Below are 55,719 nucleotides of genomic sequence, written 5' to 3'. Positions count from 1 at the left end.
CGACACGCCGACAGGGGGACCGAGAGACCCCGCGCGGAATCGGAGCCACAGTCACAGCCACGGCACCGAGCGACAGCGGGCGGGACAACGGGCCCCGGCGAGCGCGAGCAGGTTCAGGACCGGGATCAAGATCGAGACCGAGACCGAGACCGGGCCGAGTCGCGGGACTACGACCGCGATGGACCGGCCGGTCCCGTCACCCTCACGCGCAAACCAACGCTGTTCTCGAGCGGGTGTGCGCTCGCCGCCGCACTCGTCACCACAGCCATGGCCGCACTCGCATCCGGCATCACCACCCCAGGCGTCGGCGTCACTGCACTCGGCGTCGCCGTTCTCGCCGCCGGACTGTACTGGGCACACCCACGAACGATCGACATCAGTGCACTTGTCCTCCTCGTCGGCCTCATCATCGCCGGCGCCCGATCACCCGTCGTCGAACCCCTCGTCGTCGGCACAGTCACGACCGTCCTCGCCTGGGATCTCGGTCACAGCGGACTCACACTCGGCACCCAACTCGGCCGCGACGCCCGGACCATCCGTCTTGAACTCGTCCAGCTCGGATCGAGCCTGCTGGTCGGACTGCTGTCGGGAACCATCGGCTACGCGGTGTACACCGCCGGGACGGGCAACCTGCCAGCCTCGGCGATCGTCCTACTGTTGGTCGCAGTCACGCTCATCATTGTCAGTCTCGGAACGAAGCGATCCAGGAGTCCCGGTCGGAAACGAAAGCAAAAGCGACCGCCACGGTAGACGGTAGCCACTCCGGACGAATCGGGATGTGAGAGAAGAGGGATTTCCCGTCGCGGAGACGAGTTCAGTGTACCGGCAGTGCCATAGCTACATCACTCCGCTGCAGTGTGACGATCAGGTGCCGGCGTAGCCCTCGATGTACTCGTCGTTGACTTCCCACTCGCCGTCGCCGTTTTGCACCATGTACTCGCCGTAGTAGGGGACGCGGTTCGCGACGGTTTCGCGGAACGTCTCGCGGATCTCTGATTTCGTCATCTCGCCCATCGACCGGAGATCGTCGTTCCGGTTGAGACAGCCCTTGAGATAGCCTTCGTGGGTGACGCGGACGCGATGGCAGTTCGCACAGAAGGTCGGATTCTCGACGGGATCGACGATTTCGACCATGCCGCGGTCGGATTCGGGTGCCTCGTCGTGGCTCACCCAGTAGCGCTTTCGATCGTGCATCTCCCGATGTTCGATCTCGTCGGCTTGCTCGGCGAGCCAGTCGTGAACGCGCTGGATGTCGATGTTCCACTCGGGTCGGCCGGTCAACTCGGGCATGTACTCGATCAACTGGAGTTGCAGGCCGTCGTTTCGCGCGACGTGGTCGACCATCTCCGGCACGTACCCCGCCGTCTGCTCGAAGACGACCATATTGAGTTTGACCGGGTCCAGTCCCGCATCGAGCGCTGCCTCAACCCCTTCGAGCACTCGTTCGTAGGCCCCGCTCTGGGTCACGGCCGCGAAATCCTCGGGATCGAGCGCATCCTGCGAGACGTTGACACGTTCGAGTCCCGCATCGACGAGTTCATCGGCGCGGTCGGGAAGGAACGTGCCGTTGGTCGTCAGCGAAACCTCCATCTGGTCGGGCGTGCGCTCGATGATTTCGGCTAAGTCCTGGCGGAGCATCGGCTCGCCGCCGGTGAACTTGACCGCATCGACGTCGAACTCGGCGGCGACCTCGAGAAAGCGAACGACGTCGTCCGTCTCCATCTCGTCGTCCTGCGGATCCATCGGCCCCCGTGTGTCGCCGAGACCCTCGTTGTGACAGTAGACGCAGTCAAAGTTACACCGATCGGTGAGCGAGACGCGGACCCCGGTCACCTCGCGCCCGAACTCGTCGGTGAGCATATCTCCGTGTTGTGGTCGAATCCGCTTAAACGCGCCGGGTATTTCCACGTCCAGTAACCGATTTCGATTACCCGCTCTTTCATATCATAGGACTGTTTTGTTGCCGTCGATTTTAACTCCGTTCCGTCTAACCGTGCGGGTAGTACCCAATGGACAGTAAGATTTCCGACGAGTCTCGAGACGCCGATTCGACAGCCACACCGGTCTCCGATCGACCGATCGAAGGCGACCACGGGGAGGAATCCGTCGGTGAACTCGCGGGCGCTGCTGCGCCGGTTATTCGGCAGGCCGGCTATCAACAACTGTTCGACGGGACCGGCATCCCCACGTTCATCCTGAATACGGAGGGAACGATCGTCGAGTGGAACGCGGCGTTGGCCGAGTTGACCGGCGTCGAGCGAGCCGATGCGCTCGGCCACGACTATGCGTCGGAACTGTTCTACCCTGACGGCCGCCGGGGGGATACGCTCGCGGACAAGGTGTTACAGGCTCCCGAGCGCGCCCACGAACGGTTCGGCGTCGAACTGCGCGACCCCGAGCAACGCCGGTACGGCGACACCAGTACCATGGTCGACCGCCACGGCGACGAGAAACACATTGACTTCTCGGCGACACCGCTGTACAGGAGCGAGGGGGGAAGTGACGACCTTCTCGGCGTCATCGAAGTCGTCGTCGACCGAACCGACATTGTCGCCGAGCGCGACGCCACGACGGCGCTCGTCCGCGAACTCCAGACGACCGCAACCGAAATCAGCCACGGCGACCTCACCGCCCGCGCACAGCGACTCGACTCGTTCCAGTTGCTCGATTCCGAACTCGTGGCCGTCGTCGACGACCTCAACGAGATGGCCGCCAGCCTCGAAACGCTCACCGGCCGCGTGAGCGAACAGGCGACCGAGATGCAAGCCGCCGTCGACGACGCGAGCGCGGCCGCCGACGACATCGCGGACAACGTCGCCGAACAGCATCGCTTACTCGAGGACTCCGCAAGCGAGATGCAGACGTTCGCGGCCGGCATGGAGGAAGTCGCCGCCCAGTCCGAAGAGGTCGACACCGCCGCCCAGGCCGCCAAAGACGCCGTTGAACACGGCCTCGATGCCGGCGCGGATGCACACGAGGCGACCGAGGACGTCGTCGAAATAGGCGACGAACTCGCCGCAAACATCGACGAACTCACGGCCAAGATGGACGACATCGGCTCCGTCGTCGAGGTCATCTCGGACGTCGCCGACGAGACGAACCTCCTCGCGCTCAACGCCAACATCGAAGCCGCACGCGCCGGCGACAGCGGCGACGGATTCGCCGTCGTCGCGGATCACGTCAAAACCCTCGCCAACGAGACGCAGGACCACACCGAGGAGATCACGGCGAACCTCGACGAGTTGCAGGCCCAGTTCACCGCGACGACTGACGCCGTCTCCCGCTCCCACGACCGGATCGACCACGCCGAAACCCAGATCGACGCCGTCATCACTGAACTCGAGGCAATTGCCGACTCCGTCGACGAGGCCGCCCACGGCATCTCGGAAGTCGCCCGCGTGATCGACGACCAGACGGCCAGCGTCGAAGAACTCACCTCGACGATCGAGACGGTCCGGGACCGTTCGGAGCGAAGCGAGACGGCGACGGAGCGGATCGTCGAGGCGACGACCCAGCAAGAGCAAACGATCGACCAACTCGTCCGCCGTGTCGACGAGTTACAGACCGACGACTAACACGACCTCGTACGCCCTCGTTCCAGTTCCACCGACGGACGGCCGTGATGACTCGTCTCACTCTCCATTCCGTCGACCGAGAATCCTGCCAGCCGAAAAACCCCTGCCGGCCGAAAACCTACACCGTCCCCGCACCAACACCGACCATGGACGACGACATGCTCTCCGACCAGCGCGAACTCGTCGACCGCATCGAAGCCGCCGGCTGGGACGTGACCGATCTCGAACTCTCGGCCTACGACAGCCCCTGGTCCGACGAGGACAATCCCGAGGCGACGGTGACGATCACCGCCCGCAAGCCGTACGATAGCGAGACCGAAGAGACGAGCGGGGATGCCAGTGAGGATGACGACGAGAACCCGTTCCGACTGAAATAGGCCTCTCGAACTCCGATCGAAGTCGGTGATTACCCCTTGATGTTACACACCGGGAACGTCCGCGCCACCTTATCCCCGATTCCCAACGCGTCCGAGACGCGAACGACCTCATCGACGTCCTTGTAGACGCCGGGAGCTTCCTCGGCGACCGTCGCGCCGGACTGGGCCTTCACGTAGATCTGTTGCTGGTCCTCGAGTTCATCCTGTACGTCGCCGCCCCAGAACTCGTTTTTGGCCTGGGTACGACTCATTAGTCGTCCCGCGCCGTGGGCCGTGGAGCCGAAGGTGAGGTCCATCGAGTGTTTGCCGCCTCGCAGGACGTAGCTGCCTGCTCCCATGCTGCCGGGGATGATGACGGGCTGACCGACATCGCGATACGCGGCGGGAACTTCGGGGTGGCCGGCAGGGAACGCCCGCGTGGCACCCTTGCGGTGGACGTAGAGTTCGCGTTCGTCTCCCGCCACGGTGTGCGTTTCCTTCTTCGCGATGTTGTGGGCTACGTCGTACAGCAGGTGCATGTCCATGGCCTCCCACGAGCGGTCGAAGACGCGCTCGAAGACCCGCCGCGTGCGGTGCATGATGAGTTGGCGGTTGACCCACGCGAAGTTGATCGCGGCGTTCATCGCGCCGTAGTAGTCTTCGGCGAGTTGGGAGCCGGCGGGCGCGGCCGCGAGTTCTTTGTCCGGCAACTGGTTCAGCAGTCCCTGGTGTTGTTGCTCGATCTTCCGGAGGTAGTCGTTGCAGGTCTGGTGGCCCAGGCCGCGCGAGCCGCAGTGGATCAGGACGACGATCTGGTCCGCTTCAAGGCCGTAGGCCTCACCCACCTCGTCGTCGAAGACGTCCGTGACGCGCTGGACTTCGAGGAAGTGGTTTCCAGAGCCGAGCGAACCGATCTGGTTTTTCCCGCGGTCTTTGGCCTTCTGGCTCACCTTCTCCGGATCTGCGCCCTCACGCATTCCCTCGTCCTCGCAGTGTAGCAGGTCGTCCTCGACGGCGTGACCGTTCTCAAGCGCCCAGTCGACGCCGCGGGCGAGGATTTCGTCGACGGTGTCAACGCCGGCTTCGACGACGCCGCCGCCGCCAAGCCCCGACGGGATGTTCGCAAAGAGGGAGTCGACGAGTTCTTCTTCCCGTCCCTGAAGCTCGTCGTAGGTCAGATTCGTCCGCATCATTCTGACGCCGCAATTGATGTCGTAGCCGACCGCTCCCGGCGAAATACAGCCGTTCTCGGCGTCGAGTGCACCCACTCCACCGACCGGGAACCCGTAGCCCTGGTGGCCGTCGGGCATGCAAATCGCGTAGTTCGTGATCCCCGGCAGGTGAGTCGTGTTTGTGATCTGCTCGAGCGTCTTATCCTCCCTGATCTCCTCGAGGAGGGCTTCGCTCGCGAGCACTCTCGCGGGCGCGTGCATATCTCCCTTTTGAGGGATCTCCCAGACGAACTCGCGCACCTGCTCGAGCGTGATGTCGCCGGCCTCGAACGTGGAATTGCTCATACGCAAAGTCGGACCCCGACGATGAAAGGTGTTCGTCTCTCGAGTTGCTCAGTATGCGAGTACAATCGCGTTTGATCAAATGTCGAAGACGACGTACGCCTCCCACCCGTCGGCGACGTTCTCGAGTCGCATCTCGGAATAGGTGACGGCTTTCACCTCCCGGGCGTCGAGTTCAGCAAGCGGGACGCCGCGGGCGGTTGCGGTCACCTCCCACGGAGGATCGGCTGTTGGATCGTCGCCATTGGCTGACTCAACTGTCGGCCCGCTGATCGACTCGACGCGGTGGTCGACCGGGAGTTCGGCGCGCACATCCCGCAGATAGATGAGTTCGTCGAGATAGTCGAACAGCAGTGCCTCGCGGCTCTCGGCGGCGACGGTAAGCGAAAACCGCTCGCCTGCGTCGGGGATCTCGTCAGTCGAGCAGGCCGCCAGGCCGTCGGCGACGGCGGCGAAGACCCCGTCGAGCGACTCGCCGGTCGCCGCGACCGCAACGTCGGCAGTGTGATCGCGCAGTTCGAAGCCCATCGTCTCGTATCGACGTTTGCGTACCGCCGTCGTATGTCCGTCGCTTCCGCCGACGTAGCACCGGTACTTTCGGACGACAGTCAGCGAGCAGTCGGCCTCGAATCCGCGTTGTCCGCGGCGGGTCCTGCAGTAGCCCGCAGTACTGCGATTGATAGTCACCCGGTCGACAGTATCTCGGTCGGGGACCTCGTTGCCGGTGGAATTATATTGGCGACGATGTAAGGCAGTGGTAGTGAGCGTCAACATCGACAGGCGCGTCGTTACGCCAGGGAACGACGAGTTCGTCGAGCAGGCCTGGCAGCTTAAAGAGCAGATCAACCAGCAGGAGGACGTCCTCAAGCAGCGGCGGGATTTCTTTACTGACGCCTACCGACGATCGACCGTTCACTGCTACGTCCTCGACAACGAACTCGTCGGTTTTGCCGCCGTTCGACGCGACGGCTACATTCTCTTTCTCGCAGTTTCGCCGGCCCGTCGCGGAGAGGGCCTCGGGAAACGCCTCGTCGCCCGCGTGGCTGACGACCACGAGACGATCACCTGTCACGCCCGGACGAGCAACGAGAACGCCCTGCAGTTCTACGAGCATCTCGGCTTCGAGATCAAACGTCGGATCGATAACTACTACGAGGACAGCGGCGACGCCTACTATCTGAAACTCGGCTCCGGCGACGGGATCGCGGACCGGATCTCCGATCTGATGCGCCGGTAGTGTGGTCTGGGACCGACGGTCACCCGCACGGACAGTCCAATACAATTATACCCGCGCCACGACGAGTAGCGCAAGCGCATGGAGGAGCGAACGAGGGCCTATCTTCGGGGGCGATTTCGAGACTACTATCGACGGACGGAGCTAACGCCACCGCCCGCCGCGAACGAACGCGAGTGGGGCTTTATCCCCTGGACCGAAAGCCCCGGCACGACGATGGTCCGCCACCGATCACTGCTCGAACTCGGCGAACTCTCCGAGTTCCTCGTCCGCAAGCGCCCGCGACACGTCTACTTCTCCGCGGGCCGCTTTCGCGATCCGAGCGCGAGTTCGATGAGCGAGAAAGACTGGCAATCCGCTGATCTCGTCTTCGACCTCGACGCGGACCACCTGCCGAACGTCACCCTCGGAGAAGACACCTACGCTGAGATGCTCGCGACGTGTAAGGACGCCCTGTTTCGGCTCCTCGATTTTCTCGAAAACGACTTCGGCTTCGAAGAACTGGAGTTCGTCTTTTCGGGCGGTCGCGGCTACCACGTCCACGTCCGCGACGACAACGTCCGCCACCTCGACCGGGAGCACCGCCGCGAAATCGTCGACTACGTTCGCGGGATCGGCCTCGACTTCGACGAACTGATCGAAACCGAAACCGTCGCCGGACTCGGTCGAAAGACCCCGACGGAGCGGCGAACGCTCCGCGTCGAGGGCGGCTGGGGAAAGCGAACCCACGATCACTTCATGGCCTTCGTCGACGACCTCCTCGAACTCGAAGAAGACGCCGCACTCGAGCGCCTCCAGGAGTTCGACGGTATCGGCGAGGGGAAGGCACAGGCAACAATAAACGCCGCCCGGAACAACCGCGAGCAACTCGAATCGGGCAACGTCACCGTCCACACCGCCGTCGCGCAGTTGGCGGAGCGTTTCGCCTCGAAAGCCGTCGAACGGGACAACGCCCCGATCGACGAACCGGTGACGACCGACACGAACCGCCTCATCCGACTGCCCGGCACGCTCCACGGTGGCAGTGGACTGCAAACGGTTCGCCTCGAGCGCGATGAACTCGCGGCGTTCGACCCGTTGGTCGACGCCGTCCCCGAGACGTTCGTGGGCCAGGACATCGCCGTCGACGTCACCGACGGCGGGACGGTCGAACTTAGAGGAGATAGCTTTACGGTCTCCGAGGGTGACCAGTCACTCCCAGAGTACGTTGCCGTCTTCCTGATGGCACGCGGTCGGGCTGAAAAGGAGAAAGAATGAATCTAAACGAACTACGCTCGGTCCAGAGCAAGGAGCGAAAGAAAGACAGCCTCCAGAACCTTCGCCCCTCGTTCTACCAGGAGGTCGGCGAGTACATCGCTGAACTCGAGGCCGAACGCGAACGCGCGGCCGAGCGTGTCGATGACCCCTTTTCGTCGCCCGAAGTGGGCCAGCTCACGGACGAAATCGAGACGGCAAACGACGTTGTCGAAGCGATCTACGAGCGCCGGATGGGGAAACTCGTCAAGCAAGCGAGTCTCGCCGCGGCCGGCATGGCGGCGGACGACGAGGGGCTAACCGCCGAAGAGGCCGCCCTCTTCGACGATCTCGTCGACCGCATTAAGGGGAACAAAGCACGCGTGCTCGACGTGCTTGAGGGCAGTACTCAGACCCAGGACCAGGACGCGGCCACCGATACCGATAGCGCCTCCCCGACAGGAGCCGGTCAAGGTGAGGGTCAGGGCCAGGGCCAGCGCTCCAATTCGCCCGCCCCACCGACACCACCGCAAGAACCCGCATCGGAAGACCCCGTGCAACGCCGCGAAGCGAACCGGGGAGACGACCAGGTCCCCGAGCCTCAGTCCGAGCAGCACTCACAAAACGCACCCCACACGCAGCAGCCGCCGACTTCGCAGTCCACGCCAGCCACTCCCGACTCGGAACCCGCCGACGCCGCGGGCGTCTCCCCTGCGGACGTGATGGGCGGTGACGCTGCTAGTGCCACCTCGAGTTCCGGGGCCGACACAGCCGACACCGCCAACACGGCTCACGTCGAGTCCGCCCCGCAGGTGAACTCGAGTGTAGCGACGGAGAAAACCGCAGATCCAGGGGAAGTAGACGTAACCGATACCGGGACACCCGAACAACACCGTACTGGTGGTGGTACTGAGGGTGGGACGAACGACGACTACGACGAGGCACGATCCCGTTCGCCCTCCGAAGCGAAAGCGGACGGAGACGAGGCGACCTCCGAATCGCAAGTCGACCGCATGACGGTCAAAATCACGCAGGACATCGGCTCTATCCTCGGCGTCGACGACCGGGAATATACGCTTGTCAGCGATGACATTGTGACGCTCCCCGAAGCGAACGCGACGCCACTACTCGAACGCGAGGCGGCCGAACCGCTCGAGTGACGTTCGGAATTGACGGCTGTGGCACTCTGCCGACACCGACAACTGCGACTGCTATCGACGCATTTCGTCTCAGGCCGCTGGAACGTCGTAGATACTCACCCAGTGGTCACCGTATTCCGCTTCGTGTTCGCTGGCGACCTCGCTGGCTTCGATCCAGTCGCGACATTCCCGATCGAGTTCGCAACTGTCGCAGCGAAGTTGGTATGCCATATGATATCATGTACATGGTCGGCCTTAAGCATTCGTCGTGGTTCCGCTGGGTTGCAGTTTCGGAACGGTGGTCCACTGTCAGGGACAGGGCTACTTCGCAGGGGTTTGCAAAAGAACGACGCTCTTGAGAGTGTCGTCCAGAGTCGACTCGGAGCCCGGTGGCGGTGCCACACAGTCGGACCTGCTTCGCGTGCCACACCGTCTGCTGCTGCGCGGACCGCGACCGGATCTCGTGAGCGGTGACGCGATTGGAAGCGGTTAGTCGCCTGTCGACGGAACGGCCGACTCGTCGGCGATGAACCCCTCGAGTTTGTCGAGGCTCTGGCTCCACCCCAACTCCATTCCCTCGAGCGAGTCAGCCACCGCTTCGCTCGCTCGGATCACTTCCGCCTGGATCGTCAGTTCGGTCTGCTCACCGCGCTCGGCAAACGTGACCGTTTGATACACTTCGAGTTGCGGGGTACCGTCTTCGTCCTCGAGCGCCCGGCTGGTGGCTTCGATTCGCTCGGGTTCATCGACGACGTGATACACCCCCGTACCGGGATAGATGGTGCCGTCAGGGCCCTGCATGTCGATTCTGAATTCCCCATCCGGTCTGACATCCAGTTCGCAGTAGGGGACGGTGAACTCGGCCGGTCCCCACCACTGCTCGACCCGTTCGGGGTCGGTCCACGCTTCGAACACGCGCTCGCGCGGGGCGTCGAACGTCCGCCGGATCGTCATGTCGTACTCGCTCGGTTCGAACTCGGTTGCTGTCGCCTTCTCGTCTGTCATTGGCCCTCGTTCTCCAGATGGTCACCCAACGCGTCCAGCCGGTCGTCCCAGAAGACGCGGTACTGCGTCAGCCAGCCGAACGCGACGCTCAGAGGTTCCGCCTCCAACTGGCACTGCCGGACGCGTCCGTCCTGTTCGACCTCGATCAATCCCGCATCTTCGAGTACCTGCAGGTGCTTCGAAACGGCGGCCAGGGAGATGTCATGGGGCTCTGCGAGTTCAGTGACACTCGCCGGTCCGGTGGCAAGGTCCTCGATCAGGGCCCGCCGAGTCGGATGGGACAACGCCTGGAAGATCGCGTCGAGATCCGCCGCTGCTCGTTGGTCAACCATCTGGTTGACTACTAGCGACGCATATATTTAACCATTTAGTTTACTATCGAGACCGTCAGCGAAACTGTCTGAAACGGTCCTTTTGGACAGTTTGATGAATATTGTGCGAGGCAGGAGTGAGACTGGACGGCACTTTGTGGGTTATCTGGTGGCGTTAGGACCGCTGGGACAGCACCCAGCAATCAAAGATCCAGCGGGACAGTCAATTGCGTCGTCAGCAGTCCAAAGATAGCACTCAGGTAGTGAGTAAGGTGGTGGCAGATTTGAACCTCACAAAGACGTTCCGGGTCGCTCACTTCGTTTGCTTCCCGGGCTGTGATTTGTCTGGTTCGAACTGCCCAACGTAATGGATTTGCGCCTCACGGAATTGTTCGGCGCAAAATCAGTGGGTTGGGGCAGATTTGAACCACAGTCGCAGCGAAGCTGCTCCCTGATTCAAATCTGGCCAACGTGACGATTCTGTCGCTCACGGTTTTGTTCGCGACAGAAGTAGTGGGTTGGGGCAGATTTGAACTGCCGACTTCCTCCGTGTGAAGGAGGTATCATAACCGGACTAGATCACCAACCCGCATACGGTCGTATCCGTGCGTTCGACTTAAGACTTCCTTTCACGTTCGAGGCCGATACCCTGTATCCGCTGCCGTTCTGGCGATTCCCAGCCGTCCGGTCGACGACGCCACAAACCGCTTTGTCGTGCAACCGACACCGACACGCATGGAGCGTGCTCTCGTTGCTCCGGGCGATTAGTATTCTGGCGTTTTCTCCGGTTCACCCTCCCGAGCGTTGACGACGCGGGCGAACGTGAACAGGCCGTCGGAGAGTCGGTTGAGGTACTGCACCGCTTGCTCGTTGATCTCCTCTTCGCTGGCCAGTGCAACTGCTCGTCGCTCGGCTCGGCGACAGACGGTTCGAGCGTGGTGTAACTGCGCGCCGGGGTCGCTCCCGGAGGGGAGGATAAAGGCGGTCAACGGCTCGAGTTCAGCGTCGAACGCGTCGATCCAGTCTTCGACGGTGTCGACGTGGGCGGCGGTGATCGCCGGATCGTCTTCATCGGGGTCGGGATTCGCAAAGTCGGCCTGGACGATGTGGAGGTGGTTCTGCACGGCGCGCAGTCGGTCGTCGACGTCCGCGTGTCCGGTGGGACGGATCGTGCCGAGCAGGGCGTTGAGTTCGTCGACGGTACCGTAGGCCTCGATTCGGGGGCTGGTCTTCGAGACGCGGGTCATATCCCGGAGATCGGTTTTGCCGTCGTCGCCGCGGCCGGTGTAGATCGACATGGCCGAACCGATGAAGGGAGATTACTTAATTGCTGGCCGAGCGGTGATTCGGTGGCACGATCAGGAACCAGTACGTTCAATTTGGTCCGTGTGCAATCGCCGCGTATGACGATGGAACTCGACCACGAGTGTCCAAACTGTGGCGACGAACGGACGTTCTACCGCGCGGCGAGTACGACAATGCACCTCGGTGAGAAGGTCAAGTGGCACTGTCCGGACTGTGACTACGGCTTTGTCCAGATTGGCGACAACGGAACGGCTGTCGACTCGAGCGTGGATGTCTAGTCACTAGTACTAGTACCAGTACCGGTACCGGTACCGGAAATCACCAGCTGACAGCACGAACCGAACACCTACCAGTTTCCGCTAGACCTCCCCATGCAAGGACGCAGGCTCGCGACGACGGACGAGATTATTGCGATCGTCAGTCCCAACAGTGATGATGTCGTCGCCAGACTCGAGTCGTGGACCACAGCGCGTGACATCACGCTGTCGACGGTCGACGTCGGCGACGAGATCGACGAGCGATACGATCCGAACCGGGCGACACTCGGGATCACGATCGGCGGTGATGGCACCTTTCTGGAGGGGATCAAGACCTTTGCACCGCGGAACGTGCCCCAACTTGGAGTCAATACGGGTACCCTCTCCTTTCTGGCCCGCGTCGAACCCGACGATCTCAACGCCGCCCTCGATGAAGTCGTCCAGGGACGTGCAAAGGTCGACAGCCGCCAACAGGTCGCCGTCACCGGCTCGAGCGTCGATGCGACGGGAATCAACGACGTGACCGTCAAGCACGTTCCGCCGGAAAACCCCGTCGACAGCAAGGTGACGCAACTCGATGTCTACGCCGATGACGAGTACATCGGCGAGTTCGAGGGAACGGGACTTGCGGTCTCGACGCCGACCGGGTCGACCGGGATTTCGCTGTCCGCGAACGGCCCGATCCACTACCCGGTCGATAACCACACGCTGCAACTCGTTCCGTTGCACACCCATCAGCTGGGCGTCCGGCCGATCGTCGTCTCGCCCTCGACCGAACTCCGAATCGTCACCCGCGGCCCCGCAACGTTGCTGGTCGACGGCGGACGGACACACACCCGCCTCGAAACGGGCGAGAGCGTCCTGTTGACGGGTGCCGACAGGCTCGCGCACGTCGTCCGAACCAGTTACGACGACCACTTCTTCACCGCAATCGCGAAGAAACTCGGCTGGGGAATTCGCGCCGTCGACGATCAGCCGTCGACACCGCGTTCGGAGACGGACCGCGCTCTCGGATCAGGACCACACTCTGGGACGATCTCGTCGGCGATACCAACGGCAACGGAAGCGGACCCAGCGAACCCAGCGAACCCAGCGAACCCAGCGAAATCGAGTTCAGTGGCGGATGCCGGTGAGACGGGAAGCCGTTCCGATTCGCCCGCTGTTCCGTCGACGGGACGTGACGACCGGACGACCCTCGAATACGCCCGCACGGTTGCAACAGAGGCTGCCGAGGCCGCCGGCGAGCCGCTGCGCGAACTCCACGGCCAGGTCGATTCCATCACCGTCAAAAGCGACAAATCGGATATCGTCACCGAGGCCGACCACCAGGCAAACCGGATCATCACGACCGTTATCGACAACGAGTTCCCCGAGCACGGCATCGTCTCCGAAGAGCAACCGCGGCGAAACCGTGCCGACGGCTACACCTGGGTTATCGATCCGCTCGACGGAACCGGGAACTTCGCACACGGCAATCCGAACTACTCGGTTTCGATCGCGCTTCTCGATTGTGGAACGCCGGTGATGGGCGTCGTCTACGTCCCCGAAACGGACGAACTGTTCAGCGCAATCGCCGAGGTCGGTGCCCGACGAGACGGCGATCCGATCGAGACGACGGACCGCGACCGCCTCGACGAGAGCATGCTCATCTCGGGGTATGACCCCGACGGCACCTTCCTCTCGCACTTCTATCAGGAATCTCGCGGCGTCCGTCGTCTCGGGTCTGCCGCGCTCAATCTCTGCTATCTGGCGAGCGGCAGCGCCGACGCGACCTGGGAACACGACACCCATCCCTGGGATATCGCCGCCGGCCTCGTCATCGCACGGGCGGCCGGCGCAACAATCACCGACGAACGCGGCGAGCCGTTCACGTTCGAACTCGAGACCGACGACCGCACGGCGCTGCTCGGCTCGAACGGCCCGTTGCACCCGGCGCTATTGGGGCATCTCAAGACGGGGCTGTCAGACCGCGGAGCGGATCGCTGAGCCGGTCGCCGTTCGACACTCGTCTTGTCCCGTATCCGATCCCGTTAAAGATTGTTTCGGTGGTGTGAGCGTCGGTTCCACGCCTCGAACACGTTTATCGTCCCCGCTACACACTGTGGGTGTAGGAACATGTCTCTCTTCCCGACCGAGATGGAGAGCGAGCGGCTCCGGTACGAGCGGCTCCACCCGGACGAGTTCGACGCCTACGAACTGTACGAATACGTTCATGCCGGCGCACCCGGCATCGACGAGATCACGAAGTACGTCACCTGGGATCCCCACCAGCACCCCAAGGAGGCGTCCGACTGGGTCGAGCACTGCGGCGAGCAGTTCGAAGACGGCGCGGCGGCCACCTACGCCCTCCGACCGACGGAGGGCGACCGCGCCGACGAACTCGCCGGCTTCGCCGGTATCCACCCTGACTGGGACCGCCGGCTCGCGGTCTTCGGCGCGTGGCTCCGGAAACCGTTCTGGGGCCGGGGCTACTCCGGCGAGCGCGCCGCCCGGATGCTCGAACTCGCCTTCGACCGCCTCGACCTCGAAGTGGTCACGGTCGCACACGATCCCGCGAACGAGAAGTCCCGCCGCGCCATCGAGAAGTACATCGAGCGATTCGGCGGCCAAAAAGAGGGCCGGATCCGCAACGATATCATCATCGACGACGAGCCGCGAGACAGCATCCGGTACAGCATCTCTCGTGCGGAGTGGGAGCGAAACCGCGACTGACGCAGTCTCGAAACGCGATCGTGTCCGTTCGGTGGCTCTTAGGAGTCGTCGGCGAGTTCGTGCCAGGACAGGCGCGGGCTTCGCGCCGCGCTGGTCTGGTCGATCCGCCGCGCGGTCGTCCGCTCCGGCGCGTCGGCGAGCGTCTCGTCGTCCTCCCGCGCGACGGCGTTGAACGCCGCCGCCAACCGATCGAGCGTGTCCTTGCTCTCGACCTCCGTCGGTTCGGTCATCAGCGCCTCGGGGACGATTTCGGGCCACTTCGTCGTCGGCGGGTGCACCCCGTAGTCGAGCATCCGCTTTGCCACGTCGGCCGCGTCCTGCTCGCCCGCGCTCGCGACGAACTCGTGGTGGAACGGGCCGTACGGAACGCTGAACTCGATCCGACTCGCGAGGTAGTTCGCGTTGAGCACTGCCTTCGCGCTTGCATCTGCGAGTCCCTCGTCGCCGAGTCTGGCGATGTAGGCGAAGGCCTTCACGAGGACGAGCCAGTTGCCCTGAAACCCGTGGACCTTGCCGATGGTGTGTTCGGGATCGAACAGTTCGTAGCGCTGCTCGCTGGCACCGGCACCGGCACTGTCACTGGCACTGTCGCTGTCTCCCGTACGTGCGCCGTCCTCAGCCGCTCGTACCCGCGGCGCGGGCAGGAATGGCGCGAGTTCGTCCACGACGCCGACGGGACCCGCGCCGGGACCGCCGCCGCCGTGGGGCGTCGCAAACGTCTTGTGAACGTTGTAGTGCATGACGTCGAAGCCCATGTCGCCGGGACGGGCGCGCCCGAGCAGCGCGTTCAGGTTCGCGCCGTCGTAGTAGAGCAGGCCGCCCACGTCGTGGACCATGTCGGCGATTTTCTCGATGTCGCGCTCGAACAGGCCGAGCGTGTTCGGGTTGGTGAGCATCAGTGCCGCCGTGTGCTCCGAGAGGGCGGCGTCGAGCGCGTCGAGATCGACCCGTCCCTCGTCGTCGCTGGGCAGCGACACCACGTCGTAGCCGCCGAGGGCGGCGCTGGCGAAGTTGGTCCCGTGGGCGCTCTCGGGAACGATGACCTCGTCGCGGTGACCCTCGCCGTTGTGTTCGTGGTAGGCCGCGGCGACACGGATGCCGACGAATTCGCCCGCTGCGCCGGCTGGCGGTTGGAGCGTAACAGCGTCCATGCCGCCGATTCGGCCGAGGTAGTCCTGCAGGCGAGAGAGGAGTTCGAGCGTGCCCTGTATCGACGCTGCCGAGCGATCGGGGTGGACGCTCGCGCTCGGCAGCGCCGCCACGTCTTCGGTGAATTTCGGGTTGTACTTCATCGTACACGAGCCAAGCGGGTAGGGGCCGCTGTCGATCCCGTAGATCATCTGCGAGAGGCGCGTGTAGTGGCGGGCGAGTTCAGGTTCGGAGAGGGCGGGCAGTTCGAGTTCGTCCCGCGTGAGGTCGTCGGGGAGCGGCGAGTCGTCGCCGATCTCGACGCGAGTCCGGTCTTTCTCTGAGAGCAGGGGTTCGTACTGGCCGTCGTCGACGTAGCGGGCCTGATCGTAGCGGACCTGCTGTGCATCGGAGACCGGGTCGCCGTCGCTCATCGAACCACCTCCGAAAACGCTGCGACGAACGCATCGAGTTCAGTGTCCGGAACGCCGGCGACACAACACTGGAGTTCGTGCTTGCCGACGACGTGGACCGCGAAGCCACGCGTTTCGAGGTCCTCGGCGATCGCCGGCGCGGGCTGATCGACGTGCGCGACGAACTCGCGGATGTGGTGGCGGTCGTGGACCGGAGCCGACACGCCGACGAGGTCGTCGAGTCGCTCGGCGAGATTTTCGGCGCGGGTGACATCGCGTTTCGCGAGGTCGACCAGCCCGTTGGGGCCGAGTGCGGCGGCGTGCATCGCGGTTCGCAGCGCGACCCAGGCCTGGTTCGTACAGATGTTGCTCGTTGCGCGTTCGCGGCGGATGTGCTGTTCGCGGGTCTGCAGGGTGAGCGTGAACGCCCGCCGGTCGGTTGCATCCTCGCTGACGCCGACCAGGCGGCCGGGGACCTGCCGCAGGTAGTCCTCGCGACAGGCGAACAGCCCGAGGCCCATGCCGTAACTCGTCGGCAGACCGAGAACGCTCGCGTCGCCGATGACCACGTCGGCTCCCACGTCGGCAGGTCGTTGGAGCAGGGAGAGCGCGACTGGGTCGGAACCGAGGACGAACAGCGCGTCCGCGTCGGTCGCGAGTTCGCTCGCGGCGTCGAGGCGTTCCTCGATCGTCCCGCGGACGGTTGGGTTCTCGGCGTAGAGCATGACGACGTCTTCGTCGACCGCGTCGGCGAGTTCGTCAACGTCGATAGCGCCGTCCGCGGTCGGGTACGCCTCCACGATCAGGTCGGTGCCGGCGACGTAGTTCTCGAGGGTGCTCCGGCGCTCCTCGCGCAGGAGGTCCGGCACGAGGATGCGGTGGCCGCTGGTGTCGCGGACGCGGTCCGCAAGCGTCGCGGCCTCGCCGAGGGCGGTCGCCGCGTCGTACATCGAGCAGTTAGCGATTTCGAGTCCCGTCAGTTCGACCAGCAGCGACTGGTACTCGAACAGCGCCTGCAGAAAGCCCTGCGAGATTTCGGGCTGGTACTGCGTGTAAGAGGTGAGAAATTCGGAGCGGTCCGCGAGGTGATCGACCAGCGAGGGCACGTAGTAGCCGTAGTGGCCACGACCAAGCAGTTCGGTTAGATTCTCATTGCGTCCGAGAATCGAGCGCACGAGTCGTCTCGTCTCGCGCTCGGTCCGGGCGTCGATACCGAACTCGTCGGAAAATCGAACGGCATCGGGAATGTCGAACAGGTCCGTGATAGAGTCGGCCTCGACCGCCTCGAGCATCGCATCACGCTCGTCGGCCGTGTGGGGGGCGTACGGACTCCCGGAGGCGCGTGTTTCTGCCCCGTTCATACCCTCCCCCTGGTGATTTGGCCTCGGATTTGGGTGCTGGCTGTGGTGTGATGGGTGTCCTGTCGCTGTCGCGATTTCTCTCGATCCCCCTCTCGATTACAGGATGGCATTCGGGACACGATAGCAGTTCGTTGCGGCCAGGGGCTAATTAACGCACCCGTTCCGTGTGGGCGGGCAGTGTGTTTCGGTGCGAGACAGTCGGCCACGACTGGCTACCGGTCGAGTTCGGAGTCGGTATCGGTTGCAGTCTCGTCGCTGGTATCGGGATTTCCGTCAGTTCCGTCGGTCTCGCCAGTCTCATCGGTCTCATCGGTCTCGTCGGGAGAGCCGTCGTGCTCACGTTCCGTCGCTTCGTCGACGCCGGCCGCGGTCTCATCTGTGTTCGTCTCGGTATCGCCACCCTCGTCCACATCGAGTTCACTCTCGGGGGGTTGCTCGCCGGCGAGTCCGGTCTCGGGTTCGGTCTGAACCGCACTGTCGTCACCGGGGGTAGCGGTGCCGGTGACTGGTTGGGGGGCGTTGGCGCGCTCGCGGGCGAAGAGATCGAGGGTGATCTTCGCCCCGCCGAGGACGACCGGGCCGATAAAGAGGCCGACGGCACCGAAGACGACGAGGCCGCCGAAGATGCCGACGACGATAATCGCCGAGTTGAACGCGCTCGTGCGGCCGATGAGTGCGGGACGGATGTAGGTGTCCGAGGCGCTGACGATCGAGCCGTAGACGATGAGGATCGCGGCTGGAACGAATTGGCCGGTCGCAAGTAGTCCGATCGAAACCGGGACCCAAACGCCGAAGGCTCCGATGAGCGGGAGCAACGCGAAGATGAACGTGACGACCGAGAGGAGGACGACCGCCGGAATACCGAGGACAGCGAGGCCGATGCCGAGCAGCACCGCCTGAATGATCGCGACGGCGACGTTCCCGACGACCGAGGCCCACATGAGCTGGTCGAGTTCAGCGAGCAGTTCCGCGAGCAGGTCGTCCTCGATGGGGACCACGCGTTGCATCCAGACGACGAACTCGCCGCCGTCTCGGAGCAGGGCAAAGAGGACGAACACGGTCACGGTGAGGCCGATGAAGAGTCCCGGTGCGCCGCCGGCGATCTCGACCGCGCTCATGGCCAGCCCCTGCAGTCCCGTCGCGATCGGGTCCTGATAGGTCTGGTAGAACTCGACGAGATCGACCGAGTAGCCCACGTTTTCGAGTTGCGATTCGATGATCGTGACATCGAGGTTGCCGTTTCCGTCCTGGATCACGTCGACGAGGTTGAGCGCCTCGCGGAACGCGACGGCGAGGACGTACGCCAACGGCAGCAAGAGTGCGAGAATTGTGACCGCGACGAGCGAGAGGGCCGCGATGAGCGAGCTCATGTACTGTTCGAGCCAGCGCTGTGCCGGAACGAGAATATACGCAAGCACGACCCCCAGGAGGACGTACTGGAGATAGGGCAGAATAACGAGAAGTCCGAGAACGGCGGCGACGATAGCGAGGACGGTTAGCCCCGGTCGCTTGGCAAACCACTCCCCTGACGGAGGACGATTGGCCATGAATACGGGCCGGTACGCACTCCGAACGTATTATATTGATGAAACAACGGCCCGCAATCGGGCAGCGCGATCACTCCGAAAGCAACGACCGCGAGGAGTTCGTGACGACGAGGAGACTGCTCGCGCCCATCGCGAGCGCGGCGAACAGCGGGTTGAGTAGCCCCGTCACCGCGAGCGGAATCGCAACCGCGTTGTAACAGAACGCCCAGCCGATGTTTCCTTTCACGCGTCGGTCCGTCGCCCGCGCGAGTTCAAAGACCGTCTCGACCGACGAGAGGTCGTCGTCGACGAGCGCCACGTCGGCCGCGTCGGCCGCCATCGCCGTGCCGCCGCCGAGCGCGATGCCGAGATCCGAACTCGCGAGCGCGGGGGCGTCGTTGGTGCCGTCGCCGATCATGACGGTTCGACCGGTCCGCTTGAGCCGATCGACGGTTTCGGCCTTCCCTTCGGGCGGGACGCCGGCGAAGACCCGATCGACCGCGTCGTGCTCGCGGAACTGGGTTGCGGCTTTCGCGTCGTCGCCCGTGAGCACGACGATTTCGGAGCCGTTTTCCGAGATCGCCGTCAGCGTCTCGTCCCAGTTCTCCCGGAGGTCGTCGCCGACGACGATGACGCCCGAGGCGGTGCCGTTGCGGCCGACGGCGACGGGGACGCGTCCGGTTTCGCGCGCAGCCCCGATTTGGTCGGCGAGTTCAGTCGGCACGTCCCAGCCCCGGTCCCGGAAGAGGTCGGGATGGCCGACGATGAACTCGTCGCCGTCGACGACGCCGGAGACGCCGTTGCGGTGGGAGTCGAACGTATCGACGCGGTCGGGCGCGTTTTCGTCGTCACCGATCGGGTCGCCGGCAGCCGCGTCACCTGCGTCGGTCACGTTGCCGTCCGCCGACGCCCCGGGTTCGACCGCGCCGCCGTCCGCAACGGGCGTCGCCGCGGCGATGGCTTTTCCGACCGGGTGGGCAGATCGCTCCTCGAGCGCGGCGGCCTGTTCGAGTAGGTCGTCCGGAAGGTCGGCGTCGACGACGGTCATGTCCCCGGTCGTGAGTGTGCCGGTCTTGTCGAAGACGACGGTGTCCGCGTTGCGGATGCGCTCGAAGACGCTGTCGTCGAAAACAACGATTGAGCGCTCGAGCGAATCCCGGATACCGGCTGCGACGGCGAGTGGCGTCGCGAGGCCGAGCGCACACGGACAGGAGACGATCAGGACCGTCAGCCCGGTGAGCAGGGCCGTCGCGAGACCGGAGCCGAGCGCGAGATAGCCGGCCGTGACAGCGACGGCGAGTGCGAGCACGAACGGAACGAAAATCGTCGCCAGCTTGTCGGCGAGCTTCTGGATGCCGTGGGTGCCGCTCTGGAGGTCCCAGACGAGTTCGCTGATCCGGTCGAGGGTGCTGGTGGCGTCCTCGCCGACGCGGACGGTCAGCGAGCCCTCGGAGACGACGGAGCCGCCGACGACCTCGTCGCCGGATTCCTTCGTCACGGGCAGCGATTCGCCGGTGACGACGGCCTCGTCGACCGCGGCGCGGCCGTCGACGACGTTGCCGTCGATCGGAACGCGCTCGCCGGTGCGGACCAGCACGCGATCGCCGGGCTCGAGTTCGTCGACGGATGTCGTTTCGGTGTCGCCGTGCTCGCCGACGCGGCGGGCCTCCTCGACCTGCACGGCGGTCAGATCCGAGAGGCGTTCGGTCGCCTGGCGTTTGATCGTCGACTCGTAGTAGCCGCCGACGGTGACGATGACGACGATGGCGACGGTCACGTCGTAGTAGATGTGGTCGCCGCCGGTCGCAATCGAGAGCGTGCTGTAGAGATACGCGCTGACGGCCGCGATCGCGACGAGCAGGTCCATGTTCGGCGACCGCGTCTTGACGGCGACGTAGGCCCCTTGGAGGATCGGTTTGCCGGTCACGGCCAGGACGATCGTCGTGAGGGCGGCGATGACGACGTAGAACGGGGTCGCGAGTTCGCTCGAGAGCGTTTGCGTGAAGAACTCGGTCGTCCGCTCGTCGTAGAACAGCCCGCCGAAGTAGGTCGGGTAGATGATGACGATGTACTGCAACATCACCATCATCCCCATGAGGACGCCGACGCCGACGCGGGCCATCTCCCAGTTGTTGGCCCGCCGCCGGCTGAACGCGTCCGCGCGGTCGTAGGCGCTGTACCCGAGTTTGCTGATCTCCGCTTTGAGGTCCTCGACTGAGACGACACCGGGGTCGTGATCGATCCGCGCCGTGTCGGTCACGTAACTTGAACTCGCGTGGCTGACGCCGTCGGTCTCCGTGGCGACCGACTCGATGAACGCCTCGCAGGTCGCACAGTACATTCCGTCGACTTCGAGGAACGTCGTTTCGTGGTCTGGCGGTACGTCCCGCGATGTCCCGTCTTGGGCCTCGTCCGCCGCTCGGGCGTTGCGAACGTCAGCCGCGTCCACCTCTTCGACATCGCCGAGTGCGTCGTAGACATTGCGACAGCCAACACAACAGAACGCGTTGCCGTCGGCGACGACGCCGCTGCCGTCGACCGGCAAGTCACAGAGAGTACAGCCGCTGTCGGCATCGCCGTCGACCGCGGATTGAGAGTTCGGTGTCTCCGTCATACCTATCGAATCGTCCGCTCAGTGGTGCTCGTGGCCGCCCGCCTCGATACCCGCCACGTCGAAACCGTCGTAGAACGGCAATCCGGGGTGTGGAACGTGGATTCCCAGACTCATCAACCCGTGTGCGAGCAGGACGTAGCCGAGGACGAGGAATGCCGCCCCGAGGAGTCGGTGCACCCGCCGCCGGTGAGCGACGTCGACGGCCTCGATGACGGTCCCGTAGGCGAAGACGGCCGGGATCGTTCCCAGCCCCAGCGCGGCGAGAGCGAGCGCTCCCCGCGTCGGCGATCCCGTCGCGAAGGCGTACAGAAACGCCGGGTAGAGGATGGGACACGGCAGCAGGCCGTGCAACGCGCCGAGGCCGACGATGCCTGGCCCGTTCGCCAGGCGATCGACGTACCCCATCAGCCAGCCGACGAGTCGCTCGCCGCCCGGTAGACTGACGCCGCCGGTACTCCGCCCGAGCAGGTAGTAGAGTCCCGTCACCATGACAAACGCGCCAACGAGCAGGCCGACCCCGCCGCGGGCGAACTCGACGAACGACGTGAGTTGGGCCGTCGTCACGAACAGGATGCCGCCGAGCGTACCAAAGAGTCCCCCGAGCAGCGTGTAACTCGCCGTTCGTCCGAGATTGAACAGCGCGTGCTGGCGCACTTCGTAGATCGTAAGGTGTCCGGTCGGGCGGGCGCTGCCGGCGGCGGTGGACGTGTGTCCGCCGTCCGTACTGGTCGCCCCCCGCGACTGCTGTCTGCTCTCACTCGCATTTCCGTCCATCCGGCTCGCATAGATCGTCACGAGCGGGCCGCACATCCCGATACAGTGCCCGCCGGCCAGCAGGCCGATGACGAACAACAGGGCCACGTCGACGCCGAGGAGTGAGAGTGGGTCCATGATCGGTCGGAGCTTTCGCTGTTAGCTGACATAGTCACCCCACCGGGTAGTGCGTTTCGCCTTCGGTCCCCGCAGACGGCTGGATGCGCCGTCTCTCACCCGAACTGGTTCGGATTATGCCGCCAAAAGCAGTCGTCGAACGCTTGCGGTTCGCGGGTCGCCGTTCGCGGATCGTCGCTCGTCTGTCAACTCGTTACTCGACGTAGCGATACTGCCGTTCGCCCATCCGGCCCCAGCCGTCGAAGACGAACTCCTCGTCGGGCGTCGTGAACTCCTCGACGTCGACGTCCATCTCGTGGTTGTGGGCGTCGTGAACGTCCTCGTAATCCGCCCAGCTCAGGTCGTAGCGGGCTGCAAGCTGTTCGTCCACGTTCAGCGCCTCGATCTCGTCCTCCCAGCCGTCCCGGACGGTTTCGGTGTGGATTTCGGCCTGCGCACCGCTTCCGTACGAGCCGATGAGCAGCGTTTTGCCGGTCAGGTCGCGGCCGTCCTCGAGTGCAGACTTGAGCGCGCTCGCGCGGGCGACGTGAACGGAACCCGTGTACCAGTTGCCGACCTCGCGGGAGATCGACAGCGTCGGGTCGATCATCTCCGCGTACCACTCCTGGTAGCGGTCTGTTTCCTTGAGTTCGTCCATGTACTCCCGCAGGGCCTCGCGATAGTCATCGTCGGTGTCGAACGCCTCGGGACGGGGCTGACGCTGTCTCTTATACACATCNGCTCTTCCGATCTGAGCAATGGCGGTAGGCGAGCAGGGCGGCCTTGCGGACCATGCCGGGGAACGGCGTGTGGAACGGCGCAAAGGTGATGTCTTCGGGATGGACGTCGCCCGCGGCGCTCTCGTAGTCTTCCAGGGCTTCGCGCATCCGGGCGAGATACACCTGCACCGAGCGCTTCCCGTCGACGGAGGGGAACTGCTGGTTCGGCTTGAGAAAGTCCGTCTCGTCGGCCGAGCCGTAGCCCTGTTCTGCGGAGAGTTCGATCAGATCCGGGTCCTCGTCGATGTACATCGCGATCGCACCTGCACCCTGGGTCGCCTCCCCGGCGTCGCCGCGGGCGTACAGCGCGGTGTCCGTCGCGATGACGAGCGCGCCGCGGCCGCGGTTTCGACCCGCGCTGATCCAGTTGTATGCGTCGTCTAGACTCTGGGTCCCCGCGATACAGGCGAACTTCCGCTCGCCCTTGTTGGCGTGGTGGAAATCGCCGTCGTAAACGTCTTCGAGACAGCCAGCGACGTACGTCGAAACCGGCTTCGAGTTGTCGAACGAACTCTCGGTTGCAACGTCGATTCGGCCGATATCGTCAGGTTCGAGGTCCTTGCGTTCCATCAGGCGGTGGGCCGCGTTCGCGCCCATCGTGACGATGTCCTCGTAACTGTCGGGAAACGAACTCGCGTTCAGACCGAGTCCCTTGGTATACTTCTCAGGGTCTTCGCCCTTTTCCGGTGCGAACGTCCCGGGTAAATCGAGTTTGAGATTCCCGGTCCAGATCTCGATGGCGTCGATACCGACTGCTGTCATACCCCCACACTATACAGCGAGCTATATGGTATTGTCGTTCGAAGATTCGACAATTGACGGACTCGCGGCCAATGTTGACACTCGCACTTAACTTCTGGCGGGCGCTCGGCGCGCTCGCCGAACTGAACTCGGCCAGCGGACCACGAATGTCGGAGGCAGAAAACTCGCTTCGAGTGCGGCGCTACTCGTCTTCTTCGACGACTTCGGGATCGCTCATCGCACTCTGGAGGCTGTCGAGACCGTTGATCCACTCCGTGACGAGGCCGTACTCGAGGTCTTCTGCGACGGTCATGTCGAGTTCAGCGTCGTCGATGATGAGGGTGCCGGCCTGGGCGGCGTAGCCGAGCGCGGCATCTAAGTCTTCCTCGGCTTCGGCGTCGGCAGCAGCGCCGAGGTAGTCGCTGACGCTCCCGTCTTCGGCGGGGCCGTTTGCGATGAACTCTTCGGCGGCGAAGAAGACGCAGACGAGGCTCGTCTGGACGCCGTCGACGAGGATCAGTTTTTCCTCGTCTTCGATGTCGACCTCGCTCAGGACGATTTCGCGGACGTCGTTGATCTCTTCGAGCGCTTCCTCTTCTCCGAGGTCCCCGTCGTCGTAGGCGGCGACGATCTTTGCGACGGCGATTGCCGTATCATCCTGCAGATTGAGCAGGAGTCGCGCCGATGACTCGTCCTCGGGATCGATCTCTTCGTCTTTGATGCGATCGATCCAGTTCTGCCAGCGTTCCTCCGAGTAGTACTCGGTCGGGGGATTGCTCATACAGACACCTACACCGGCCGCTTGAAATGCCTTTCTCTACCTGTACGTCGTCTCGACAGAACCGCTGCAGCGGCGTTTATGCCCGCTCGAGCGTTCCTTCCGTATCGATCCCGTAAACGAGTGCAGGTGTGTCGACGTGTGCCGTGTGCACCGCTTGCTCGTGGCCCGCTTCGAGTAGCCATCGGACGCGGCGAGGGACGGTCTTCGGTCCGAGGACGGCTCCGGGACGGTCAGGGTCGTCGACGTAGTCCGTTTCCATCAGAAACGGCGCATCGTGCTCGACTGCGCGCTCGGCCGCGCGCTCGAGCCGGTCCTTGTCGCTCATGACGCTCGGCGTCGGCCCGTCCAACCGGCCGGCGGCGTAGTGTTTGACGACCTTGTGCGCGGGCAGCCCGCGGTCCTCGGCCCACTTCGCGACCGCGGTCATGTCCTCGGTCGCCTCCGCGTGGAGCTGGACCGCGCAGCCGAGTTCACTCCCGTGCTCGAAGGCGTGACACATGACGGCGTTCGAGGCGTCCCAGACGGCCTCGGAGACGTCGTAGTGTGGCCGTCCGGATTTCAGCGCGAGGGCCTCGCCGCGCGCGACGAACTCGGCGGCCACATCGAGCCCGCCTTGCATGATCTCGCGGGCCGCGTCCGGACTGTAGCCGCGGTCGTCGACCAGTCGCGAGATCAGGCCGGGGTGAACGCCGAGGACGGGCCAGGCGCGACCGGGGAGTTCAGTCGAGGCGTCCGCGACGATGTCGATGGTGCGCTCGAAGACGGGGCGGAAGTCCTCGCCGGTATCAGCCTCGACGCCGAGGTGCCAGGAGGGTTTGTTCACCACGAGGAGGTGCGTGCCGCCGAGTCGGGCGAAGTCTCGGACGGCGTCGATGCCGCGGTGGGCGTCCGGATCGAGGTGGAGGTGGTTGTCGAGAACCGGCCGCTCGTCGTTCTCGTCGTCGATCATGCGCGGATCTGAGAGCGCGAACCGGGAAAAGTCACCGGCTTCCTCGCGCGGGTCGAAACGGTGTGAACTACGAACAACGGTCTTTCCGTAATCACCTTCACGTCCCCGGGTTTGTTGGGGCAACTCTTTTATAGGAGTAGCGATTACGTTGGGTTAGTCAACGAATGAACCTCGACCAATTTACCAACAGCGAACAGCAGGTCGCCCGTCGATACGAGTACGACGACGCCGTGGTCTTTGCCGTCGACTTCGGAGCGGCGTCGGCCGACGCCTCGGTCGATGTCGTCGATAGCACGGTCCTCGCCGTCATCGACGGCGAACAGTACGAGATGGACCTCCCCGACGGTGCAGACGACGCGCATACGTTTATCAAAAACGGGGTGCTCACTATCGAAGTGGAGGGCGACCGATGAAACTCACTGTCAAACCACTCAAGCAGAAGGATGCAGGGCGCGGACTGGCCGCCATCGACCGCGTCTCGATGCGCGAACTGGACCTCGAGAACGGGGATTACATCCTCATCGAGGGAAGCGATGATAGTCAGGCCGTCGCTCGCGTCTGGCCGGGCTATCCCGAAGACGAGGGCCGGGGAATCGTCCGAATCGACGGCCGCCTTCGACAGGAGGCCGATGTCGGTATCGACGACCGAGTCTCGGTCGAACCCGCCGACGTCAATCCCGCAACCTCCGTCACCGTTGCACTTCCGCAGAACCTCCGTATCCGCGGTGACATCGGCCCGCTCGTCCGCGATAAACTGAGCGGCCAGGCCGTCACCGAGGGGCAGACGGTCCCCTTCTCGCTCTCGTTCGGGCCGATGGCCAGCTCCGGCCAGTCGGTCCCGCTCAAGATCGCGAGCACCTCGCCCTCGGGCACCGTCGTCATCACCGACTCGACGACCATCGACATCTCCGAGACGCCGGCCGAACAGGTCAGCTCCGGCGGCGAGCCCGGTGCCGAGGGCATCCCGAACGTCACCTACGAGGACATCGGCGGCCTGGACGACGAACTCGACCAGGTCCGGGAGATGATCGAACTGCCGATGCGCCACCCCGAGCTGTTCCAGCAACTCGGCATCGAACCGCCAAAGGGCGTCCTGCTCCACGGCCCGCCGGGTACCGGCAAGACGCTCATGGCCAAAGCCGTCGCCAACGAAATCGACGCCCACTTCCAGACCATCTCCGGTCCGGAGATCATGTCGAAGTACTACGGCGAGTCCGAAGAGCAACTCCGCGAGGTCTTCGAAGACGCGGAGGAGAACGCCCCCGCCATCATCTTCATCGACGAACTCGACTCCATCGCCGCCAAACGCGAGGAAGCCGGCGGCGACGTCGAGCGTCGTGTGGTCGCACAGCTCCTCTCGCTCATGGACGGCCTCGAAGAGCGCGGCCGGGTCACCGTCATCGCGGCGACCAACCGGCTTGACGACATCGATCCCGCGCTGCGACGCGGCGGGCGCTTCGACCGCGAGATCGAAATCGGCGTCCCGGATAAAGACGGCCGCAAGGAAATCCTGCAGGTCCACACCCGCGGGATGCCCCTAGAAGACGAGATCGATCTCGACCGCTACGCCGAGAACACCCACGGGTTCGTCGGTGCCGACATCGAGTCGCTCACCCGCGAGAGCGCGATGAACGCGCTTCGGCGCATCCGGCCGGACCTCGATCTCGAAGAACAGGAAATCGACGCCGAAGTCCTCGAGACGCTCCAAGTCACCGAAGGAGACCTCAAGGAGGCGCTCAAGGGCATCCAGCCCTCGGCGATGCGCGAGGTCTTCGTCGAAGTCCCCGACGTGACCTGGAACGACGTCGGCGGGCTCGAAAACACCAAAGAGCGCCTGCGCGAGACGATCCAGTGGCCCCTCGACTACCCACAGGTCTTCGAGCAGATGGACATGCAGGCCGCGAAGGGCGTCCTCATGTACGGCCCGCCCGGCACCGGGAAAACCCTGCTCGCAAAGGCCGTCGCCAACGAGGCCCAGTCGAACTTCATCTCGATCAAAGGCCCCGAACTCCTGAACAAGTACGTCGGCGAATCCGAACGCGGCGTCCGCGAAATCTTCGAGAAGGCCCGGTCGAACGCTCCGACCGTGATCTTCTTCGACGAAATCGACTCCATCGCCGGCGAACGCGGCCAGCGACAGGGCGACTCCGGCGTCGGCGAACGCGTCGTCTCCCAACTGCTGACCGAACTCGATGGGCTAGAGGAACTCGAGGACGTCGTCGTCATCGCAACGACGAACCGACCGGACCTTATCGATACCGCCCTGCTGCGGCCGGGACGTCTAGACCGGCACGTCCACGTCCCCGTCCCCGATGAAGCGGCCCGCGAGCGCATCTTCGAGGTCCACACGCGAGACAAGCCGCTCGCCGACGCCGTTGAACTCGACTGGCTCGCCGAAGAGACGGAGGGGTACGTCGGTGCCGACATCGAAGCCGTCTGCCGCGAGGCCTCGATGGCCGCCAGCCGCGAGTTCATCAACTCGGTCGAGCCGGAGGATATCGACGATTCGGTCGGGAACGTTCGTATCAGCAAGGAGCACTTCGAGCACGCGCTCGATGAAGTCCAGGCGAGTGTGACGCCCGAAACGCGCGAGCGCTACGAGGATATCGAACAGCAGTTCCAGCAGGCAGAACCGGGTCAGGAAGAGGAGCAACTGGGACGGACGTTCCAGTAACGCAACTCGACCGCCACCTTCGACGCGGATTTTCACTGCGACGACCAGTGCAGGTGGTCCGGTCGCCGTCGAGTACACGTTGTAGTCGTACCCGAAGCGGGTGCGTTAGTGAGCGTCGGTCGAGCGCGAGACAGCCTCGAGTACGGCTGGAATATCCGCGCCGAATGACTCGACCGTGTCGACACGGCCTCGGTCCGAGTCGTAGGTGACGAAGCCGGCCGCTGCCAGTTTCGGGATGTACTTGTGATACAGCGTGACGTGGATCTGTTTCGTGTCGTCCGCTGGAATGTCGGCCGGTCTTGTCCCGTGTTCTCGGATGGCTACTTCGGTAGCCAGCTCAGCGAGCGAAATCGGTGTCTCGTGCTCGGTAAGACACCGGAGAACGTACCGACACCGGTCGTCTGCGAGCATCGTAAACACCGTCTCAACGTCTCCGTGATCGGATCGGAGTTCGCTCATGCTACGTGTTCATATTTGGCTTAGCGAAAAGAGTGGCGGGGTTGTATATATCGTCATTTAAGTATAGTTACCCGGCATCGGCATCGTCACCCTCGCCGACCTGCCCGACCGTCAAGACGTTACCGATAAGGTTCTTCTCCGCGTGATGGAGGCGCTTGGACAGCGCCTGCTGTGTAATCCCTAACTGCTCCGCCAGTTCGGTCATGGTCGTCTGCTGTGGCACGTCGAAGAGTCCCTCCTCGTAGGCGGTTACGATCGTTTCCCGCTGTATCGGCGTTAAGCCGTACTGTGAACTCGCCATCGGCTGATTCTGTTCGTAGAGTCGGTCGAGTTCGAACTCGACATCGTTCTCTTGGCAGAACTCGTGAAACGCCGAGACCGTCTTTTCGTCGTCGAAGCGCATCGTCAGGTCCCAGGATTCGTTCGTCCCCGTCGCTTCGAGGATCGTCGCGCCGATCTCGACGTACGCGTAGATGATCGTCTCGATGTTCTCCGTCCATTCTGCGCGGTAGAGGACGGCGTCGTCGACGCGATCGACCCTCGTCGCGTGCCTGATAGTCGGGTCGTCACTGAACGCCCGTTCGAACCGCTCTTGCTCCTCGCCGGTGACCCAGAAGTAGGGCATGAGCCGATGCTGCGTCGTGGCGACGAGGCGCTCGATCTCGACGACGATGCTCGGCGCAGACGACAGCGCGTGATGAAGCGCAAAATCGGTAGAATCGACGGTGAACTCGCCCATCACGCTCATATAACTACCTTCATCCCGCGGTGGATAAGCGTGCGGCCAGAGAGTGAGTGCTCCGCGCGAGAAAGTGACAACGAGTGAGTGATAGAGGGCGGGCACGCGGCGGGCCCGCTCTCGTATACCGCGGCCTATAGTAGCCACTGAAAGCCAGTGCACACCTGATCGTACGATGGCTGTGCGATCAGCGTGTAAACCGTTTCAGTTGGTACTATTGATGTCCTCGAGCACCGTCTCGGCGTGTCCGTCCGGACTCACGTTCTCGTAGACCGCCTCGATCGTCCCGTCAGGCCCGACGACGTACGTGTTCCGAAAGACGCCATCGAACGTGTTGCCAAACATCTGTTTCTCCCCGTAGGAGTCATACTGCGTCGCGACCGCGCCGTCTGCATCCGAGAGAAGATCGAACGACAGATCGTACTCGTCCGCGAAGGTGGCCAGATCCGAGACCGGGTCGTCGCTGATACCGACCACCGCAACGTCGTGGTCGTCGAACGCCGACAACGTCTCGTTGAACTCGCAGGCTTCGGTGGTACAGCCTTCGGTATTCGCGCGTGGATAGAAGTACACGACGAGTCGCTGGCCATCGAAATCCGACCGCTTGACGGACTCACCGGACTGATTGGACAGTTCGAACGCGGGAGCATCTTCGCCAACGTCGAGCATAGAGACGAGTTCGGCACGGCGACCGTAGGTGTTGTGGTTCACGCCGGTTCAGACGGTCTACCGGGACGATCTCCCGCGGAACCCAGGACAGGACGGGTCGCAACTGCGCCGGAACGGGCGTCCAACAGTCCGGATCGGTCCGTATCGGTCCGGAGCAGTTCACACGACGGCTTCGACCCAGGGTGCGGTGACGAACTTGTGGCGACAGCCTTCGCAGAGATCGACTTCGACGACCTCGTCGGTTGCGAGATAGACGTGATACCGGCGCACTGGAAGGTCGGCCTCGCCGCAGTTTGCACAGGTCACGGACATCGGGGGCCACTCGCCTCCGGCTACACCGGTGAGCGGTATAATTGCTGGCCCGTCGTTGCTACCGGTGCTCGGAGACGAACGGACAGCCGTGACACCGCGACGGAATAGCGGCAGTATCACGCCCATCTATCATATTTTTATATGATTATCAGAAAACACCGGACCATGCGAGCTGCCGTACTCGAAACGCACGGTGAACCGCTGGAGATCGAGGACGTTCCGGAACCGGAGCCGGAGCCCGATCAGGCTATCGTCGAGACCGAAGCCTGCGGCATCTGTCGCAGCGACTGGCACGCCTGGCAGGGAGACTGGAGTTGGGTCGGCGCATCGGTCCCGGAGGGACAGATCCTCGGGCACGAGCCCGCGGGGATCGTCTCGGCCGTCGGCGAGAACGTCGAGACGCTCCAGGAGGGCGACCGGGTCGCCGTCCCCTTCCACCTCGGCGACGGAACCTGCTCTCACTGCCGCGAGGGGCGGGCGAACAACTGCGAGACCGTCGTCCCGCTCGGACTTTCCGGCGCTGCACCGGGTGCGTTCGCCGAAGCCTTCCCCGTTCGAGAGGCCGACTTCAACTGCGTGAAACTCCCCGACGACGTCGAGTTCACCGAGATGGCCGGGCTCGGCTGTCGGTTCATGACCGCCTACCACGCGCTCGCCGACCGCGCGGAACTCCGGCCCGGCGACTGGGTCGTCGTCCACGGCTGCGGCGGCGTCGGCCTCTCGGCGATTCACATCGCCGACGCGCTGGGCGCGCATCCGATCGCGGTCGACGTTCGCGACGACAAACTCGAGCGCGCCCGCGAACTCGGCGCGGCCGCGACGGTGAACTCGACCGAGGTGGAGCATCCGGCGCGGGCGGTCAGGTCGCTCGCCGACGGCGGTGCCGACGTCTCGATCGACGCGCTCGGCATCGCCGAAACCTGTCGGAACTCCGTCGCCAGTCTGGGAACGAGGGGGACCCACGTCCAGGTCGGCCTGACGACCGGCGAGGAGGAGGGCGAGATCGAACTGCCCGTCGACGCGATAACGATGAAAGAACTCGACTTCCACGGCTCGCACGGCATGCCGCTGGTTCGCTACCAGGAACTGTTCAAACTGATCGGCGAGGGGACGCTCGACCCGAGCAAGATCATCGGCGAGACGCTGTCGCTCGAGGAGGTACCCGACACGCTCGCGTCGATGGACGACTACGAGACGGTCGGCATTCCGGTCATTACGGAGTTCTGAGCGGCAGGTCGAAGACAGGGGAATGGGGTGAGACACACCCACACATAACCCGGGCGGGGGCGGGAGCCCACCCTGGTGTGAGAGACATGAGCTAACTCGAAGCGGGGGCGAGTCCACTTCCGAGCGATCCGGGCACGAACGCACGCAGTCGGCGGTCAGCGCGTCGTGTCTGGGCCAAGCGCGTACCCGGCGGGGCGTGTATCCCCGCACGTGGAACAATTGCAGGTGTCCCCCTTTGTTATGGACCGAATTGCCCACCCGTAGTGGCGTCAAACCAGCGACAGGATGGCGCTACTGCGGACGTACTGGCGCACTACGCACCCGCTGTTCAAGCCGACGAGCGGGAACCCATACTAGTTATCACTGCCTACGATCGTCTAGGCGAGTGCTTACGGTCGCCAGCGCCGTCAAAGACATGCTTCCGTGGCTCGTCCCTCGTTCCATGTGTGCTCACGCGTCGGCCCCGAACTCGGACACACCGATCCGCATCGGTGTCGTCGGTCTCGGCTACATCGGCACGACCGTCGGTGGACAGTTCCATCGACACGCGGATGCCGCCATACAAGCAGTCTGTGATCTCGACACGGACCGCCTCGCGACAGCCGGCACCGAGTTCGACGTTCCACCCGCCACCAGATACACCGAGTACGAGACGATGCTCGACGATCCCGACTGTGAACTCGACGCCGTCCTCGTCGGGACGCCGCATACGCTTCACTACGACCAGGTCGTCGCCGCACTCGATCGCGACCTGCACGTCTACTGCGACAAGCCGCTCACGACCGACCTGGACCGCGCACGCGAACTCGTAGACAGGGCCGACCAAACCGATCAAACGCTGATGGTTGGCTACCAGCGCCACCTCCAGACCGCGTTCCAGCGGGCGCGAGAGCGGTTTGCGACCGACCCGCCGCGGTGGGTTACGGCGTCGATTACGCAGGACTGGATCGCGGATTCGGCCGGAACGTGGCGGCTCGATCCCGACCTGTCGGGCGGCGGGTTTCTCTTCGATACCGGTAGCCACCTGCTCGATGGCATGCTCTGGACGACCGGTCTCGAACCCGAGTCCGTCGCGGCGAGTATGGACTTCCACGACGACGAGCAGCGGGTCGACCGCCGTACGCACCTCGACGTTCGGTTCGAGAACGGTGCGACTGGAACCGTCTCGCTCCACGGAGATCTGCCGTCGACCCGCGAGCACATCCACTGCTGGGACGACCGGGGAGCCCTCTATCTCGAAGGAACGCAGTGGGGATCCCGCGAGATCTTCGAGATCGACACGGACGCAAGCGAACACGTTCCCTACATCGATCATCGGCAGGAACGGACCCGCGCCGGTGCATTCGTCGACAGTATTCGCGACGGAACCGAGCCCCCTGCGACGGCTCGCGATGCCCTCCGCGTGACGGCACTGACCGACGCGGCGTACGAGGCTGCTCGTACCGGTGACCGAATCCCGGTCGAACTCGAGTCGAACGGGCAGAGATAACTGGGCAGTCTAGCGACGGTCCGGACCTCACGAAATGGTGTGCTACACTGCACTATACCGGTATTGCACTCGACCACTTGATCGGAGTGCGACACTCCGTTCTCCGACTCGGTTCGAGCACCGTCACTTCCGACGCTACCTGCAGGAGAAGTACGTGACTAACAGTTCGATACCGATGACTAACCGATCGTTTTTCGACCGTTACTGAGTCCAGACTTCCTCGAATTGAACCCGGTCCCGTCGTGCGGTTATGACCGGTTTACGGCGGTTTCTTCTCGGCCGTCGTCTCGAATGGCTGCAGCGATAGTGACACACTCTCAGTCATCGTCCGCCACGGGAGTAAGAACCCGATAGCACACCGTGGCAAGCGGTTACAAGCCGGATAACTACAACCGGTGCACGTGACCCGTCGGATATGATCACCTGTACAAACTGTGAGACCCCACAGTTCTTGCAGATCACCCAGAGCCGCGTCTACTTCGAGGACGGAGAAATGATCAACGAACTCTCCGAGACGTACGAGTGTACGCTCTGTGGGTCGACCGGGCAGTACGTTTACGACGAGGAATGCGACGAAGAAACCGTCTCAGGAGATGTCGAACTCACGACCGAACGCCCAGAGTTTGCCTGACTGGTCGCCCCGCGAGGGGCGACGGATGGAGACCGTCGGTAGTACTCGGGCGATACACTCCGAAACGACTGTTTACGTGCGGTTTCGAGGTGTACACACACACACACACTCTCTCTCTCTCTCTCTCAGCTGTGCCTTCGTCCCGGCCCGTGCCAGAGCTGAACTCTCAACCGGATCCGTCGCTATCTGGCTCTGGCGTCTCCCCATTGCTTGCCCCCTTGATTCGCCCGTCTATCGTTGCGCTGGGTCGCGGCCCGGGTACTGAGGGGGCGGTCGTTCTCGTCCCGTCCGCACCGTCGATTCCGGTGTAGTCTTCCGTCGCCCGGAGCCGATGTCTCGCGTCCCACTCCTCGAAGAGGCCGTACTCGGTCATCGTCTCCATTCCTGCGAGTGCCGCCGTGAGTTTGAGCCCGACGAGGGGGATCTCCGCGACCGAGATGATGACGTCGGCACGCAAGATCACGCCGTCTCTGAGAATCACGTCGAGGAGGTCTACCAGCGCTTCGTCGTCCTTTTGTGGCTTCATACGCGTTCCACCTCTCGAATCGGTGCGTGCTGCAGTGCGATCATAGCGGGCCCATATCGGTTCCGACGCCAGTTGGATCGCCGTTCTGCCCGTCCGGGTCGGTTCCCAGTTCCGGTGCGAACGTATACGGCGGCCACGGCCCGGTAAACCTGACTTCGAGTCCGTCTTCGGCCGCAACGCCGTCGAGTATCGATCCGACCGCATCCTCGTCGTCTTCGTGTGCGAGCACCGTGAGCCGACAGAGCGTTTCGGCGTCATCGCCGCCTTCGGCCCCGGTCTCGCCCTCGGCTCTCGCGACGTCCGCAATATCCGATGCCGGCGATCGCTCGAGCGTATGCACCTCGCGAACCGTCTCTGCCAGATCCGCCTCCAACTCGGCCGCCATCGTTTCACGACGCGCCGTTCGCAACTCCGTCAATCGCTGTTCGAACTGCTTTTCGAGCAAGAACGCCTGGCCCTCGCTCGCGTCGGCAATCTGTTCGTCGAGTTCAGCCAGGCGGTCGTCCTGTTCGACCAGCGTTCGGTCGTCCGGCGCGTCGAACTCGACGACTTCGATGCGGTACTCCCAGTGGTCGGCGAGTTCGGAGAGCACGGGCCGCAGCGTTTCCGACTCCTCGCGAAGCCACTCGCGCAGGCGGGTGTCGTCGCCGCGGAGGATGGTGTCGAACTGGAAGGGGACTGGCGTGCCGAACGCCTGACCGGCCGCGTCGACGACGGTCTGGTGGCGGACGAGCCAGTGTTGGATCTGCGTGAGGTCGGCCGAATCGTAGAGGCTGTCACAGTCGTGGACGACGGCACCGATGCCGTCTTCGGTGACGACCGAGACGGATTCGCCGTCGATCCCGGTCGTTTCGAGTGTGGCGTCCTCGTTGGCCTGGACGATGCAGTAGAGGTAGCGACCCGTTTCGATGTCTGGCGCGTCAGTCGCGTTCGTCGGCGCGTCGCGGGGTTGCTCGTCCGTCGTCACGAGTTCTCACCGCCGAATACGGAGTAGCCGGGAGCGTGGCGCGGCGTCGAGTCGGTATCGAGTTGTTCGATCGCGTCGGAAACGAGCCCGTCCAGATCGCCGCGAAGGTCGTCGACGCCGTCTTCGATTCCCTCGTCCGCTTTGAGTTGTTCGATCTCAGCTTCGATCGTCGCGAGTTGCTGCCCGAGACGGTCGATTTCCTCGTCGGAGAGATTGCCGGATTCCATGCGTCGGACCGCCTCGCGTTCGAGTGCGTCGATCAGGAGTTCGACGACGGTGATGACGAGTGTGACCAGTCCCTGGCGCGCGTCGTCGCCGTCGCCGACGTTGATCGTGCTCATGGCGAATCCGCCTCTGCCTCAGCCTCCGTCTCCGTCTCGGCCGTTGCCGTTTCGCTCTCGCTCGCCTCGGTATCTGCCGTTTCAGCGTCGTCAACCGCGTCCGGCGCTTCGTCAGCGGCGGCTTCGGCCTCGTCCTCGGCGTTGTCCTCGTCATTCTCGTTCTCGGCGGTCACATTGACGCCGCGAGTCGGATCGATCGCCGGATTCGGTCGTTCCCCGTCCACCGACGCGAGTTCGGGATCGTCGACCGCCTCGGCGACGCGTTGCATGTCGGTCCCCTCGGGGAACTCGAGGCCGTACTTCGCCGCGGTTTCGAAGGAGGCGATTGCGGCCCGGAGCTGGATCCCGAGCAGTTGCGTGTCGCCGATCGAGACGGCGATATCGGCGTTGATGACGATTCCCTTGTCGAGGAGCATCTCGACGACTTCGGCGAGGTCGGTTTGCTGGCGGCTCGGCTGGACGCTATCGACCATCCGACTCACCTCCGAGCGGGCGTCGCCAGTGTCCGTCCAACTCGCGTTGTTGCCGGCGGGTCGAGGGTGGTGTCCGGTTCTGATTCTGGGTCATGGTAGGTTCGATCGGTGGCAGTCTCGTCGTGAATCGCTCGCGGGCTCGGTTTTCGATGTTCGATCGCAGCCCGTCTCTCCGTTCGGGGTCCGCTATCGACCGCTAGTAGCGCTGTCCGATCAGTCTCCGCCGTCACCTCCGGTCTCCTGCTGGCGCTGCTGGTTCTGCTGGCGCTGCTGGCGCTTCTTCCGTTCGCGCTCGAATCGCTTCCCGTAGATCCGCTTTCGGCTCGGAGCCGTCGAGAGCCGAACCTGTTGTGGCACCGTCGAGTGATTGACGCCGCTTGCGACGTCCGCGCGCGCCGCCGGCATCGTCGACGCCGCCGTCGGATTCCGCGAGTTCACACTCGTGTCCTGGCGGCGCATCTTCTCGCGGTTGAACTCGTGGAGCTTCGCGAATTTGGCGTGGGTTTCGAGCAGGGCCTCGCGAAAGCTATCGATGCCCTCCATCGCGGTTTGCTGAATCGCGACCTGGTAGGCCTCGGGATCGTCCATCACGTCGATATCGCCGAGCAATTCCGCTGGATCGGCGTCGACGTCGAGGAGATCGTCATCACCGCCGTCATCGCCGCCCAGGTCCAGTCCATCGAGGAGGTCATCGTCACCGTCACCGCCATCGTCGGTCAACGCCTCGAGTTCGCGTTTCGTCTCCCAGAGCTCGCCGATGTCCGTCGCGTCCCAGGCGTCGAGCAGGTCGATGGCCCGGAAGAGGTGGGTGAAATCGACGACATCGCCGACACCGGTGTCGTCGGCCAGAGCGGTTGGAATCTCGCCCGCGTCGATCGCCGCGATGAACTCGTCGGCGTCGACGGCCTCCGGGAGATCCGACAGGTCGAGCGTTTCGAGGAGATCCGCGACCTCGGTTGCGAGTTTGCTGAGCGTCTCGACATTGTCAGCGAGTGCGGACAGCGTTTCGTCGTCGAGATCGTCGAGGTCGTCAAGGTCGGAGAGGCTGGAGTCAGCACTGTTGTCGCCGTCTCCACCTTCCTCCCCGTCGCCGGCCCCCAGCGTGTGCTCGAGTTCATCGAGCGCGTCTTCGGCGTCGTCGAGTATCGTGCCGAGGTCGACGTCGGCGGGAGCGTCGTCGCTCATCGATCACCCTCGGGGTCCGTCTCAGTCTCTGTATCGCTGTCCGAACTCGTCTCGGTTGCGTCTTCCGGAGCGTCCGCAGGCTGAACTCGAACGGTCAAGACGCCGTTGTTGATCGCTGCCCGTCCGGTTCGGTCGGACCAGGGAACGTCGATGCGGTCGAGTTCAGTGCCGGCGACGGCGATGACCAGCGCGGTGTCGCTGAAGCCGACGGTGACATCGTCGGCGTCGACATCGACGTGGGCACCGGAGACGTCAGCGATGACGAGGAGTTCGTCGTCGTGCGTGCGGGTGGTGATGTGGTGGGAGTCGGCCCGCGAAGATGACGGGGTATCCGCCGCCGAAGACGAGCGGGCTGACGGCGTCGACGACGGGTGTGAAGGCGGTCCCGTCGAAGATGATGCCCGATGTCGCCGTGTTCGCGGACGGCCCGCCCGATCGTGGTTCCGATCACGGTCCCACGTCCGATCCGAATCCGTCTCACCGCGTTCGTCTTGCCGAAGTCTGTCGACCCATTCGTCGGCGAAGGACTCCCCAAACCGGGAATCGTCGAGCAGGTCGTCACCCGTCCGAATTGAGATACTGTAGTCGAATACGGACCGATTGCGCCCGCCTCGTCCCGCGGGTGACAGCGTGTTCGAGTTCGGACTCCGATCCAGGCGCTCGAGCAGCGCCCGTACCGTCGCGAGCCACCCCGTTTCCTGAGCGCGCCGCTCAGCCGGGTCGTCGTCTCCGTCGTTGCGATCGGTTCTGTCGTGCGGATCGTTCCTATCGTGTGGGTCGTCTCGGGTCATCAGCGTTTCACCTCGACGCGGCCGCTCGCGAATTGTTCGCGGACCTCTCGGGCGAGTTCGAGTTCAGCCTCGATCGTTTCCTTTCGGTCCAGGTATTCCTCCTCGGATCGTTCGCCGAGTTCGTACAGCAGCCGGTTTTCCTTGCGCTCGTCCTCGAGTGCCTCCACGTCGTACAGTTCCTGCAGCGCGAGCGAGTGCAGCGTGTCGACGATGCCGATGAGCGGCCGGAACAGAAGGTCGTCGAGAACGAACATGTGATCACTGGGATTGGGCCCCGATTTCGACGTTGACGAAGCTATACGGTGCGAACGGGCCGGTGTACTGGACGAGAAGCTCGTCGCCGTAGCGGTCCTCAAGTCGGGTGACCGCCTCGTCGAAGGACTCGCGTTCGTCCTCGTCGACGAGGTACGATCGGTTCAACACGAGGCGATCGCTGAAGCGACCGTTCTGGACCGCCTGTGCCGCGATCGGGTCGAGTTCATCGCTGACGGCGTCCTCGACCTCGTCGCGGTCGACCGATCCGTCCTCCTGGGTGACGAGTTTAAGCCCGAGTTCGATCCGACCCTCGATGTCGCTCATCGCCCGCCGAAACGCCGGCCGAGCGCCGCGGAGGACGTTCTTCAGTGTGCGGTCGTTCTCGAAGGCCATACCGAACTGCATCGGGACGATGGTTTTGCCGCCGTCGTAGTCCATGATCTCCCGAAGGACGTCGTCGTGGAGTTGGGCGTCCTCGTCGGTCTCTTCGGGGTCCGTGGTGTCGATGTTCGAGACGACGGCCCCGAGCCGTCGGTGGCTGACGGTGTAGACGCGGTCTGCACCGGCGACGGCGTCAGTCTCGAACTCGATGTCTCCCGTGTCGGCGGTGTTGACGATACCGTAGACGTACCGGTTGCTGTTGCTCATTCTGGGTCACTCCGGCTGCAGGGCGGTCGTGGCTCGGTGATCGGTCGGTAGCACGGGTCTCATAGAGAACGTAATCGTAATCGTCACGGGTAGTTCGACAGCCGCTCGCCTTACCGTGGTGCTTGCAATCGCAGTGTTATTGTCACCTGAACTCGGGCGTTGAACCAGCCGAGCCGGCTTGCAGTCGCAAAGCAAGCCGTGTTAGGAAATCGGAGTGAACCCGGAGACGTAATGGCACAACCACAACAGCGGCCTAACTCCTCGAGTCTCGCGGAGGTACTGGACCGCGTTCTCGACAAAGGCGTCGTCATCGACGTCTGGGCGCGCGTCTCCGTCGTCGGGATCGAACTCCTCACCGTCGAGGCTCGCGTCGTCGTCGCCTCCGTCGACACGTTCCTCCACTACGCGGAGGAGATCGCAAAAATTGAGCAAGCGACCGCGGACGGCGATCTCGAGGATCTCGAGGAACTCGAGGTCGAGCCGCGGCCCGAATCGTCGCCGCAATCGGCCACCGAGTAATCGACGATGGCCGAGGACACCTCGCGAAAGCGCAAGGTCCGCGGCAGGAAGATTCGCGGCGATCGAGAACAGAAAAAGCGACGGCGAGCGCGAAAGGAACTGGCTCGGAAGGCATCGCGAAACGGCAATCACGACGAGGCCGGCACAGCCGCGACGAGCGAGTCGACCGGTGACGAGGGCGGCGGCCATCTCGAATCACCCGAGACCGTCGCTCCCGAGCCGTTCGTCGAAACCGACGCCGTCGAGTCGCTTCGCGAACGGATCACCGGCTGGCTCGCCGCCGACCAACCCGTACACCTGATCGGGCCGACGGGCTGTGGAAAGACCGCACTCGCGCTTTCGGCGGCCGCAGCGCGCGGCCGACCGGTCGTCCACATCAACGGCGACGAGGCCGTCGACACGGCGACGCTCGTCGGAACCTACGCCGGCGGCGAACGCTACGAGGAACGCGACGAGTTCGTCAGCGGCGTGAGCAAGAAGACGCAGATCGTTCGCGACCGCTGGGTCGACAACCCGCTCTCGGCGGCGGTGCGGGAGGGTGCCACGCTCGTCTACAACGAGTTCTCCCGAAGCGATCCCGCCGCCCACAACGTCTTGCTCTCGGTGTTCGAGGAAGGCGTCCTGGAGCGGCCGGGCAAGCGCGGGCGGGATAGAACGATCGATGTGCATCCCGAGTTTCGGGCAATCCTCACGTCGAACGATGCGGAGTACGCCGGCGTCCACCGCCAACAGGATGCGCTGCTCGATCGCGTCGTCGGCGTCCACGTCGGCCACTACGACGCGGAAACCGAGCGCGAGATCGTCCGCACGCACGTGGACGTGGCGGATACTCGCGACGACGCAGAGCCGAGCGACTCCGGTGACCCGAACAACGACGAGCGCGGTGCACTCGATCCGGAAGCGATCGGAACTGTCGTCGAGACGACGCGCACGTTGCGCGAGGAACTGCCGTTCGTCGTCGGGACACGAGCGGCGATTACGGCAGCCAACGGGATCGCTGTCTTCGGAACCCAGGCTGGCGCTGAATCGGCACAGCAACAGACGGACGGCGGGCAGGTCTCCCTCGACGATGAGTTGCTGGCAGACGTCTTTACGGACGTTCTCGGGCCGAAACTTGCGGGCACGGAAATAGACGACGTGTCGACGCTCCGAGAACGGATTACCGATACACTCTGAGACCAATGGCCAACGCCGAGACAGCGAACGCGACGACACAGTGCAAGGCGCTCACCGCGGACGGCGAGCGCTGCTCGCGGCCGGCCCAGGACGACGGCTTTTGCTTCCAGCACGACGAGAGCGATCCCACCGTGAGCGAAGCCGACGACGCAGCCGAGGAACAGGATGCCGACCAAGAGCCGGCTCAAGACCAGGACCAGGAGCAGGCTCAAGACCAGCAGAAAGAATCACAGGAGGAAAACCAGGCCCAGGAGCAAGAACAGGGACACGAACAAGAACAACCGCACCAAACCGACACCTCACAACCCACCTCTGAGATGGCCAGCGACGAAACAACCGACCCCGACGCCGTCGATACCGACGAACTCGACATCGATACCGAATCGGATGTCGACACCGACCAAATCGAGGGCATCCTCGCGATCCGCCGAACCGTCGTCTCGACCGCCGGTGAACTCATCGGTCACGAGTTCGACGGCGTCAGCGAAATCTCGCCGACCGACGAGGGCTGGTGTGCCGTCGTCGAAGTCGTCGAGCGCTCGGCGGTCCCGGACACGCAGGACGTGCTCGGCCGGTACGAGATCGACCTCAATACGGACGGCGTCGTCCAGGGCTATCGACGCCTCGACCGATACCGGCGAGGCGATACGACCGTGTTCGAGTGATCCCCGGCAGTCGGGGACCGATGCCAACCCGGTACCTGACGGCCGTCCACGCTGCCGAGTAGCGACTGCCATTCCACACTACATTCGCTCTCAAGACACCCGGACCCAGAATCTCTCGACCCACCTAAACCCGGAATCCAGCCCCCGGATCCGGCTCCCGGAGGCCGCTCTCGGACTCACGAACCACAATCTCGAAGTGCTGTCCGGTCGTTCGCTCGACTGAACTCGTGCCTTCGCTCCCCGTCCGCGGCGTCGATGTCGGTCCCGAAACGCGGTGTGGGCACTACCACACCGACCGCGATATCGTCTCGTTCCGATTCGACTGCTGCGACGCGTACTACCCCTGTTTTCGCTGTCACGAAGCCGTCGAAGACCACGAGGCGATCCCGTGGCCACGGAACCGGTTCGACGAGCCGTCAGTCCGCTGTGGGGCCTGTGACTCCGCGTTTACCGTCCCGACGTATCTTGCGTGTGCGTATCGCTGTCCGAACTGTGACGCCTCCTTCAATCCCGGCTGTGAGGCGCACGCGGATCGGTACTTCGAGACGGCGACCGGGGAGGCCGACACCGGGGACACCGACGGCTGATCGCCGAGGGAAGAGATCGACGCGTCCAGCAAGCTATTTCAGCGTCCGGCGGCCGACCTCACAGTATGGACCCGGCGCTTGGCCCGCCCGACGCGATGGCCGAGAAACGCGACGAGTTGACGCCGATGATGCGTCAGTACCACGATCTCTGTGCCCGTTACGACGAGGCGATCGTCCTCTTTCAGGTCGGCGACTTCTACGAAACCTTCTGCGGGGCCGCCGAACGCAGCGCGCGCCTGCTCGAAATCGCGCTGACCAGCCGCGAGGACAGCACCGGCGAGTATCCGATGGCCGGCATCCCGATCGACAACGCCGAATCGTACATCGAAGAGCTACTGGAGGCCGGCTACCGCGTCGCCGTCGCGGATCAGGTCGAGGAACCCGGCGAAACCTCCGGCGTCGTCGAACGCGCGGTCACGCGGATCGTCACGCCCGGAACGCTCACCGAAGACGAACTGCTCGCGAGCGACGACAACAACTTCGTCGCAGCGATCGCCCGCGGCCGCGGGGCGAACACGCGACCCGCCGCCGACGAACTCGCGCTCGCCCTCCTCGACGTCTCGACCGGCGACTTCCTGGCCACGAGTTCAGCTTCGGACGAGGCCATCGCGGACGAAGTCAGCCGCTTTGGGCCCGCGGAGGCGGTCGTCGGGCCGGACGCGCCGGCCGACGTGCTGCCGGAGGAGTGCATGGTGACGCCGTTCGACGACCGTGCGTTCGACCGCGACCGTGCGGGCGAGACTGTCTCGAGCTACTTCGGCGATCCGGACGCGCTGCTCGCGAGCGACGCCGAGATCCGGGCCTGCGGAGCCCTGCTCGCCTACGCGGAGTACGCCCGCGGCGGCGAACACGAGGGCGAGCGCGGCGACGGGACGGAGCGCGACGAGGCGGCCGACTCGCCGGTCGCGGCCGGCGAAAGCCAGGGCGACCGCCTCGAGTACCTCACCCACCTCACGCGCTACGATCCCCGCGAGTATCTCCTGCTCGACGCCGTCGCCCTGCGCAGCCTCGAACTCTTCGAGCCGCGGGCCGTCCGGGGCCGCGAGGACGCCACGCTCGTCGGCGTCCTCGACGAGACCGCCTGCGCGCTCGGCGGCCGCAAACTCCGGGACTGGCTCCGCCGACCGCTGCTCGAACCCCGCCGAATCGAGGCGCGCCACGACGCCGTCGAGGAGCTGACCGGCTCCGTCCAGACGCGCGAGCACTGCCACGAACTGCTTCGCGACGTGTACGACCTCGAACGGCTGATCGGACGCATCTCCCGCGAGCGGGCGAACGCGCGGGACTTGCGGTCACTTCGGGACACCCTCGCCGTCGTCCCCGAACTCCGCGATCAACTGGCCGACGCCGACTGCGACCGGCTGACCGCCCTCCGCGACGAACTCGATCCGCTCGCCGACGTGCGGGACCTGATCGACGATGCCATCGTCGCCGATCCGCCGATCGAGATCACCGAGGGCGGCATCGTCGCCGAGGACTACGATGCGGACTTGGACGACCTCCGCGGAACCGCCCGCGACGGCAAACAGTGGATCGACGACCTGGAGGCTCGCGAGCGCGAGCGCACCGGCGTCGACTCGCTCAAGGTCGGCTACAACTCCGTCCACGGCTACTACATCGAGGTGACGAACCCCAACCTCGATGCAGTCCCGGAAAACTACCAGCGCCGCCAAACTCTGAAAAACTCCGAACGGTTCGTCACGCCCGAACTCAAAGAGCGCGAGGACGAAATCGTCGGCGCGGAGGAACGCGCGGACGAACGCGAGTACGAACTCTTCTGCGACGTTCGCCGCACCGTCGCCGACGAAGTCGAACGCGTCCAGCGACTGGCCGACGCGCTCGCGACCCTCGACGCCCTCGTCTCGCTCGCGACCGTCGCCGCCCAGTACGACTACTGTCGGCCGGAAATCCTCGACCGCGAGGCGGCCGATGGCGGCCTCGAAATCGATATCGAGGGCGGCCGCCACCCGGTCGTCGAACGAACCCAGGAATCGTTCGTCCCGAACGGGGCTCGTCTCTCCCCCGAGCGGCGACTCGCGGTAATCACGGGACCGAACATGTCCGGGAAATCGACGTACATGCGCCAGGTCGCCCAGATCGTCCTGCTCGCGCAGGTGGGGAGCTTCGTGCCCGCGGAATCGGCGCGGCTCACGCCCGTCGACCGCATCTTCACCCGCGTCGGCGCGAGCGACGACATCGCCGGCGGGCGCTCGACGTTCATGGTCGAGATGGACGAACTCGCGACCATCCTCCGGGACGCCGACGAACGCTCGCTCGTCCTGCTCGACGAGGTCGGCCGCGGTACCTCGACCGCCGACGGCCTCGCCATCGCGCAGGCGATCACCGAACACCTCCACGACGAGGTCGGCGCGACCACCCTCTTTGCGACCCACCACCACCCGCTGACCGAACTCGCCGACGATCTTCCGGCCGCGTTCACCCTCCACTTCGCGGTCGACCAGACCGACGGCGAGGTCGTCTTCCACCACGAGATCGAACCCGGCGCGGCGACCGGCTCCTACGGCGTCGAAGTCGCGACCGCCGCCGGCGTCCCCGAGGCCGTCGTCGACCGCTCGCGCGAACTCGTCGAGCAAGCGACGCCCGCGGAGAACGACGCGCCCACCGCCGACGCCGCAGCCACCCAGTACGCCGACGGCGGCGAACTCCCCGCCGACGTCGCCGCCGAACTCCGCGCCCTCGATGTCGGCCACCTCACCCCCGTCGACGCACTGACCGAACTCGACCGTCTCCAGCGGTTACTCGAAGAGTGAGAGACAGTCTATCCTCCGACCCACCTATCCGCTCTCGACGAGTTCTTTTCGATAGACGAGGAGATCGACTCCGTCGTCGAACTGCTCGATCGGTTCGCGGTGGACGAGTTCGAATCCCTGCGTCTCGTACAGTCCTTGCGCGGCGGACTGGATCGACAGCGTATCGAGAACGATGGCCGTCGCTCCGCGCGTTCGCGCTCGGCGCTCGAGGGCAGCGGTGAGCCGCCGCCCATAGCCGCGCCGCTGGTGCTCGGGCGCGACTCGCAGCCGAGTCAGTTCGACCGTCGAGTCCGGCGGGGTGGCGCTGTATTTCGCGGCGACGGTCGTCTCCGAGACGGGGCGCAAGGCACCGGTGGCGACGAGCTCTTCGTCAACTGTGCCGACGAGAAAGGTCCCCGACGTCTCGAGGTACGTTTCCGGTATCGTCTCGAGATCGTCATCCGGAACGCCCTCGACGTACGCGCCGGCATCTCGCATGGCCGCCTCGTGGACAGCCTGAACTCGCGGTCCGTCACCGGCTTGGTAGCGGCGAATCGTCAGCGGCTGTGCCATGTGGTGGCGATGAGTGCGCCGTTCCAAAGCGATTGTGGATACGCCGATACGTTGGCGACTATCGCTCACCGTCCGGCTTCCGCGGATGGTGGGAAACGGTTAGCTGGATGAGCTGTTCCGGCGGCCGAACCTGAGGAACGCAAGCGCCGCCCCGAACAGCGCCGTGTTTTTGAGGAAGTGGATCAGTTGCTGTTGTTTCTCCTCGGGATCGTCGAGGTTCCAAAAGTCGTGCATCACTGGGGTGACGCTGACCAGAAAGCCGGCGATCAGCGCCGCGGCCGCGGACGGTCGTCGCCACAGGGCCACGCCGATGCCGCCGAGGAGCAGGCCGCCGCTCGTGGCCGGAACCGTGTACTCGGGCAGCGGCGTGTTTTTGGCCTCAGCGTAGGCGATCCGCTCGTCCAGATTCCAGAGGTTGTCGAGCGCGTTGAACGCGAGAATGCCGCCGAAGAGCGCGCGACCGAAGCGGAACACCCAACTCGTCTCGGCCGACGGCTCGACTTTGACGGGCTCGGCGGGTGCCTCCCGGTCGCCGTCACTACTCGACTGGAACCATGATTGAAGAGTCATGTCTCGAACGGACGGGCGCGGACGGTTAGAACTCGACGTAGCAATGGCAGGGGGCATCCGCGGGTGATCGTCTCAGGACTCCGCCGAAACGGCCCCTGTAACGTTTTCCCGGATGCCGTCGAAGAAGCGCATACAGGCCTGCCCTCGCACGAGGCAGGCGGTGATCACTGTGCCAGAATTTACACTCACGAGTTCAGCGTTCGCGGACGGCGATCGGATCCCCGAGGAGTACGGCTACGGCGAATCGAACGTCAACCCGCCGCTCGAGTTCGGCGGCGTCCCCGACGAGGCCGAGGCCCTTGCGCTCGTCGTGGACGATCCGGACGCGGTCGAACCGGCCGGGAAAGTCTGGGACCACTGGATCGTCTGGAATATCTCGCCCGAGCGGGAGAGGATTCCGGAGGACTGGAACCCCGACGCCGATGTCGGGGAAGGAACGAACGACTTCGGCGAGCGCGGCTACGGCGGGCCGAACCCGCCCGACCGGGAACACACCTACCGGTTCAGGCTCTTCGCGCTCGAGTCGCCGCTCGACCTCGAGGCGGAGGCGGACGCCGACGACCTCGAATCCGCGGCGGCGGGTCGCGTCATCGAGACGACGACGCTCGAAGGGACGTACCCGGTCTGAACAGATTCTCGTGTGAGTCGAGGCGGCGGATCACGGGTTCAGGTCACGAGTTCGGGGTACAGGACACGGGACACGAGACACGAGACACGAACCCGAGTTACGGCGGACCCGTGAACTACGCGGCGGTCGGCTCCAGCGAGATGAACTCGAGTCCGTGCTCGGTTAGCAGTCGCTTGGCGCGGTCGGTAACCGACGGGGCGACGAGAATGCCCCGGACGGTGGTGTCGGCGTGGAGGTCCCGCCCCAGCGCGTCGACGTACCGTCGGAGTTGGCTCACCGCATCGGGGCCGACGCGACGGCGCTTGAGTTCGACGACGACCGTGCGGCCCGCGTCGTCCTCGCCGTAGATGTCGATCGCGCCGGCGGCCGTGTCGCGCTCGGTCGCGAGCGGCGTGAACCCGGGCTCGAGGAGGTCGGGCTCGTCGAGGAGCCGCTGGCGGAGATCCTCTTCCGTTCCAGAGAGGGCGAGTTCGGTTTCGTCGGTGCCCGAAAACGCGGATACCTGCAGGACGTTCCGAAAGCGCACGAGGAGGCGTTCGTCGGGCGTAGAACGGACGCTTTCGAGGGTGAGGATCTCCGTTTCCGTTTCCGTTTCCGTGGCTGTCCCTCCCGCAGTCTCGGCGGCGTCGCTCCGGTCGGCATCGGCGTCTCGCTGCTCGCAGAAGACCTCGTGGTCGCAGCCCGGCGGCTGCCAGTTGACCGGCTGTTGGCCCTCGTCGGTGTGGACGAGCGCAGCACCGTCCGGTTTGAGCATGACGTGGCGGTCGCCGGCGTCGAGCGTGCTCGAGGCCCGGCCGTCGTATTCGACGGTGCAGCGACCGAAGACCGTCACGAGCGCTTCGCGGTCGATTCCGTCCGCGATAGCGTCGCAGGCGGCCGCAAGCGTGGGCTGTTCGAGCGTCACAGCGTGTAACTCCTGGTCCTGCTGGCTGTGGGTCACTGCCGACTTCTAGCGAAGCTGCGGATAAAAGCGCCGCGACCGACTTCGAGGCGAGCGCCGAGTGCAGTTCAACCGAGCGGCACCCGCACAGCGCCAAGCGGTTGCGAGGGGTTCTTCCGTTCGTTCGCCCATTACTGACCCGTGACCGATTTCACAACGCGACGCCGCGTCCTGCAACTGACCGGCGTCGGCGCGACGACATCGCTCGCGGGCTGTAGCCAGTTCGATATGCTACAAAACGAGTCCGATGGGGACTCCGAGTTCGAACTCGAAACCGGCATGGAGCCTGATATCGATCCGGCCGACGGGATCACCGCCTCCGTTCAGCCCGCCCGAGAGGACCTCGTCGCGCTCGAGCAGGAGGTCAGGGACGAAGCCGGCGAGGACGCGACCCGACAGGAGTTGGAGACTCTGTACCAACAACGACAAACCGAGCTGTTCCAGGAGCGCTCCGCCGAGTTCGAGTCGGCGATGCTCGAAGACGACGACGTCTCGCTCGAGGCGGCCGTCGCCGAACAGGGCGCGTTCCTCGTCGACGGCCCCGACGACCGCCTCGTCGAGTTGCTCCGCGCCGAGGAGGTTGACGCGCTGCTTCCCGGCTCGGAATACGAACTCGTCCTCCAGCAGGCCCAGGGACAGGGCGCGAACGGGACTGGAAACGAGTCCGCGTCCGATGGCGACTCGGACGGCGAGAGCGGGAACGACGGCGAAAGCGGCGGCGAGAACGAATCGACGACGGGCACGGACTCGGAGACGGACGAGGAGTCCGAATCGGACGGCGAGACGAACTCGAACTCGAGCGAGTAAGTCGCCTCACTCGACGCGAAACGGACTGTCGCGTTCGGTCCAGTCCCAGCCCGGGAGTCGCTCCTGAAAGCCGGCCGCGAGGGCAGCGTCGAGGTCGTCGAGGCCCGCGTTCTGGTCCGGGTCGCCGTGAACGTGAATATCCGCGTAGTGGAAGGTCGCCTCGCCGAGCGTTCGCAAGGGCTGCGTGCCGGCGATGGTTGCAGCGAGTTCGCGACCGAGGAGTTCGTCGACGACGAAGCCGGGGTAGTCGTCCTGGACGTCGAGTTCACGAAGCAGTGCGACCATGGCGGCGACGTTGACGGCGAGGTCGCCGTCCGCGAAGACGGTGTCGACGGCCTGCTGGTACTGGGACGTCGTGACGTGATCGACATCGGTATCAAAGTGGGTGCCGAGGTCGTCGCGGATGTCGTTGATGAGCGGGACGATGGTATCGTCGCGGGTGCGAATCCAGTCTCGTTCGTCGGCGACGCGGGCCGGTGTGAGGTGCATACGCCTACTACGGGTGGCGTCATCCTGGATTTTGCGAAGGCTTTTATACCACGCAAAGAATAGCCTCGGGTAAGCGGGTTCTCCCTGGAATCTTCCCGCAGTGACCAGGATAACCGACCTGGGAGTATGTTCGTCATGGGACGATGTCACAGCGAATGATCCGAGATACGACGCAGACTGCGTTGTCTCACGGGAGCGGACCGTGGTGTCGCTATTGGCGGCGGTGTCGTCGGTTCCGTCGTTGGTGTCTCTGTCGGTATCGGTCTCACCACTCACCCACACGAGTTCGACAGTGGCGTGGGGTGGATCGGACGGCTGTGACAGCGACTTCCCGGATCATACTCCCGGGCGACGAGTTCACGCAAGCCACATCTGGCGATTATGAGTACTGTAGAGCAGCAACTCGACGATTTGCAAGCAGAGATCACGAGCGAGTTACCGAGTGATATCTCGGTCTCCTCGGTGAAGTACGAAGGCCCGGAACTGGTCGTCTATACGCGCGATCCCAAGGAGTTTGCCCAACAGGGTGACCTCATCCGAAAGCTTGCGAGTAAGCTTCGCAAGCGGATCACCGTTCGACCGGATCCGAGCGTCCTCTCGCGGCCGAACGAGGCCCGCGAGGAGATCATGCAGGTGATCCCGGAGGACGCGGGCGTCACGGACCTCGACTTCCACGCCGATACCGGCGAGGTCGTCATCGAGGCCGAAAAGCCGGGGATGGTGATCGGCCGCCACGGGTCGACGCTGCGCGACATTACGAAGAACGTCGGCTGGACGCCCGAGGTCGTTCGGACGCCGCCGATCGAGTCCTCGACGGTCTCGAACGTTCGAAGTTTCCTCAAGCAGGAGCGCGACGAGCGCCGGGACATCCTAGAGAAGGTCGGCCGGCAGATCCACCGCGAGGAGATGTCCGACGACGAGTACGTACGCATCTCGACGCTTGGCTGCTGTCGCGAGGTTGGCCGCGCGTCCTTTATCCTCTCGACGCCGGAGACGCGCATCCTCGTCGACTGCGGTGACAAGCCGGGTGCGGAAGGCGAGGTGCCGTACCTGCACGCGCCCGAGGCGTTCGGCGCTGGTCCGGAGACGATCGACGCGGTCGTGCTCACGCACGCCCACCTCGACCACTCTGCGTTCATCCCGCTGTTGTTCAAGTACGGCTACGACGGCCCGATCTACTGTACCGAGCCCACGCGGGACATGATGGGGCTGCTCACGCTCGACTACCTCGATGTCGCCGCAAAGGAGGGGCGCACGCCACCGTACGACTCCGAGATGGTCCGCGAGGCGATCAAACACTGCATCCCCCTCGAATATGGGGACGTGACGGACATCGCGCCGGACGTCAAACTCACGCTGCACAACGCCGGCCACATTCTCGGTTCTGCCGTCTCGCACTTCCACATCGGCGACGGACTCTACAACGTCGCGTTCTCCGGCGACATTCACTACGAGGACACCCGCCTGTTCAACGGCGCGGTCAACGACTTCCCGCGCGTCGAAACGCTCGTCCTCGAGTCGACCTACGGCGGTCGGAACGATTACCAGACCGACCAGGCGGACTCCGAGGAGAAACTCAAGGAGGTCATCAACGAGACCTACGAGCAGGGCGGCAAGGTCGTCATCCCCGCCTTCGCAGTGGGCCGGTCCCAGGAGCTCATGCTCGTCCTCGAAGAGGCCATGCGCGAGGGCGACATCCCCTCCATGCCGGTCCACCTCGACGGCATGATCTGGGAGGCGACGGCGATTCACACCACCTACCCCGAATATCTGCGAGACGACCTCCGAGACCGTATCTTCCACGACGACGAAAATCCCTTCCTCGCCGACGAGTTCAACCACATCGACGGCGGCGAGGAGGAGCGCCAGGACGTCGCCGACGGCGACTCCTGTATCATCCTCTCGACGTCGGGGATGGTCACCGGCGGGCCGATCATGTCCTGGCTCGGCCACATCGGTCCCGACCCGGATTCGACGCTCGTCTTCGTCGGCTACCAGGCGCAGGGAACGCTCGGCCGACGCATCCAGAACGGCTGGGACGAGATTCCGACCAGCGAAGTCGGCGCAATGGGCTCTGACAACAGTCGCGGGACGCTCACGCTGAACATGGACGTCGACACCGTCGACGGGTTCTCCGGCCACGCCGACCGCGCGGGACTCGAGAACTTCGTCAAGACGATGAATCCCCGCCCCGAGAAGGTACTCTGTGTTCACGGCGACGAACGCTCGGCGCAGGACCTCTCCTCGGCGCTCTACCACGACTACAACATGCGGACCTTCGCACCGAAGAATCTGGAAACGTTCCGGTTCCTCTGATCGGTCTTTCGTCGGACTCCGGTCGGGCTCCAGTCACGCTCTCATCGGCTCCACCTGAACTCGTCGCTTCTGGAGAGTTGGAGCGGGAACGAACGAGAGTGAAAAGAGAACTGCAACGGGTCGCCGGTTCGACGCCGTCGTTCGCGAGTGATTTTCTACCGCAGTGGTAGTTCGGCCGATCCGAACGGTTCGCACGCTTCTATTTGGGTTCGCCACGTAGCAGTACCGATGGACGAGTTCGCGTCTCAGTATCATCGAGCGCTCGGGATCGATGAAGCCGCTTTCGAGGGCCTCGAACCGCACCTCGAGGAGCGAAACTACGACGGCCAGGAGTACCGTCACCTCCCGGATGCCCGTCGCGGGATCGAACGCGGGACGGTGTTGATCGACGGCGAAGTCGTCCGCGGGTTTCCGAAGGTGCCGCGAACGCTCGTTCTCTCGACCGGCGTTCCGACGCAGTTCGACGAGTACGATCGAATCGCAGTCGAAGAGAAGTTAAACGGCTATAACGTCCGCGTCGCACGAATCGACGGCGACGTGCTCGCGTTCTCCAGGAGCGGAATGGTCTGTCCGTTCACGACGCGGATGCTCGACCGACTGGTCGATCTCGCCGACGTGTTCGATGCATACCCGATGGCGATGGTCTGTGGCGAGATGATCGGCCCCGAAAACCCCTACACGGCACACGACTACCCGGGCGTCGACTCCATTGCGTTTCGTGCGTTCGACTGGCGCGACCGCGAAACAGGTGACCCACTGCCGGTCCAGGAACGGCGGGCGCGCTACGAGCGCTTCGAAATCCCGCAGACGCCGCTGTTCGAGTTCGTCGCGGTCGACGATGCGCCTGAGACGGTCGATGCGTGTATCCGCGACCTGGACGCACAGCACCGCGAGGGCGTCGTGATGAAATCGCCCGACGGGCGGACCCAGTTGAAGTACACGACCTCGGCGTCGACGAAATCGGACCTCGCGTACGCGTTCTCGCTGCCGTTCGATTACGGGCGGCCGTTCATGTTCCGACGACTCATCCGGGAGGGGTTTCAGACCGTCGAGTGGGACGAGTCGGATGAGGCCGCCCGGCAGCGCGCTCATGAACTCGGGGAGGCGATACTGCTGTCGATGCGAGAGACCATCGCGACGATCGACGAGGGCGGGACGGTTGGCGAGCGCCACACGGTGCGTGCCAGTCCCGAGACGATCGACGTCCTTCTCACCCACCTTCGCGGCCAGGGACTCGAGATAGACATCGAGGACGACCGTCGCGAGGACGGGGATCGAGTACTGACGTTTCGCAAGCGAACGCCCGCGACGAACGACACGGCTCGGAACTATCTCGAGGGCCACGTCGTCACGGAATAACGAGTGCAGCGCTGTGGAAGCGATTACCGACTACTCGCGCGCCGCGGCTGCGATTTCTCGAATGCGTTCGGCACCCTGTTCGACGTAGCCGCCGTGATAGCACAGCGTGTGGTCGATTTCGAGTGTCCCGAGTTCAGCGACTGACTCGAGCGCCCGGTCCATGTCGGCCGTGAACCGCGGCTTGGGACCCGAAAGGGGAGCCTCGCGGTCTGCGACGAGGGCATCGCCGGCAACGAGCAATGCGCTTTCGGGGAAGTAAAGCGAAATGTGGCCGGGCGTGTGACCGGGCGTCTCGAGAACGTCCATCGGCCCGGCGAGCGTTGGGAATCGGACGCCGGCCGAGAGCGCGATGTCGACCGCAACCGGCGGATACCGGTCGCCGCTGCTCTTGATCGGAGCCCGATCACCGGTGATATAGGGGACCTCCTCGCGGTGGGCCGCAACGACCGCGTCGGTCCGGTCGAGCAGCGTCACGAGCGCGCCGGCGTGGTCCCCGTCGTGGTGCGTGAGGACGACCAGCCAGATATCTGACAGATCGTACTCGAGCGACCGCAAATGCGTTTCGAGCGCGTTCACAGCCCCGGAATCGGCAGGACCGACATCGAACAGGACCAACCCGCGTTCGGTCTCGACGACCGCTGGGGTAATCGTCAGTTCGCGTCCGCCGAACTCGACCGTGCTCGGGAGTGCATGCAACCCGGGATCGTTCGTCATCGTTCGCGGAACTACTCGCTCTCCGATAATATGGATACGGGGTCGGAGCGGCGGACGAAACGACAGAAACACAACCAATTTACGGGTATTCTTAGTGGAAATACCATGGGCGATCAGGACGGCGAGCGCTACACAGCTGCCATCGGAACCAAACCCGACCGTGACGACGACCACGAGTTCCCGACACTCGATATCGAAACTGACCCTATCGACGTCGCTCGGCAGTCGCTTCCCGACTCCCTTTCCGAGTTACTCGAGCGATACGACGACGTCGTCGCAGATCGTGACCAAGCGCAGTGGGACTGGCTCTACAACGCTTTCCCGGCCTTTCGGCTCTCCTGTGTCGACACCGATCGGACGCGACAGGTTCGGATCGCAAAACTCCTCTCGACGCTGTTCATCACCGTCGCAGACGACGTCGCCGAACGCCACGGCGACCGCGAAACGTTCGCCGAACTGGCGAACGTCCCCTTCGATCACCAGCACGCGGATCCGTCCCATCCCGCCGTCGACGGGAAAATCGTCCGGTTCGGAATCGACGTCTGGAATTGCTTTCGAAGGCTATACGATGACAGCCCGCGCGCACACGAGTTCAGCGAGCAACTCCGTTTCGACGTGCGTCAGGTTCTCGCCGCGATCGAGTACTCCGCCCTCGCAAACCACAGCCCTGAACTCGTCTCGGAGCACGAACTCTGGCGATACGACGCCTACAACATGATGGTGTTCGTCCACGCCGACACCGATCTGGCGAACGCGCCGACGTTCGATGTCCAGGAGTTGTCTTCGCTCCGGCAGGCCCTCGACAGAACCCAGCGGATGGCTCGGATCGGCAACTGGCTCGCCACCTGGAAACGTGAACTCGGCGAGGGCGACTACAGCTCTGGTGTCGTCGTTCGCGCCGTCGAAACGAACGTCGTCCCCGCGACCGAACTGCGGGCTCTCGGTACCGATCCGAATCCCGACGCGCTCCGCGCGGTCGTTCGCGCAATCGAGAGCTCGACCGTCGAAGAGTATTTCCTCGATCAGTGGCGCGTGGAGTGTGCCGACGCAGCGCGGTTCGAGAAGTCACTCGAAAGCGTTGATCTGGCTGGCTATCTCGATGGATTCGAGACGATCCTGCGGTCACATATCGCGACTCGAAACGCGACCTGAGGCGAATGCACCTGCGTCGACCGCGAGTTATCGGAGCGCCGACTCGATCGCCTGGTCGAGATCGGCGATCAGATCGTCGACGTGTTCGATTCCGACCGAAACGCGGACGAGTCCATCAGTGAGTCCGGCCTCGATGCGCTCCTCGCGCGGAATGGTGGCGTGGGTCATCGGGGCGGGCTGTTCGATCAGGCTCTCGACGCCGCCTAAGCTCTCCGCGAGCGTGAACACCTCGGTGTTCGAGACGACTTCGCTCGTCTCCTCTAAGCTCGCGTCGAGTTCGAAGCTCAGCATGCCGCCGAAGTCGCGCATCTGTTCGCTGGCGATTTCGTGGCCGGGATGGGATTCGAGACCCGGGTAGTAGACGCGTTCGACAGCCGGCTGCTCGTCGAGCCACTCGGCGACGGCACGGGCGTTCTCGCAGTGGCGTTCCATCCGGACGGGGAGCGTCTTGGTCCCTCGGAGGACGAGGAACGATTCGAAGGGGCCGGGCGTCGCGCCCACGGAGTTCTGGTAGAAGCCAAAGCGCTCGTCGAGTGCTTCGTCGTCGGTCAGCAGCGCGCCGCCGACCACGTCCGAGTGGCCGCCGAGATACTTGGTCAGCGAGTGCGAAACGATATCCGCCCCGAGGTCGAGCGGCTGCTGGAGATACGGCGTGGCGAAGGTGTTGTCGATCGCACAGAGCGCGTCGTGGTCGTGGGCGATCTCGGCCGCGCCCTCGATATCGACGATCGACAGGAGCGGGTTCGTCGGCGTCTCGAGCCACAGTAGTTCCGTCTCGTCCCGGAACGCAGCGTCGATCGCGTCCAGGTCAGTCATATCGACGAAGCTGAACTCGATGTCGTAGTCCTCGTACACCTGCGTGAAGATGCGGTGGGTACCACCGTAGACGTCGTTGCCCGTCACGACGTGGTCGCCCGCCGAAAGCAGGTTGAGGACGGTGTTGATCGAGGCCATTCCGCTCGCGAACGCGCGGCCGTACTCGGCGTTTTCGAGGCTCGCGAGGTTGGCTTCGAGATCGGTTCGCGTCGGGTTGCCGGTCCGGGAGTACTCGTAGCCCCGGTGGTCGCCGGGCGCGTCCTGCTCGTACGTCGAGTTCGCGTGGATGGGCGTCATCAGCGCGCCCGTCTCCTCGTCGGGGTCCTGGCCGGCGTGAATCGACCGCGTTTCGATCCGGAACTGATCGTCGTCGGTATCCATACTGCGGTACGTGTTGCCTGCGCGGATTATTGTTGCGGACCCGCGCCGGTGACGACCGGTTCGCGCCGCCATCGGTGGCCCGTGTCAG

At 64.2% G+C, this 55,719-nt stretch carries 56 protein-coding genes, 1 tRNA gene and 1 pseudogene (1 of these 58 only partly in view); 24 read left to right on the top strand and 34 right to left on the bottom strand.

What is annotated here, in order from left to right:
• Positions 1-750, top strand: partial view of a DUF7519 family protein gene (locus C484_RS04210; protein ID WP_006824721.1) — the 3' portion only. Its footprint begins 39 nt before the window's first position; only the last 750 of its 789 coding nucleotides appear in the window; its start codon lies beyond the left edge, outside the window; it ends in the stop codon at positions 748-750.
• 114 nt (positions 751-864) lie between these two features.
• On the opposite strand, the gene moaA is transcribed toward C484_RS04210, so the two are convergent.
• Positions 865-1,860 carry a GTP 3',8-cyclase MoaA gene (gene moaA, locus C484_RS04205; protein WP_006824720.1) on the bottom strand — a complete coding sequence of 332 codons (996 nt, stop codon included), beginning with the start codon at positions 1,858-1,860 and terminating at the stop codon, positions 865-867.
• A 149-nt stretch (positions 1,861-2,009) separates the two neighbouring features.
• Here moaA and C484_RS04200 point away from each other — a divergent pair, with 149 nt between their 5' ends.
• Positions 2,010-3,575 (top strand): methyl-accepting chemotaxis protein, encoded by a 1,566-nt coding sequence (locus C484_RS04200; RefSeq protein WP_006824719.1) that lies wholly within the window; start codon positions 2,010-2,012, stop codon positions 3,573-3,575.
• 146 nt (positions 3,576-3,721) lie between these two features.
• Entirely contained in the window at positions 3,722-3,952 is a 231-nt protein-coding gene (locus tag C484_RS04195; protein ID WP_006824718.1) for a hypothetical protein, read from the top strand.
• A 29-nt stretch (positions 3,953-3,981) separates the two neighbouring features.
• Here the strand turns inward: C484_RS04195 and C484_RS04190 are convergent, their stop codons facing one another.
• Positions 3,982-5,448, bottom strand: coding sequence for an RtcB family protein (locus tag C484_RS04190; RefSeq protein WP_006824717.1), 1,467 nt, complete (start codon positions 5,446-5,448; stop codon positions 3,982-3,984).
• 75 nt (positions 5,449-5,523) lie between these two features.
• Positions 5,524-5,973 carry an archease gene (locus C484_RS04185; protein ID WP_049915037.1) on the bottom strand — a complete coding sequence of 150 codons (450 nt, stop codon included), beginning with the start codon at positions 5,971-5,973 and terminating at the stop codon, positions 5,524-5,526.
• A gap of 232 nt (positions 5,974-6,205) precedes the next feature.
• Between C484_RS04185 and C484_RS04180 the strand changes: the two genes are divergently transcribed.
• From C484_RS04180 to C484_RS04170, 3 genes are all read left to right on the top strand, one after another.
• Entirely contained in the window at positions 6,206-6,682 is a 477-nt protein-coding gene (locus C484_RS04180; RefSeq protein ID WP_006824715.1) for a GNAT family N-acetyltransferase, read from the top strand.
• A 78-nt stretch (positions 6,683-6,760) separates the two neighbouring features.
• Entirely contained in the window at positions 6,761-7,936 is a 1,176-nt protein-coding gene (gene priS, locus C484_RS04175; RefSeq protein WP_006824714.1) for a DNA primase small subunit PriS, read from the top strand.
• On the top strand, positions 7,933-9,072 hold the full coding sequence (locus C484_RS04170) for a hypothetical protein (protein ID WP_006824713.1): 1,140 nt from the start codon (positions 7,933-7,935) through the stop codon (positions 9,070-9,072). The genes priS and C484_RS04170 overlap by 4 nt, the downstream gene beginning before the upstream one ends.
• Before the next feature lie 69 nt (positions 9,073-9,141).
• Here C484_RS04170 and C484_RS23555 read toward each other — a convergent pair whose 3' ends face one another.
• The 5 genes from C484_RS23555 to C484_RS04150 form a co-directional block, all read right to left on the bottom strand.
• Positions 9,142-9,282, bottom strand: a complete 141-nt coding sequence (locus tag C484_RS23555; protein WP_006666021.1) for a hypothetical protein — start codon at positions 9,280-9,282, stop codon at positions 9,142-9,144.
• 258 nt (positions 9,283-9,540) lie between these two features.
• Positions 9,541-10,056 carry an SRPBCC family protein gene (locus C484_RS04165; protein WP_006824712.1) on the bottom strand — a complete coding sequence of 172 codons (516 nt, stop codon included), beginning with the start codon at positions 10,054-10,056 and terminating at the stop codon, positions 9,541-9,543.
• Positions 10,053-10,388, bottom strand: coding sequence for an ArsR/SmtB family transcription factor (locus tag C484_RS04160; RefSeq protein ID WP_006824711.1), 336 nt, complete (start codon positions 10,386-10,388; stop codon positions 10,053-10,055). Before C484_RS04160 ends, C484_RS04165 begins: the two co-directional genes overlap by 4 nt.
• Before the next feature lie 493 nt (positions 10,389-10,881).
• Positions 10,882-10,956, bottom strand: a tRNA-Val gene (locus C484_RS04155).
• A gap of 175 nt (positions 10,957-11,131) precedes the next feature.
• On the bottom strand, positions 11,132-11,665 hold the full coding sequence (locus C484_RS04150; protein WP_006824710.1) for a cob(I)yrinic acid a,c-diamide adenosyltransferase: 534 nt from the start codon (positions 11,663-11,665) through the stop codon (positions 11,132-11,134).
• Between the two features lie 105 nt (positions 11,666-11,770).
• Between C484_RS04150 and C484_RS04145 the strand changes: the two genes are divergently transcribed.
• From C484_RS04145 to C484_RS04135, 3 genes are all read left to right on the top strand, one after another.
• Positions 11,771-11,950 carry a DUF7838 family putative zinc beta-ribbon protein gene (locus tag C484_RS04145; RefSeq protein ID WP_006666012.1) on the top strand — a complete coding sequence of 60 codons (180 nt, stop codon included), beginning with the start codon at positions 11,771-11,773 and terminating at the stop codon, positions 11,948-11,950.
• Positions 11,951-12,043: 93 nt separating this feature from the next.
• Positions 12,044-13,915: an NAD(+)/NADH kinase gene (locus C484_RS04140; protein WP_006824709.1), complete on the top strand. Its 1,872-nt coding sequence runs from the start codon at positions 12,044-12,046 to the stop codon at positions 13,913-13,915.
• A 129-nt stretch (positions 13,916-14,044) separates the two neighbouring features.
• Positions 14,045-14,641: a GNAT family N-acetyltransferase gene (locus C484_RS04135; RefSeq protein WP_006824708.1), complete on the top strand. Its 597-nt coding sequence runs from the start codon at positions 14,045-14,047 to the stop codon at positions 14,639-14,641.
• A gap of 38 nt (positions 14,642-14,679) precedes the next feature.
• Here C484_RS04135 and gcvPB read toward each other — a convergent pair whose 3' ends face one another.
• The 8 genes and pseudogenes from gcvPB to C484_RS04095 form a co-directional block, all read right to left on the bottom strand.
• On the bottom strand, positions 14,680-16,203 hold the full coding sequence (gcvPB, locus tag C484_RS04130; protein ID WP_006824707.1) for an aminomethyl-transferring glycine dehydrogenase subunit GcvPB: 1,524 nt from the start codon (positions 16,201-16,203) through the stop codon (positions 14,680-14,682).
• On the bottom strand, positions 16,200-17,543 hold the full coding sequence (gcvPA, locus tag C484_RS04125; protein ID WP_006824706.1) for an aminomethyl-transferring glycine dehydrogenase subunit GcvPA: 1,344 nt from the start codon (positions 17,541-17,543) through the stop codon (positions 16,200-16,202). Before gcvPA ends, gcvPB begins: the two co-directional genes overlap by 4 nt.
• Before the next feature lie 212 nt (positions 17,544-17,755).
• Positions 17,756-19,090, bottom strand: a complete 1,335-nt coding sequence (locus C484_RS04120) for an AI-2E family transporter (RefSeq protein WP_006824705.1) — start codon at positions 19,088-19,090, stop codon at positions 17,756-17,758.
• Between the two features lie 70 nt (positions 19,091-19,160).
• Positions 19,161-21,683: a heavy metal translocating P-type ATPase gene (locus C484_RS04115; protein WP_006824704.1), complete on the bottom strand. Its 2,523-nt coding sequence runs from the start codon at positions 21,681-21,683 to the stop codon at positions 19,161-19,163.
• 18 nt (positions 21,684-21,701) lie between these two features.
• The gene (locus tag C484_RS04110) at positions 21,702-22,574 is read right to left on the bottom strand and encodes a sulfite exporter TauE/SafE family protein (RefSeq protein WP_006824703.1); all 873 of its coding nucleotides are present in this window, start codon (positions 22,572-22,574) and stop codon (positions 21,702-21,704) included.
• Positions 22,575-22,767: 193 nt separating this feature from the next.
• A pseudogene (gene hmgB, locus C484_RS04105) lies at positions 22,768-24,094 on the bottom strand (hydroxymethylglutaryl-CoA synthase).
• 181 nt (positions 24,095-24,275) lie between these two features.
• A complete protein-coding gene (locus C484_RS04100) occupies positions 24,276-24,854 on the bottom strand; it encodes a DUF2150 family protein (RefSeq protein ID WP_006824702.1) in 579 nt (192 codons plus the stop codon).
• Positions 24,855-24,930: 76 nt separating this feature from the next.
• Complete coding sequence (locus C484_RS04095) at positions 24,931-25,803, bottom strand: TatD family hydrolase (RefSeq protein WP_006824701.1); 873 nt, start codon at positions 25,801-25,803, stop codon at positions 24,931-24,933.
• 164 nt (positions 25,804-25,967) lie between these two features.
• Here C484_RS04095 and C484_RS04090 point away from each other — a divergent pair, with 164 nt between their 5' ends.
• On the top strand, positions 25,968-26,216 hold the full coding sequence (locus tag C484_RS04090) for a DUF7127 family protein (RefSeq protein WP_006824700.1): 249 nt from the start codon (positions 25,968-25,970) through the stop codon (positions 26,214-26,216).
• Positions 26,213-28,477: a CDC48 family AAA ATPase gene (locus tag C484_RS04085; RefSeq protein ID WP_006824699.1), complete on the top strand. Its 2,265-nt coding sequence runs from the start codon at positions 26,213-26,215 to the stop codon at positions 28,475-28,477. The genes C484_RS04090 and C484_RS04085 overlap by 4 nt, the downstream gene beginning before the upstream one ends.
• A 105-nt stretch (positions 28,478-28,582) precedes the next feature.
• Here the strand turns inward: C484_RS04085 and C484_RS04080 are convergent, their stop codons facing one another.
• The 4 genes from C484_RS04080 to C484_RS23550 form a co-directional block, all read right to left on the bottom strand.
• Positions 28,583-28,936, bottom strand: coding sequence for a DUF7344 domain-containing protein (locus C484_RS04080; protein ID WP_006824698.1), 354 nt, complete (start codon positions 28,934-28,936; stop codon positions 28,583-28,585).
• Between the two features lie 67 nt (positions 28,937-29,003).
• Positions 29,004-29,684, bottom strand: coding sequence for a helix-turn-helix domain-containing protein (locus C484_RS04075; protein WP_006824697.1), 681 nt, complete (start codon positions 29,682-29,684; stop codon positions 29,004-29,006).
• Positions 29,685-29,879: 195 nt separating this feature from the next.
• Positions 29,880-30,344, bottom strand: a complete 465-nt coding sequence (bcp, locus tag C484_RS04070) for a thioredoxin-dependent thiol peroxidase (RefSeq protein WP_049915036.1) — start codon at positions 30,342-30,344, stop codon at positions 29,880-29,882.
• 159 nt (positions 30,345-30,503) lie between these two features.
• The gene (locus C484_RS23550; RefSeq protein ID WP_006824695.1) at positions 30,504-30,656 is read right to left on the bottom strand and encodes a hypothetical protein; all 153 of its coding nucleotides are present in this window, start codon (positions 30,654-30,656) and stop codon (positions 30,504-30,506) included.
• Between the two features lie 165 nt (positions 30,657-30,821).
• Between C484_RS23550 and C484_RS04065 the strand changes: the two genes are divergently transcribed.
• From C484_RS04065 to C484_RS04055, 3 genes are all read left to right on the top strand, one after another.
• Entirely contained in the window at positions 30,822-31,883 is a 1,062-nt protein-coding gene (locus tag C484_RS04065) for an alcohol dehydrogenase catalytic domain-containing protein (RefSeq protein ID WP_049915020.1), read from the top strand.
• Positions 31,884-32,325: 442 nt separating this feature from the next.
• Positions 32,326-33,372 carry a Gfo/Idh/MocA family protein gene (locus C484_RS04060; RefSeq protein ID WP_006824693.1) on the top strand — a complete coding sequence of 349 codons (1,047 nt, stop codon included), beginning with the start codon at positions 32,326-32,328 and terminating at the stop codon, positions 33,370-33,372.
• Between the two features lie 415 nt (positions 33,373-33,787).
• Positions 33,788-34,003 (top strand): hypothetical protein, encoded by a 216-nt coding sequence (locus C484_RS04055; protein ID WP_006824692.1) that lies wholly within the window; start codon positions 33,788-33,790, stop codon positions 34,001-34,003.
• Between the two features lie 166 nt (positions 34,004-34,169).
• On the opposite strand, the gene gvpM is transcribed toward C484_RS04055, so the two are convergent.
• From gvpM to C484_RS04015, 8 genes are all read right to left on the bottom strand, one after another.
• Positions 34,170-34,529 (bottom strand): gas vesicle protein GvpM, encoded by a 360-nt coding sequence (gene gvpM, locus C484_RS04050; protein ID WP_006824691.1) that lies wholly within the window; start codon positions 34,527-34,529, stop codon positions 34,170-34,172.
• A gap of 40 nt (positions 34,530-34,569) precedes the next feature.
• The gene (gvpL, locus tag C484_RS04045; RefSeq protein WP_006824690.1) at positions 34,570-35,496 is read right to left on the bottom strand and encodes a gas vesicle protein GvpL; all 927 of its coding nucleotides are present in this window, start codon (positions 35,494-35,496) and stop codon (positions 34,570-34,572) included.
• A complete protein-coding gene (locus C484_RS04040; protein ID WP_006824689.1) occupies positions 35,493-35,837 on the bottom strand; it encodes a gas vesicle protein K in 345 nt (114 codons plus the stop codon). The genes gvpL and C484_RS04040 overlap by 4 nt, the downstream gene beginning before the upstream one ends.
• The gene (gvpJ, locus tag C484_RS04035) at positions 35,834-36,310 is read right to left on the bottom strand and encodes a gas vesicle protein GvpJ (protein ID WP_006824688.1); all 477 of its coding nucleotides are present in this window, start codon (positions 36,308-36,310) and stop codon (positions 35,834-35,836) included. The genes C484_RS04040 and gvpJ overlap by 4 nt, the downstream gene beginning before the upstream one ends.
• A gap of 213 nt (positions 36,311-36,523) precedes the next feature.
• A complete protein-coding gene (locus C484_RS04030; RefSeq protein WP_006824687.1) occupies positions 36,524-37,495 on the bottom strand; it encodes a hypothetical protein in 972 nt (323 codons plus the stop codon).
• On the bottom strand, positions 37,492-38,286 hold the full coding sequence (locus C484_RS04025) for a hypothetical protein (protein ID WP_006824686.1): 795 nt from the start codon (positions 38,284-38,286) through the stop codon (positions 37,492-37,494). The genes C484_RS04030 and C484_RS04025 overlap by 4 nt, the downstream gene beginning before the upstream one ends.
• The gene (gene gvpF, locus C484_RS04020) at positions 38,286-38,540 is read right to left on the bottom strand and encodes a gas vesicle protein GvpF (protein ID WP_006665986.1); all 255 of its coding nucleotides are present in this window, start codon (positions 38,538-38,540) and stop codon (positions 38,286-38,288) included. The genes C484_RS04025 and gvpF overlap by 1 nt, the downstream gene beginning before the upstream one ends.
• Positions 38,541-38,544: 4 nt before the next feature.
• The gene (locus C484_RS04015; RefSeq protein ID WP_006824685.1) at positions 38,545-39,189 is read right to left on the bottom strand and encodes a GvpL/GvpF family gas vesicle protein; all 645 of its coding nucleotides are present in this window, start codon (positions 39,187-39,189) and stop codon (positions 38,545-38,547) included.
• 231 nt (positions 39,190-39,420) lie between these two features.
• On the opposite strand from C484_RS04015, the gene gvpA reads away from it, so the two are divergent.
• The 5 genes from gvpA to mutS all read left to right on the top strand — a co-directional run bounded on the left by gvpA (position 39,421) and on the right by mutS (position 44,907).
• Positions 39,421-39,708 carry a gas vesicle protein GvpA gene (gvpA, locus tag C484_RS04010; protein ID WP_006108429.1) on the top strand — a complete coding sequence of 96 codons (288 nt, stop codon included), beginning with the start codon at positions 39,421-39,423 and terminating at the stop codon, positions 39,706-39,708.
• A 6-nt stretch (positions 39,709-39,714) separates the two neighbouring features.
• Complete coding sequence (gvpN, locus tag C484_RS04005; protein WP_006824684.1) at positions 39,715-40,884, top strand: gas vesicle protein GvpN; 1,170 nt, start codon at positions 39,715-39,717, stop codon at positions 40,882-40,884.
• A 5-nt stretch (positions 40,885-40,889) separates the two neighbouring features.
• Positions 40,890-41,549, top strand: coding sequence for a gas vesicle protein GvpO, halophile-type (gene gvpO / locus C484_RS04000; protein ID WP_006824683.1), 660 nt, complete (start codon positions 40,890-40,892; stop codon positions 41,547-41,549).
• A 227-nt stretch (positions 41,550-41,776) separates the two neighbouring features.
• Positions 41,777-42,136: a CHY zinc finger protein gene (locus tag C484_RS03995; RefSeq protein WP_006824682.1), complete on the top strand. Its 360-nt coding sequence runs from the start codon at positions 41,777-41,779 to the stop codon at positions 42,134-42,136.
• Positions 42,137-42,201: 65 nt separating this feature from the next.
• The gene (gene mutS / locus C484_RS03990) at positions 42,202-44,907 is read left to right on the top strand and encodes a DNA mismatch repair protein MutS (protein WP_006824681.1); all 2,706 of its coding nucleotides are present in this window, start codon (positions 42,202-42,204) and stop codon (positions 44,905-44,907) included.
• Between the two features lie 24 nt (positions 44,908-44,931).
• On the opposite strand, the gene C484_RS03985 is transcribed toward mutS, so the two are convergent.
• Together C484_RS03985 and C484_RS03980 are read right to left on the bottom strand one after the other, a co-directional pair.
• A complete protein-coding gene (locus C484_RS03985; RefSeq protein WP_006824680.1) occupies positions 44,932-45,459 on the bottom strand; it encodes a GNAT family N-acetyltransferase in 528 nt (175 codons plus the stop codon).
• A 99-nt stretch (positions 45,460-45,558) separates the two neighbouring features.
• Positions 45,559-46,029, bottom strand: a complete 471-nt coding sequence (locus C484_RS03980) for a DoxX family membrane protein (protein ID WP_006824679.1) — start codon at positions 46,027-46,029, stop codon at positions 45,559-45,561.
• 169 nt (positions 46,030-46,198) lie between these two features.
• Here C484_RS03980 and C484_RS03975 point away from each other — a divergent pair, with 169 nt between their 5' ends.
• Complete coding sequence (locus C484_RS03975) at positions 46,199-46,657, top strand: YbhB/YbcL family Raf kinase inhibitor-like protein (protein WP_049915019.1); 459 nt, start codon at positions 46,199-46,201, stop codon at positions 46,655-46,657.
• A gap of 115 nt (positions 46,658-46,772) precedes the next feature.
• Here the strand turns inward: C484_RS03975 and nucS are convergent, their stop codons facing one another.
• Complete coding sequence (nucS, locus tag C484_RS03970) at positions 46,773-47,597, bottom strand: endonuclease NucS (RefSeq protein WP_006824677.1); 825 nt, start codon at positions 47,595-47,597, stop codon at positions 46,773-46,775.
• A 141-nt stretch (positions 47,598-47,738) separates the two neighbouring features.
• Here nucS and C484_RS03965 point away from each other — a divergent pair, with 141 nt between their 5' ends.
• Positions 47,739-48,404 (top strand): hypothetical protein, encoded by a 666-nt coding sequence (locus C484_RS03965; protein WP_006824676.1) that lies wholly within the window; start codon positions 47,739-47,741, stop codon positions 48,402-48,404.
• A 6-nt stretch (positions 48,405-48,410) separates the two neighbouring features.
• Here C484_RS03965 and C484_RS03960 read toward each other — a convergent pair whose 3' ends face one another.
• Positions 48,411-48,893, bottom strand: coding sequence for a hypothetical protein (locus C484_RS03960; protein WP_006824675.1), 483 nt, complete (start codon positions 48,891-48,893; stop codon positions 48,411-48,413).
• 381 nt (positions 48,894-49,274) lie between these two features.
• Between C484_RS03960 and C484_RS03955 the strand changes: the two genes are divergently transcribed.
• Together C484_RS03955 and C484_RS03950 are read left to right on the top strand one after the other, a co-directional pair.
• Positions 49,275-51,209 carry a beta-CASP ribonuclease aCPSF1 gene (locus C484_RS03955; RefSeq protein ID WP_006824674.1) on the top strand — a complete coding sequence of 645 codons (1,935 nt, stop codon included), beginning with the start codon at positions 49,275-49,277 and terminating at the stop codon, positions 51,207-51,209.
• Positions 51,210-51,437: 228 nt separating this feature from the next.
• On the top strand, positions 51,438-52,568 hold the full coding sequence (locus C484_RS03950; protein ID WP_006824673.1) for an RNA ligase: 1,131 nt from the start codon (positions 51,438-51,440) through the stop codon (positions 52,566-52,568).
• Positions 52,569-52,598: 30 nt separating this feature from the next.
• Here C484_RS03950 and C484_RS03945 read toward each other — a convergent pair whose 3' ends face one another.
• Positions 52,599-53,282, bottom strand: coding sequence for an MBL fold metallo-hydrolase (locus tag C484_RS03945; RefSeq protein WP_006824672.1), 684 nt, complete (start codon positions 53,280-53,282; stop codon positions 52,599-52,601).
• Positions 53,283-53,387: 105 nt separating this feature from the next.
• Here C484_RS03945 and C484_RS03940 point away from each other — a divergent pair, with 105 nt between their 5' ends.
• Entirely contained in the window at positions 53,388-54,434 is a 1,047-nt protein-coding gene (locus C484_RS03940; protein ID WP_049915034.1) for a terpene synthase family protein, read from the top strand.
• A 27-nt stretch (positions 54,435-54,461) separates the two neighbouring features.
• On the opposite strand, the gene C484_RS03935 is transcribed toward C484_RS03940, so the two are convergent.
• On the bottom strand, positions 54,462-55,631 hold the full coding sequence (locus tag C484_RS03935) for a cystathionine gamma-synthase (protein WP_006665970.1): 1,170 nt from the start codon (positions 55,629-55,631) through the stop codon (positions 54,462-54,464).
• Between the last annotated feature and the right edge of the window lie 88 nt (positions 55,632-55,719).

Origin of the sequence: Natrialba taiwanensis DSM 12281, from assembly GCF_000337595.1 — an archaeon.
GTDB classification, from domain to species: Archaea; Halobacteriota; Halobacteria; order Halobacteriales; family Natrialbaceae; genus Natrialba; species Natrialba taiwanensis.
The sequence above is the reverse complement of the archived record's forward strand: the minus strand, read 5'-3'. Positions and strand labels throughout refer to the sequence as shown.

Excerpts from the sequence above, each read along its gene's own strand:
- moaA (WP_006824720.1), bottom strand. The coding sequence starts at position 1,860 with ATGCTCACCGACGAGTTCGGGCGCGAGGTGACCGGGGTCCGCGTCTCG.
- C484_RS04200 (WP_006824719.1), top strand. The coding sequence starts at position 2,010 with ATGGACAGTAAGATTTCCGACGAGTCTCGAGACGCCGATTCGACAGCC.
- C484_RS04195 (WP_006824718.1), top strand. The coding sequence starts at position 3,722 with ATGGACGACGACATGCTCTCCGACCAGCGCGAACTCGTCGACCGCATC.
- C484_RS04190 (WP_006824717.1), bottom strand. The coding sequence starts at position 5,448 with ATGAGCAATTCCACGTTCGAGGCCGGCGACATCACGCTCGAGCAGGTG.
- C484_RS04185 (WP_049915037.1), bottom strand. The coding sequence starts at position 5,973 with ATGGGCTTCGAACTGCGCGATCACACTGCCGACGTTGCGGTCGCGGCG.
- priS (WP_006824714.1), top strand. The coding sequence starts at position 6,761 with ATGGAGGAGCGAACGAGGGCCTATCTTCGGGGGCGATTTCGAGACTAC.
- C484_RS04170 (WP_006824713.1), top strand. The coding sequence starts at position 7,933 with ATGAATCTAAACGAACTACGCTCGGTCCAGAGCAAGGAGCGAAAGAAA.
- C484_RS23555 (WP_006666021.1), bottom strand. The coding sequence starts at position 9,282 with ATGGCATACCAACTTCGCTGCGACAGTTGCGAACTCGATCGGGAATGT.
- C484_RS04165 (WP_006824712.1), bottom strand. The coding sequence starts at position 10,056 with ATGACAGACGAGAAGGCGACAGCAACCGAGTTCGAACCGAGCGAGTAC.
- C484_RS04160 (WP_006824711.1), bottom strand. The coding sequence starts at position 10,388 with ATGGTTGACCAACGAGCAGCGGCGGATCTCGACGCGATCTTCCAGGCG.
- C484_RS04150 (WP_006824710.1), bottom strand. The coding sequence starts at position 11,665 with ATGTCGATCTACACCGGCCGCGGCGACGACGGCAAAACCGATCTCCGG.
- C484_RS04145 (WP_006666012.1), top strand. The coding sequence starts at position 11,771 with ATGACGATGGAACTCGACCACGAGTGTCCAAACTGTGGCGACGAACGG.
- C484_RS04140 (WP_006824709.1), top strand. The coding sequence starts at position 12,044 with ATGCAAGGACGCAGGCTCGCGACGACGGACGAGATTATTGCGATCGTC.
- C484_RS04135 (WP_006824708.1), top strand. The coding sequence starts at position 14,045 with ATGTCTCTCTTCCCGACCGAGATGGAGAGCGAGCGGCTCCGGTACGAG.
- gcvPB (WP_006824707.1), bottom strand. The coding sequence starts at position 16,203 with ATGAGCGACGGCGACCCGGTCTCCGATGCACAGCAGGTCCGCTACGAT.
- gcvPA (WP_006824706.1), bottom strand. The coding sequence starts at position 17,543 with ATGAACGGGGCAGAAACACGCGCCTCCGGGAGTCCGTACGCCCCCCAC.
- C484_RS04120 (WP_006824705.1), bottom strand. The coding sequence starts at position 19,090 with ATGGCCAATCGTCCTCCGTCAGGGGAGTGGTTTGCCAAGCGACCGGGG.
- C484_RS04115 (WP_006824704.1), bottom strand. The coding sequence starts at position 21,683 with ATGACGGAGACACCGAACTCTCAATCCGCGGTCGACGGCGATGCCGAC.
- C484_RS04110 (WP_006824703.1), bottom strand. The coding sequence starts at position 22,574 with ATGGACCCACTCTCACTCCTCGGCGTCGACGTGGCCCTGTTGTTCGTC.
- C484_RS04100 (WP_006824702.1), bottom strand. The coding sequence starts at position 24,854 with ATGAGCAATCCCCCGACCGAGTACTACTCGGAGGAACGCTGGCAGAAC.
- C484_RS04095 (WP_006824701.1), bottom strand. The coding sequence starts at position 25,803 with ATGATCGACGACGAGAACGACGAGCGGCCGGTTCTCGACAACCACCTC.
- C484_RS04090 (WP_006824700.1), top strand. The coding sequence starts at position 25,968 with ATGAACCTCGACCAATTTACCAACAGCGAACAGCAGGTCGCCCGTCGA.
- C484_RS04085 (WP_006824699.1), top strand. The coding sequence starts at position 26,213 with ATGAAACTCACTGTCAAACCACTCAAGCAGAAGGATGCAGGGCGCGGA.
- C484_RS04080 (WP_006824698.1), bottom strand. The coding sequence starts at position 28,936 with ATGAGCGAACTCCGATCCGATCACGGAGACGTTGAGACGGTGTTTACG.
- C484_RS04075 (WP_006824697.1), bottom strand. The coding sequence starts at position 29,684 with ATGAGCGTGATGGGCGAGTTCACCGTCGATTCTACCGATTTTGCGCTT.
- bcp (WP_049915036.1), bottom strand. The coding sequence starts at position 30,344 with ATGCTCGACGTTGGCGAAGATGCTCCCGCGTTCGAACTGTCCAATCAG.
- C484_RS23550 (WP_006824695.1), bottom strand. The coding sequence starts at position 30,656 with ATGTCCGTGACCTGTGCAAACTGCGGCGAGGCCGACCTTCCAGTGCGC.
- C484_RS04065 (WP_049915020.1), top strand. The coding sequence starts at position 30,822 with ATGCGAGCTGCCGTACTCGAAACGCACGGTGAACCGCTGGAGATCGAG.
- C484_RS04060 (WP_006824693.1), top strand. The coding sequence starts at position 32,326 with ATGTGTGCTCACGCGTCGGCCCCGAACTCGGACACACCGATCCGCATC.
- C484_RS04055 (WP_006824692.1), top strand. The coding sequence starts at position 33,788 with ATGATCACCTGTACAAACTGTGAGACCCCACAGTTCTTGCAGATCACC.
- gvpM (WP_006824691.1), bottom strand. The coding sequence starts at position 34,529 with ATGAAGCCACAAAAGGACGACGAAGCGCTGGTAGACCTCCTCGACGTG.
- C484_RS04040 (WP_006824689.1), bottom strand. The coding sequence starts at position 35,837 with ATGAGCACGATCAACGTCGGCGACGGCGACGACGCGCGCCAGGGACTG.
- gvpJ (WP_006824688.1), bottom strand. The coding sequence starts at position 36,310 with ATGGTCGATAGCGTCCAGCCGAGCCGCCAGCAAACCGACCTCGCCGAA.
- C484_RS04030 (WP_006824687.1), bottom strand. The coding sequence starts at position 37,495 with ATGAGCGACGACGCTCCCGCCGACGTCGACCTCGGCACGATACTCGAC.
- C484_RS04025 (WP_006824686.1), bottom strand. The coding sequence starts at position 38,286 with ATGACCCGAGACGACCCACACGATAGGAACGATCCGCACGACAGAACC.
- gvpF (WP_006665986.1), bottom strand. The coding sequence starts at position 38,540 with ATGTTCGTTCTCGACGACCTTCTGTTCCGGCCGCTCATCGGCATCGTC.
- C484_RS04015 (WP_006824685.1), bottom strand. The coding sequence starts at position 39,189 with ATGAGCAACAGCAACCGGTACGTCTACGGTATCGTCAACACCGCCGAC.
- gvpA (WP_006108429.1), top strand. The coding sequence starts at position 39,421 with ATGGCACAACCACAACAGCGGCCTAACTCCTCGAGTCTCGCGGAGGTA.
- gvpN (WP_006824684.1), top strand. The coding sequence starts at position 39,715 with ATGGCCGAGGACACCTCGCGAAAGCGCAAGGTCCGCGGCAGGAAGATT.
- gvpO (WP_006824683.1), top strand. The coding sequence starts at position 40,890 with ATGGCCAACGCCGAGACAGCGAACGCGACGACACAGTGCAAGGCGCTC.
- mutS (WP_006824681.1), top strand. The coding sequence starts at position 42,202 with ATGGACCCGGCGCTTGGCCCGCCCGACGCGATGGCCGAGAAACGCGAC.
- C484_RS03985 (WP_006824680.1), bottom strand. The coding sequence starts at position 45,459 with ATGGCACAGCCGCTGACGATTCGCCGCTACCAAGCCGGTGACGGACCG.
- C484_RS03980 (WP_006824679.1), bottom strand. The coding sequence starts at position 46,029 with ATGACTCTTCAATCATGGTTCCAGTCGAGTAGTGACGGCGACCGGGAG.
- C484_RS03960 (WP_006824675.1), bottom strand. The coding sequence starts at position 48,893 with ATGCACCTCACACCGGCCCGCGTCGCCGACGAACGAGACTGGATTCGC.
- C484_RS03955 (WP_006824674.1), top strand. The coding sequence starts at position 49,275 with ATGAGTACTGTAGAGCAGCAACTCGACGATTTGCAAGCAGAGATCACG.
- C484_RS03950 (WP_006824673.1), top strand. The coding sequence starts at position 51,438 with ATGGACGAGTTCGCGTCTCAGTATCATCGAGCGCTCGGGATCGATGAA.
- C484_RS03945 (WP_006824672.1), bottom strand. The coding sequence starts at position 53,282 with ATGACGAACGATCCCGGGTTGCATGCACTCCCGAGCACGGTCGAGTTC.
- C484_RS03940 (WP_049915034.1), top strand. The coding sequence starts at position 53,388 with ATGGGCGATCAGGACGGCGAGCGCTACACAGCTGCCATCGGAACCAAA.
- C484_RS03935 (WP_006665970.1), bottom strand. The coding sequence starts at position 55,631 with ATGGATACCGACGACGATCAGTTCCGGATCGAAACGCGGTCGATTCAC.